The following is a 57,671-nucleotide window of genomic DNA, read 5'->3' as shown; positions in this document are numbered from 1 at the left end:
ATTTAATCTACCTAAAGACAAAAAGTAGAAGTGAACAAATACGCGATTACAGAAGAAGAAAAAGAAACTCATTGGAACTACTGCGAGGCTAATAAACTCCCATTTATTACATTAAAAGACTGTGGAGGAGACTACAGTGAAATATTCATTGATGTTACTAACCTGCCTATACCTTTAGAAGACCTTTCATTGAAGCTAAAAGAATACTACTTCACTTATTTAGAGTTTCTTTTATTAGATGATAAGATATTCGACAATTATAAAGATCAATATTATTACTTTCTTTTTCTAGTCAAAAAGGAACATTCTTCTAAGATTGGCAATTACGTATTTGATTATATAAAAGAACAATGGCTAAAATAAAAAAGGACAACCTCATCAGTTGTCCTTTTCTTGTCTTATAATGGCTTTCTCGTAATAAAACGACCAAAGTATTCATCATTCTTAATAATCCAAGCTACAGTATATGTTCCTGCTGCATCTCCATTCGTTGTAAATATATACACTACATTGTTCTCTCTATCAAAAGTACAATGAGAACGAAGGCCTTGATTTGGGCTAAACATATTCTCAAAAGAGGTCACAGGTAGCTCTATCGCATGTCCATGTTTATTAACGACAATAGAAGAATAGTTTCTCAACTTATGTAATCCTTCTATTCCAAAAGCTTCTTTATCCTTATATGCTATTAAGCTGTAAGTATCATTGGCACCTTTATACTGAGGAACAAAGTTTGTTCTATTCTCTTCAAAGTTCACTTCCTCTATATTCATTTCTGTGCGTATTCCATTACCCTCAAAGATAAGGTTGCTGTATGACTGTTTATTTAGAGAAACCTTTTCAAAAGAGCTCAACTCTTTTAGTTTTGAAGTCTGAATATAACCTGCTGGACCTATCTTCTCATCTGATAAACTCACATTTTGCCACTCAGCATTCTTATCATAACTATCCTTAGCTATATACACTATATCACCACTACTTAGTTGTCTAATCACTCCAGACTTACCATCAGCTTCTTTTCTTATATCTACAGAACCTCTCGTATCTACTACTGCAAATAACTGAGCAAAAGCAACATTACTACCGAATAGTAAACCTATCGTTAATACTAATAATTTATTCATTCTTCTTTATTTAAAATAATATAAAAACATCGTTATACTCATATTTACCGTTCTTAAATACCCATACCACAGTATAAGAACCAGCTCCATCACTATTATTAGCAGTTAAGTAGATTGTATTATCTGACTTATCATAGTAACATGCTGTATATTCCGCACCACTGGGTTCAAACATATTTTCATATGCTTTTATAGGCACAACAATGTCTACCCCATTTTGGTTTACTTTAATAGAGGTATAATGTGTTTTAGGTTCTATTCCATCAGTTCCTCTCATCTCTTGTCCATTATACTCCCAAAGAAAGTTTGTCCCTTGATGCTTGCTAAACTTACTTTTATTCTTTTTAAAATCAAAAACTCCCATACGTATATTAACACTAATATTACTTCCTGCGAATTTTAATTCATCATTAGTAGAACTTATTAAAGGGATATGAGTATAGGTCTCTAACCTTTTCAAACGAGAGTTATGAACATATCCTCCAATTTCATTACTAATTCCTGTATCTATTGTTGACCAATTAGCATTACTTTCATCTACATCAAATAAAAGAACTATCTCACCAGAATTAACCTTCCCTACTATATTACTATTAGCATTTCCCTTTTCTCTGATATTTACATAGCCATCTTTATCTACTATTTTTGCTAATTGTCCATAAGACATCGTAGTCCCTATAAGAGCTAATAACAAAATACTTATTTTTTTCATTACCTACCTTTTGCACAAATGTAACAAACTATCTTTATAAATACTGATAGTTGTTCAGTCTTAAAACACAAAGGATGATAGTATCATATGATACTATCATCCTTTGTATTGGTAACTTACAAATCTGTGTTCCCCTTCCTTATTAAGCATACCTATATCTACACCATATTTTAGGTCTCTACTTGCTGTAGATGTTGAAATATTCTTATACTGTTGTAAATAATCTTTTCGAGTAAATGATTTATTACCTATTTTTTCTTTAAATAGTTCTAGTCGTTCATCGATTGTTAAAGTTTTATTCTGCAAACTTAATACTTCTCTCAAAACACTTAACATAAGTTCTAACATAAACTCGATAAATGGGGTAGAATGCCCCATCTTATCAGATAGTGATAATACATAATAATATCGTTCTTGATTTTGCTTAATCAGACTTTCTATAGGTAAATATTCAAAAACTGGATATTGCTCCATTAATATAATTGTTTGCCATAACCTTCCCATTCTACCATTGCCATCTAGGAAAGGATGAATAAACTCAAACTCATAATGAAACACACAACTTTTAATCAACGCTAAATCATCATCAGTCTTTAAATAACTAAGTAAATCATTCATCAATCCTCTTACCATATCACCACCTGGAGCAATATGCTCTACTTTATTTCCCTTAACTATACCTACATTTCGTGTGCGTAACTTTCCTGCATTATCTATTAGCCCTTCCATTAAAAGTTTATGAGCCCTCTCCAAATCTTTTAAGGAAGAAGATTTAAAAGTTCTCAACTGCTCATATACCTTAATAGCATTTTGCACCTCTAATATATCTTTTTTAGGAGCTATAATGCGCTTATTATCTAGTAGAGCTGTAATCTGTTCTTCTGTCAATGTATTCCCTTCTATTTCAAGAGAGGATTGAATAGTCTTTATACGGTTTTTCTTTCTTAACTCCGTTGTAGGTTTATACAAATGACTTCCATTTATTTCTCCTAAACATTCTGATATTAAGTTTACCTGCTTTAGTATAGTACTAGTTATTTGATAAGGTGGTTTCATCTTTGATAGTATCATATGATACTATCAAAGGTACAAATTCATTCTTTATACTCACAAAAAAACACCTCAGCAGAGGTGTTTTAATTAAACATAGCATGTTTATATCACTTTAATTTGAAGATATTTCGCATTTAATACCTTTTAATGAATTGTATTCTTCAATAGGAATAATAACCACTCCTCTCTCACTACACTCATTCACTACTACTTCATTTCCACTGTCCATTACAAAGTCAATATATGTACATACATCCTCTGTGAAGTCACTAAAACTAATTACTTTATTCATATTTTTAATCCTTTTGAATGTATTAATACAAGTATTAGACCAAAATATAAATATCCGTAAAAAAACTTTTAATATTTTATGATAAAAACCAATGAATAATCTACGAACGCAGACTATTACTCGCTTTTATCAGTAAGATATTTTAGATTATTCGTTATCTTCTCTATATCCCAATTCCACCATTGCATCTCTAATAGTTCCTTTATCTTAGCCTCAGAAAACCTCTTCTTTATCTCTTTTGCTGGATTACCTCCTACGATACTATAAGGAGCTACATCTCTTGTTACAGTAGCATTAGAAGCAATAATAGCACCATCACCAATATATACTCCAGGCATAATTGTTACATTAGTTCCTATCCACACATCATTACCTACTACAGTATCTCCCTTATAAGGAAGATCAGACAACTTAGGTTCTACTACTTTCCAATCTTTTCCAAAGATATTAAACGGATAAGCTGTGATACCATCCATCTTGTGATTAGCCCCATTCATAATAAAAGTAACACCTGATGCTATCATACAAAACTTACCAATAATCAGTTTATCTCCTATAAAATCGAAGTGATACTTCACATTCTTCTCAAAGTTATGCACATCTTCAAAGTCGTCATAGTAAGTATAATCCCCTACAATGATATTTGGGTTAGTGATTATGTTTTTTAAGAAGCATAATCTATCATAATGCTCTAAGGGGAAGGTATCATTACTATCTGGTATATTCATATCATCTTACTTTATAGAAGTACTTTATTAAATAAAAAAGCACCTTATTACAGGTGCTAATATAGGCTATTCGTAGTGAAATTCACATTTCAATTCTTCCATTTCATTGTACAGTTAACAAGTAAACAAACAAAAAAGCACCTCATCCGAAGAGAGGTGCTTTCCATATCTTATCTATTTAATTACTTGATATAAGTAATCTCATTCTTTGGTTCTCCATCTAAGAAACCTTGTTGCTCCATCCACGCATCACTATAGATTTTACTCATATAACGAGAACCGTGGTCAGGGAATAACATCACTACAACGCTATTTTCGTCAAATGCTCCTTCTGCAGCATATTGTCTTGTAGCTTGTAGCACTGCACCAGAAGTATATCCTAAGAATAATCCTTCTGTACGCGCTAACTCTCTTGCAGTCTGTGCAGCATCTTTATCTGTTACCTTCATAAACTTATCTATCACAGAGAAGTCAGTAGCTGTAGGAATTAAGTTCTTTCCTAATCCTTCTATTTTATAAGGAGCTATCTCATTAGGATCTAACTCACCTGTTTCGTGGTATTTCTTTAATACAGAACCATACGCATCTACTCCTAAGATCTGAATGTTTGGGTTCTTTTCTTTTAAGAAACGAGCTGTACCAGATATTGTACCTCCTGTACCAGAACAACAAACGAAGTGAGTAATCTTACCTCCTGTTTGTTCCCATATCTCAGGACCTGTAGATAGGTAATGAGCTTCTGTATTTAATTCATTAAAATACTGGTTGATATAGATAGAGTTAGGTGTTTCTTGTTGTACACGCTTAGCTACCTCGTAGTATGAACGAGGATCTTCAGCAGCTACATTAGCAGGACACACATATACTGTAGCCCCCATTGCACGTAACATATCTATCTTATCTGGAGAAGACTTATCACTTACTGATAAAATACATTTATACCCTTTAATAGCACTCACCATCGCAATACTAAATCCAGTATTACCAGATGTAGTCTCTACGATAGTACTACCCGGTTTTAATATTCCTTTTTTCTCAGCAGCCTCGATAATGTGCATTGCTATTCTATCTTTTGCAGATTGTCCAGCACTGAACGCCTCTACCTTACCATAGAAATTCCCTCTTAACTCTTTCGTTGCTTTACTCAATTTTACAATTGGCGTTTTTCCTACAAGAGCCAATACATTATCATACGCTTGAATTTCTTCTTTCATAATATCTTATTTACTATTGATAGATAAACCTTTCTTTTACCTATCGATGTTATCCTAACAAATTTACTAAAAATGAAATTAACTACGCGTTAATTCCCTCTAAATCGAACATAAAAGCGAACTCTTTTGCCACTTCTTTTAATGCCTCAAAACGACCTGAAGCACCACCGTGTCCTGCCTCCATATTTGTATCTAAATACAGTTGTTTATCATTTGTCTTCATTACACGCAACTTAGCTACCCACTTAGCAGGTTCCCAATATTGTACTTGCGAATCGTGAAGCCCTGTAGATACATACATATTTGGATAATCTTGAGCTTTCACATTATCGATTGGAGAGTACGAAAGCATATAATCGTAATACTCTTTCTCATTCGGATTACCCCATTCGTCATATTCTCCAGTAGTCAACGGAATTGTATCGTCAAGCATAGTTGTCATTACATCTACAAATGGTACTTGAGCAATCACTCCATTGTACAACTCTGGACGTTTGTTTACTACTACTCCCATCAACAATCCTCCTGCCGAACCACCTTCAGCATATAAATGCTCTACAGACGTATATCCTTCAGCAATCACATACTCTGAACAAGCGATAAAATCATCAAACGTATTCCACTTTTCTAATAACTTACCATCTTCATACCACTGACGTCCCATATCTTCTCCTCCTCTAATATGTGCTATCGCATAAATAAATCCACGATCTAACAAACTCAAACGCGTAGTAGAGAAATAAGGCTCCATAGAATATCCATAAGAACCATACGCATATTGTAAAAACGGATTAGTACCATCTTTCTTCATCCCTTTCTTATACACGATAGACATTGGTATTTTCACCCCGTCTTTTGCAGTTGCCCAGATGCGTTCTTCTACATAATTATTCTTGTCAAATGTCCCTAACACTTCTTGTTCTTTCTTCACTTCCTTCTCACGCGTACGCATATTGAAGTCAATTACAGAAGAAGGTGTATTCATAGACTGATATCCATATCTCAATATCTCCGTATCGAAGTCTAAGTTAGTACCTGTATATGCATTGTATGTTTCACTCTCAAATGGCAAGTAGTACGCCTCTTGCTTCTTGTCCCAAGGTTGTATTTTCAAATGAACTAATCCATTCGAACGCTCTGAGATCACTAAGTAATCTTTAAAGATATCAACTCCTTCTAACAGCACCTCGTCTCTGTGAGGAATAAGCTCTACCCAATGCTCTACTCCAGTTTTATCTTCTGGACATTGCATCAACTTAAAGTTATCTGCCTCGTCTAAGTTAGTCATGATGTAGAAATGACCATTATAGTGAGAGATATTGTACTCTACTTCACGCACTCTCTCTTGGAAGATTCTAAACTCTCCATCAGGATTATTAGATTCTAAGATACGATACTCACTTGTCAGTGTACTCTCACTTCCGATTACCAAGTATTTACGCGATTTCTCTTTAAAGATATGCGTGTCAAAAGTGTCATCCTCTTCGAAGTACACTAATACATCTTGCTCTATTGGCGTACCTAATTTGTGTTTGTAGATTTTATCTGCACGAAGAGTTACTTCGTCTTTACGAGAGTAAAACAACGTTTTGTTATCCGCAGCCCAAGTCGAGCTCCCCGTTGTTTTCTCTATTGAGATAGGAGATAATTCTCCTGTTATTAAGTTCTTTACTTGTAGTGTATATTCTCTACGAGATACAGTGTCTACCCCAAAAGCTACCCATTGGTTATCCTCAGATACATTGATACCTCTTAAGTGGAAATAAGACTGTCCTTCTGCCATCACATTACAGTCAAACATAATCTCTTCTTCGGCTTCTAAGCTCTCTTTCTTACGAGAAAAAATAGGGTAGTCTTTTCCTTTTTCAAAACGAGTGATATAGTAATACCCATTGTAGAAATAAGGTACAGAACTATCATCTTCTTTTATTCTACTCTTCATCTCCTCAAACAAATCTGTTTGAAAAGCCTTCGTATGTGCAGTCTCCGCCTCGTAATATGCGTTCTCTGCATTTAAGTAATCGATTACTTCCTGATCTTCTCTATCGTTTAACCAAAAGTAATTATCTATTCTCGTATGATTGTGTGCTGTTAGCTCATGAGGTTTCACTGTAGCCACTGGCGCTTGTATATGCTTACTCATTATTCAATTGTTAAAACACAAAAGTAAGCTATTCTAACTTAAATAATTGCTAGGACTATCTAAATGCAACTTACTAGTCCATTTATTGGACTCTAGTAGTTATAGAGATATTATTCTCTCTCTACTCCCCATATAACACTTCATTCTTTATAAAAATTCAAACTATTCTTATCTAAAAGCCTGATAATATGTCAATTTGAATATGTTTTACAATTGACTAGAATATTAAAATAACATATTTTTACTATTAAACCTTATTAAAAGTGCTACATGACTAAAATCATACAAAATAACATCTACTTATTATTCATATTTCTTCAGTCATTTTATTCTTTCTCACAGAACAAAATAACAGGTCAAATCCTTGACAAGGAAAACAATCCTATTCAATTTGTGACAATACAACTACATACAAAGGATCATATATTAATAAAATCCGATATTTCTAATGAAAATGGAATATTTGAAATAGAAGAAAAAACAGGACATTATCTATTCCAAGCTTCTTATTTAGGAAGTCTTCTTTATGAAAAACAGATAGACTTAGACAAAGACATTAATCTAGGAGTTATTACATCTAATAATGGAATTGAATTGGCAGAAATTGTTATAGAGTCAAAACTGAAGATGAAAACTAATTTTGACAAATATGAAATCACTAATATATCTAATTCAATTCTAGCAAAAAACAAGTCTACTCTTGAGTTTCTAAATACAGTACCCATTGTCAATGTAACTCCTGATGGTAAAGCAATCAAAATAAAAAACTCTAAGAATGCCATAATATTAATAAATGGTAAAAGTGTTGGTGGTAATGAAGTTGCTTTAAGTATATTACAATCTACTCCCGCCACAGATATCAAAAAAGTTGAAGTAATAGAACATCCTGGTAGTAACTACAGAGCTAGTGATAATGGTATCATTAATGTAATCATAAATAAGTCAAAAAAACAGCCTTTTAAAGTTGTTCTAAATGCTAAATCAACACAATCATTTTATAACACCCAAGAGGGTTCTGGGTATCTCGCATTTTCTAAAAACAAATGGTTTTTAACTTCAGGAATTAAAATGGAAAATGCCAAGTTAAAATCTAATCAAAGCGATTCATACTTTGACTTTATTACTAATTACAATACCCAAATACACAACAATTCTATCTCAAAAAGCACAAACTATACTCCTTACATAAATATTGATTACTCTGTAAATAAAAATCAAACCATAGGTATAAATTTAAGCTCTAGGTTTAGTAATAATGAAAACAATAGACATATATCTAATTCTTATTACAACTTAGCAAACAATCAATTAGACTCTATAAACACTACAAATACTAAAAACAAACTAAGTAATTACCATGTAGTATTTTTCAATTTAAATCATACGATTATAACGGACACTTTAGATAGTAATATAAGTTCAGATGTTAGTTATTACAACTCTAGAAATAATAGAGAGATATTTAATACATTCTCATATAGTAACCACAATAACAATAAATTATTACAAAACCCTGACAACACTTACGAGGTAATTGACTTTAAATCAGATTATGATAAGAACTTTAAAGATCGTAGTAAACTTACTACAGGGGTGAGTTATACAAACAGTAATATCAAGAGTGACAATTTCTTTGGAACGTTTAATGGTATAGAATATATATCAAATCCTAAACAAAGCAACATCTTTAGTTACAAAGAAAATTACTTTGCTTTATATGCAAAATATCGCAGAATGTTTTCTGAATCATTTGGAGTCCTTGCTGGTTTACGTTACGAATACCTATCAGCAGAAGGCACTTTAAAATCAGATACAAAAACTGTAAAGATCAACAATTCAGACCTATTTCCTTCTTTAGCTATTATGTATGGTATAAACGATGAACATCTATTAACTCTAAATTTTGCTAGTTCCATAACGCGTACACCATATAATAATCTAAACCCTTTTGTATATGTAAATTCTCCTAGTTCAATTCAAGTTAACAACCCCTACCTTAAAAATACAAAAAAATCTTTTATAGGCTTGACTTATACCTTTTTTGATGATTTTAATCTAGAGTTAGGTTATGCGAAATCTCATAATCTCTTTAACAACTTTGATACCATAAAGGATAATCTAATTATAAGTACTATTGATAACTATGGAAATAATGATGCTTATGGAGCTAACTTTTACTTTAATAAAAGCATCTTTAAGAACTATTGGAATCTATCATTTAGTACAACTTTAGAGATATCTAATATTAGAGGAGAATACAATGCTAATCCTGTTAAAATAGACAATGCTAATCTTACTTTAAATGTAAAAAACAATATCTTTTTAGATAAAGAAAAAAACTCTACCCTAACATTAATCTATGGATATGACAATGGCTCCGAAGATATATTTGGTAAATTAAATGCTCAACATTCTTTAAGTATAGACTTAGGTAAATCATTTAATGATTTTTATATCAGTGCAGGAGCTTATGATTTATTAACTACAGATACCTCAATGCAATTTACTAACTCAGTTTATGGATTTGATAAAAAAAGAGAATATTATAAAAACTATTATATCAATATAAGGTATACTCTTGGTAATAAAAGAGTGAGAACTGTAGCCGCAAAACAACAAAACGAACGTTTAAATTAAAAGCTCAATCGAACGGATCAAATCAATCCGTTCGACATATCACACTCTTAGTGTGTATCTATTGTTGTAGATGTCTCAATTCCCTTATTACCTATCTTCTTCTCTCTATCATAAACACACATTCTTAATTACAAAGTCACAACCGCTTTCCCTACTGCTCTGTTAGTTTTGCAGCTAAGTAAGCTAATGCCCTTTATCGAATACCTCAAGCAATGGGAGAGAAACAAATAGAGAAAGAACGTATACAAATGTAATTTATACAACAAAGGTCAGAGGTGTTCCCTCTGACCTTTGTTGTGAATATACCTATCTAATCCTCTAAACGCATTAAATCGAAGTACATAAATCTATGTTTATCATTAATATCTGAATTTAGAAGAAATACAAAATCATTCTTTCTATACATTTCTATCTGTTTAGGTTGATTATAGGCATCTAATATCAGTAATCTACAAGCAGGTTTATACTCAATAAAAGTCCATACTTTTATAAAATCTAAAAGCTGATGAGATAAGCCTTTACCTTGATACTTTTTATCAATACCTAAACGAGTTATTTTAATTGCGGGATATTGTCTGATCCTTTTACTATTCGGTAGCTTTATATTTCTATGTAACTTATTCCAAATAGAGTTCTCATATCCTAAATCATTTAAACAATCACTGGATAATGCAAAAAAAGCAACTACTTCATCTTTATCTAAAAACAGATAAGTGTTTGTAATCTTTTCTTTCTGATAGTTTAATGAATCGTTCTGTAAAAAATCATTGAGATCTTCATCTAAACAATCAAAACTATCTACACGAGTTGTTTCATCTAAAGATACCAAACGAAAATCAGACAAAACCATACTTCTATTTTATTTTTTAGCCAATACCTTTTCTACCAAATCAATCATACTTTTCTTTTTCGAGGCAGATACTTTATTATCTCTACTTTTTGAAATCACAGCATTAAATTGTTTGGAATCCTCACCTTTTATTGTTGGTGTTATTTTTATATCTGTTGCCATAACTATTTAATTATTAAAACAATGTATCATCATTACAAAGGTAAAGAATAATATTCTTTACTCTACATAATTAAAACATAAAGAATCAAATAGTTAATACTAAAAAAGATTAGAACTTCTTTTAATCCCTCAAATACTATCTTCATCTAATTTAATAACACATATTCCTCTTACTTAGTCACTCACTACTTTACCGTTCTTATATTGTCTTTTAACCTTAAGCACACCTGCTTCGTCATATTCTTTATAATCTCCTTCTAATACACTATCCTCATAGATTGGAATCATCATCATCTTACCAAACCTTGTACAATACTTCTTATCTTCTATAAACTTACCATACTCATAATTCTTCTCTGTTTTAAGCTTTCCATTATCATAATACTCACGTTGAGGACCTTTCTTTACTCCTTGATTATAAGTTGTCTCTTCTTTTACCTTACCATTCTCATAATAGACTACAGCAATGCCTGAAAATAAAATACTTGTGGTGCTAGTAAAATAACGAGATACGTATGGCACAAACTTTAACTCTGTATAATTTACCCGTTCTTGAGACCAAACTGATATAGTAATAAAATATACTAATAATAACAAAGCTCTAAATTTCATAATATAATTACTTTTCAAACAATTAAAACATATTACGTATCTAATCCTTTTCCAACACATTCTCCTTTGCCCAATCCACTGCATACTGTATCGCCCCATAACTGTTATAACCTGTAGCCTGTTCTGGTACGATGTGATCTACCTTTATTCCATTGCGTTGTACACTATACGTTCTATCATTTGGATAGAAAGCTCCCGCACTAGTAAAGTCTATAGTAGTCCCATCTTTAAGAATAACGAGCTTTCTATTCATTACGGCACCAGCTGTTTGATTACCTATCGTTACACAATTAGGTGCTTGTTGTATAGCCATTGCCAAAAACTCAGACTTACTTGCTGTATTACGATCTACTAATAGTATTACAGTTCCCTTGTAATAATCTTTATTCTTATTACCAGTCACAAATGGGTCTGCTACCATCATTATAGCTCCTTTTGGTCCCCACTCTCCATAAGCAGGACTACTCCACGTTAATAAATCTAAAAACCTACGCTTCTCTGGCAATAGATACTTCGGTACATCACGTTCACTAATTTCCTTTGGATAATTTCTCAAATCCAAGATAATCGCTTTTTTATCAGCAAAGTTTTTAAATGTTTCTTTTAAACTCTTAGGAGTTGCCTTATCTAAATTGTAATAACCAACACCTTGAGGGAGAGTAGGAAACTTATCCTCATAATACAAAGACACCCAATTATTCAACTTACTCAATTCATCAAAGGTAAACAAACTCACCTCTGTGTTAACAATATCGCCATTCCCCCTTTTAATCCCTAATGTTAACTTCTGTTTATCGCTTATAAGAGGAAAAAGATATTTCAAATAATGTTTTGCAGAAGATGAGTTAGAGCTACTTATATACTTCGTAAACTTATTAGCGATATACTCTTTGACTGGTACCTCATCTACACTAAAAATAACATCTCTTAAAGCTATATTTTCTTTTTGAGCAATATCCTTATCTTGTAAAGAAGTGATAACTAAAGAATCGTTTACTAATACACTTCTAAACATACAGTGATATTTAAAATTATCTTTGAGATACTTGCTTGCTGTGTAATCACTATGAGAATCATCTAAAAAAGCAAATAACTCATCTTTTAGGTAATCAAAATCCTTTCCTTTTTTATCTTTTACCAATGGAATAAAAGTAGTCAATACCTCATCCCAAGGAGTTGACGTTAAATAAATATTGACGTTAGCATAGCGCATAGTATTCCAAAAAGAAGACAAAAACAACATACGATGGCTTTCGTTCTCATTGCTAAAGTCAGATAGACCTTTTTCATTTTCTATCCTTAAGGATCCTGCCATGCTATGAATTCTTAAGTAATACTCTCCTACATTTGCATTATCTCTTAAATCTCCTAATGTAGTTTTTAGTGCGTCATTATAACTCGCATCCTCTATCCATTCAAACCTTGCATTTTCTTTAAACCTTGTATCATCATTATCTTTAAACTGTTCTTTTTTCGTAACACGTCTAGAAGAGTCAAATTTCTTAATCCACTGTATTAAAAAAGTATTTAGCTCCTCTTTAGTATTCAACTTCAGAACATTCGGATAAGCCTTCAGAAACTCTTGATCCATATCGTAACCTCCATTACTTACATTAGGGTGCTTATATTTTACTAATCCCCATGTTCTAATAAAGTGCTCTGTATTAGTCAGCGATATATTGTTGTTTTGAGCAAAAGTGAGTGTACAAAATAATAAAGTAAATAAGATTATAATCTTTTTCATAATATAATTAGTTTGGTGTTTAAGTCAACAACGTAAGCAAACAGAGGCTTATTCTCCTTTAACAATAAAATAACTTTGCTATTCAATGACAGTTAAAGCTTTATAGAAGACTTTTTCACAAAACAAAAAAAGGTCAAAAGTAAACACCTCTGACCTTCATATTTATAAATCAAAAAACTATAAGTACTATTAAAGTTCACTTCTAAACTTTGATAACTTTTCTTTTAATTCTGTATTTAATTCTCCGTTGATAATACCATTTACCTCATCAAAGTTTTCAAAAAACTTAGGTAGAGCAAAAGTATCTCTAATATCTCCTCCAAATCCAGGAAACACATTCTTAGCAATAGTCAGCGAGTTTTGTCCACCATATCCACCTGGAGAAGTTGACATCACAAACATTGGCTTGTTTTGCAACAACTTTAATTCGATACGTGAACACCAGTCAAACAAGTTTTTAAAGCAAGCTGTCCAGTTGCGATTGTGCTCAGCCATAGAACAGATAATAGCATCCGACTGACTAATCTTCTCTAAGAATAACTTAGCCCCTTCTGGAAAACCGTTTTTCTCCTCATCTACTGAGAAAGGAGGTACTTTATAATCCCTTAGATCTATTACCTCTACTTCTCCATCAGGTAAAAGTGAAGCACTGTACTCTACTAACTTCTTATTAATTGATGTACTAGATGTACTAGCAGCGAATCCTAATATCTTCATTCCTTATTTATTTTTAAAGTTTATCGTATGCCGGAAAATCAGTTGATACTACACGTTTCCACTCAGGATGTCTCTTGATATACGCATATACTAACGGACATAGTGGAAACAATTGATAGTTATTTTCTTCTATATACATCAGGCTTTTCTCGATTAGAGCAGTAGCTACTCCTCTCCCTGCTAGTTCCTCTGGGCTCTCTGTATGTATAAGTTTTATTATCTGTCCTTCTTCTGCATAATCTATAAAGGCAGTATATCCATCTACAGTTAGTTCAAATCGTTTGGTATCAACATTTTTATTCACTCCTAAATTTACGAATTCTTCTTTCATATCTATCTCTTTTTGATTGTTAATTCTTTTGTTTGACAAAGATAAGAGCTCTTATCCTATGCTACACTTGATGTAGATTAAGAAGTCAGCAAATCTCTTTAGTAAAAACACAAAATCTCATTTTGTCTAACTTTTATATCTAATACTAAAAAGATTTTTATCTTTTTGTTTCTATTTCTAATGGTATTTTCTACCTAGTGCTAGTACAATGCTAGTATAGTGTAAGTATAGTGCAAGTACCAAAACACCGTAAAATGGTACTAAAACTATACTAGCACTATGATAAGATTATAGTTACATATCAACTAAAACCATTCGCAAAATTCACCAATAATAAAACAGAGACCTTATAGTAATGCTTCTATTAAAAAATCAAACATGTCTATTTTTTATAAAAACTATTAATTACTTAAAAAAACAATCACTTAATAACTTAAAACACATATTACTAAACATAAAATCATAAAAAAAATCAATTAATAAATAGCTTTGGCACGATATATGTAAATATCATAATACAACAAAAACAACAAACATTCTTTTTCTTGAGCGACCTAGTCACCCCCAATGACTAGGTCGCTTTTTCATTTGTTATAATTTAATCTGCTAACGGAAGAGTATAGAGCTGTATAATTAGTAGTATAACACAGAGCTAACAGACTGATACTAATAGATTATGAAGTCTTATTAACTATTCTCTAACAAAAATGTACAACTTCAAAAGATTTTAATATTTTTGCGACACTAATTTAAATACATTAAACATGTTTGGAGACTTAATGGGAATGATGGGTAAACTACAAGAAACCCAAGCTAAAATAGAAGAAACAAAGAAAAGATTAGATACAGTATTAGTAGATGACCAGAGTAATGACGGATTATTACAAGTAACTCTTACTGCTAATAGAACTATTCGTTCTTTATCTATCTCTGACGAATTAATGGAAGACAAAGAACAATTAGAAGATTACTTAGTGATGGTGCTTAACCGCGCTATAGAAAAAGCATCTGCTATCAACGAAGCTGAACTAGCTGCAGCTGCTAAAGATGGTATGCCGAATATACCTGGACTTGACCTATTTAAATAATATTATGAAAAAAGTTGTTTGCGCTCTTTTACTTGCTACTGGAGCTTTATTTATGTCTTGTAATAAAGATAATGCTAAGGGCAATCTAACTGTTACGGGTAATGTAGATGGTTTTAAACAAGGTAAACTATACCTATATCAAATACAAGATACAGTATTTAAAGCTATTGATTCATTAACTATTAAAGGGGATTCTAAATTTAAGTTTACACTTAACATTGATTCTCCTGAGGTGTTCTTTTTGACATTAGATAGAGGATATACTAACTCACAGGACAACCAGATTATGTTCTTCGCTGAGCCAGGTCAGATGACTATCAATACTACACTAAAGAACTTCTATAGCGATGCTAAAGTTACAGGTTCTAAATCACAAGAAGTGTATGATGATTACTTAAAGACTCGTTCTCTAATTATTGAAAAACAAAACAACTTATTAGTTGATATCTTTAATGCTGAGAAAGAGAATAATATTACTAAAAAAGATAGTTTAAACAACTTGTCTAAAAAATTGACAATTAGAAAATATCTTAATGCGGTAAACTTCGCTATCACTCATAAAGAATCTGATGCGAGCCCTTATATTGCTCTTACAGATCTATACGATGCTAATACTAAACTATTAGATACGATCTATAAGTCGTTATCTACAGATGTATTAAAGCATAAGTATGGAAAACAACTTGATGAGTATATCAAAGAGAGAAAGGCTGCTGAAGCTCAAGCTCCACAAGTACAACCTACTTCTACTGAAGTACAACAATAACAAAAAACGCCTTATAGGCGTTTTTTTGTATGTTTACTACCTATGTCACTATCAATACACTTACAGCAATCTCTACAGTTATCTACTGACGAAACGCGTATCGCAGAAGAATTATTTACTCCTATTACTTTTAATAAGGGTGATATATTTATAAACCCTATACAAAAGAATATTCCCATGTACTATATCACAGAGGGGTATGTACGTGTATATGCGCTACAGGATGGCAAAGAAATAACTCAGTGGATAGGTAGTCCACACTACTTTATGACTGACTTAACCGCTTGGTTATTTAACGCTCCTATCAAATGGACAGTAGAGGCACTCACTCCTGTGACTGCTCTATGTATAACGAAGTCTGATTATGATAAACTATCTATACAGGTTAACAATTGGGCTGAGAAAGAGAGAAAATTTATCGGTCACTGCTTTGAACAAATGGAAAAAAGAATATTCCAATTTATATCTCTTAATGCTGAGCAGCGCTATATCGCATTCTTTGACCAGTTAGGTCACTTGTTTAATGAGGTACCACATCAGTATATCGCTTCTATGCTAGGTATGACACCTGAAACACTTAGCAGATTACGAAAAAAGACAGTCTGACTCTTTATAGTAGCTTAATTAGACTAAGCCTACATTTTATCTAGCATTCCCCTAGCCATGTCTTTTTCTGTTATATTTGTGTCAACCAAGACACTATAAAATGAATATTGAACAACAACTACAAAGTAAAATCGACCTAAAAACAAAACCACTAAAAGCTTTAGGTCTATTAGAAAAAATCGCTTACAAAATAGGAAAAGCACAACAGACTCTAACTCCTCAACTAAGTAACCCTACTATAATTGTCTTCGCTGCTGATCACGGATTAGCTAAAGAAGGTGTAAGTGCTTATCCGACTGAAGTAACTTATCAGATGGTGCTTAACTTTCTAAATAAAGGTGCGGCTATCAACGTGTTTTGCAAACAAAATAATATCAACCTAAAAGTAGTAGATGCTGGGGTTAACGCTACATTTGATTCACATCCAGATCTAATACAGGCCAAGGCTGGACTAGGTACTCATAATATGATATCTGGTAATGCGATGACACAAGACGAATTAGACTTCTGCTTTAAATCAGGTCAACAGATAGTAACAGATATAGCCACTACTGGTACTAATATCATAGGATTCGGAGAGATGGGAATCGGAAATACGTCGTCTGCATCATTGCTGATGAGTACTATCTTAAACCTTCCTATCGATCAGTGTGTAGGTAGAGGAACAGGACTAGATGACACAGGATTAGAACGCAAAAAGAATATATTATCTACTATTATAGATACACACCCTAAACCTAATAATGCTAAAGAAGCATTACTACAATTCGGAGGTTATGAGATAGCACAGATGTGTGCAGCTATGCTAGAGGCTTATAAACATAATATGCTTATTATGGTAGATGGTTTTATCGCTTCGAGTGCGTTCTTATGTGCATCTAATCTAGAACCGAAGATTATAGATAACGCTATCTTCTGTCATAAGTCAGACGAGATTGGGCATAAGTTATTACTGCGTTCATTTGACGAACAAGCTATTTTAGATATGAACTTACGCTTAGGCGAAGGCACTGGATGTGCGCTAGCTTACCCACTTATACAGAGTGCTGTGGCATTCTTAAACGAAATGGCTAGTTTCGAATCTGCTAATGTATCTAACAAATGATTCGAAGAGAACTAACCTATTTTCTCACTGCTGTGATGTTCTTCACTAGGATACCTATCCCATATAAGTTACCTTACAGCAGTGAGATTATGAATAAGTCACAGAAGTACTTCCCCGCTATAGGATACTTAGTAGGAGGTATGGCTATACTAGTCTATTGGGGTGCTACTTATTTATTTTCTGCTGATATTGCTATAGTATTATCTATGGTATCGACAGTATTATTGACTGGAGCGTTTCACGAAGACGGATTCACAGATGTCTGTGACTCCTTCGGAGGTGGATATGGCAAAGAGAAGATTATGACTATTATGAAAGATAGTCGTATAGGCGCTTATGGCGTGATCGGTATTGTACTGCTATTATTGTTGAAGTTTTTGGCTCTAAATAGCATTGCTCCCTTATCTACTACTTTTATACTAGCAGTAATGCTAAATGGGCATATTACTAGTAGATTTCATGCAGCTACTGCTATATATACACATAAGTATGTGAGAGATACAGATGATAGTAAGTCTAAACCTATGGCTAATCAGAGACCTAGTATTTCTTCTCTATTATTTTCGCTAGTGCTTACACTTATCCCTTATATACTGTTTGACAGCTGGTTATTTATTATTGCTTTTTTTGTTAGTTACATCGGAAAAATGTACTTAACTATGTACTTTAAAAAGCACATAGGCGGATATACTGGAGACTGTCTCGGCACAATACAGCAGGTATGTGAAGTCTTATTTTACTTAACAACACTAACACTATGGAAATTTATGTAATACGTCATACGAAGGTAGATGTACCCCCAGGGCATTGCTACGGACAGACTGACGTAAATCTCTTAAATGACTATCCGGATGAGATAGCTCTATTTAAGAACAGGATACCAGCTGACCTCGATGCTGTTATCTCTAGCCCTCTAAAGAGGTGTACATTTATCGCTGATGATTTTAGCCAATGGTACTCTACTGATGACAGGCTTATGGAGATGAACTTCGGATCGTGGGAGATGAACAGATGGGATGATATCCCGAAAGATGAATTACAAAATTGGATGGACAACATCGCACTTACTTGTCCTCCTTATGGCGAAAACCTATTCGCTGTACAAGAAAGGGTTACTTCCTTCTTAGATGAACTCAGAAAAGGCACTTACAAAAAAGTCTTGTTAGTCACTCATGCAGGTCCTATACGATGTATGTGGAATTACCTACTACAGACTCCTCTAAACAATACCTTTAAAATACCGATAGACTTCGGAGAAGTATTTCACTTTAACTTAGGGGATACATCTCACGATGATTTTATCATTAAAAAAGCTTAGCGTATACTTTCTTGATTAATATCAAGAGATTATTTTTCTCAAATATCAAACTTTGCTCTATCAAATTTATAGATATGAAGATAGAAACAAGTATCAATATTCGAGCTAACAAAAAGGATATTTGGGAGGTATTAATGGATTTTAATGAATACAGTAGTTGGAACCCATTTATCAAATCCATAAAGGGCATAGCATCTATAGGGATGACTCTAGAGATAACGCTACCAACGATGAAGTTTAGGCCTGTAGTACAAGTAAAGAAAAACGAAGAATGCTTTAGTTGGCAAGGAAAGCTGTGGATAAAAGGTTTATTCGATGGGCACCATCAATTTGAGATTAAAGAAATCGATGAAAATAACTGCTTATTTATACACAGAGAAGAATTTAGTGGACTACTAGTCCCTATGCTAAAAAAACAATTGGAAACAGATACTCGTCAAGGATTCGAGGCAATGAATAAAGCATTAAAAGAAAGAGCCGAAAAGGCACAAAAAAACTCGTGAATCACTTCACGAGTTTTTTGTTTATTCTTCTATCTCTATCGGTTTATTTACACTGAATGGATCGTAACTCTTTACTTCCCAATCTTTACTTAATAAATCAATATAGTAGTAATTAACGTTATCATCTTTATCAAATGCTCCGTTCTTATTAATATCTTCTATACTTCTAAAGTACAATCTATTTTGAGCATCTATCACAGTCCAATCTAATAACTCGTGAAGATCTACAGTTAGCTTCTTAAAGTTCTTACCACTTCCGTTACTAATATATAATGTCTTAATATCATTAGAGTCTAACTTCCCATCTCTGTTAGTATCGGCATCAAAAACACTATAAACTAATATATTCTTTTTTGTCTTTTCTGCCAATGGGTTAAGGTAAGTAACACTTTGGATTTGTATTTTCTTATTTGTCAATGGTCTGATCTGAAGAGAATCTTTGTGTTGGAACATTAGGTTCTCTAGATATCCCGTTAGCTCAAAAGGAGCATAATTAGATACCGTATATGAAGTTTGATTTACTTTACTCATACCTGTCTTAGACGAATATGTATATACTCTAACTTCTCCGATAGGATGAATAAGATAATCTGACTGTCCCATCAATACTGGCAAATCAGCAATGCGTATATCTTCTGAACGGTCTTTATCACTTACCGTCTCAGTAGCTGCAGCAGAGGTACCATCTTCTTTATATATAACTTTAGGCTTATCTGCTTCTTGTTTACACGCTGCGAACAATAAAAGTGCAGCTCCTAAAAACAATCCTATTCTAACTTTCATACTTGAAATTTTATAGTCCAAAGATACATAAATCCTTATTTCTTTACACATCTGTAATAATCATTTTTTTACTACTTATTCCTTCGCCTTATATAGGCTTCTAATAGACTAATAGTAAGGCTCTAGATAAAACAAAAGAGAACTACCACAGTAGTTCTCTTTTATCTATAATGCTGTCTGTAAAATCTCAAATGATTAGAAGTAGAATATTCTAAACTACCCGACTATTGTCTAAAGAAGTGTGACTCATATACTCCTTCGTTACCTACGCTATCTTTTACTTTTATAACTACATCGTTTCGTCCTGATACTACTTTACCATCGCTAAACTTATGCACTATCTTACGTGTCTTATAATCGTAATCTAATAAAATCCAGTTACCATTGATATATCCATTGATTGTATCTATCCCAGACATATTATCTCTAATCTGAAATGATATTTCTGATTCATTACTTAGCCACTTACCTTCAGTAAAACTCGCGTTATCAATAGTAGGAGCAGTATCGTCAATTAATATCTTATAATCTCCGAAACTCTTTGCATATATCGTCCATAGATTACCTTTCTTCGTTGTTTTAAAGTAGTCGCGTTTGCCCCCATCTACTCTAGCGATAAAAGCTTTATCTCTATTCGATATATTCATAGCTGAAGTATCAAATGTGATAGACATACTCTTAGCAAAAGGCACTACTGGTTTGTGCAATTTTAAAACGTCGTTCTCTACTGACATATCCATCACAAAATCATTGTAGAAAGCCTTAGCAGGAATACTAACTGTTACATTTTTCTTCTCAAAAATATAATCTCTATCAGAGTTAATCTTATACTCTCCTGTAGGTGCTACTTTCTTAGTCTTAGCTACTGAATTAGAGAATTCGACTGGAATACTAATCGTTGTTTTATTTCCGTGGTAATCAGAAAGTACTATTGAGTAATTATAATTCTGTCCACTCTTAACATTAAATACTCCTTTACTAGGATCTACAGTTAATACTGATAAACTATATGGTTTCTCAAAAAACAGTTTCTGTACTTTTTTCTTTGTATTTAGGTAGCGCTCATAATCAATAAGTGCATTTACGTATCCTGTCTCATTAAATGAGAAAGTATCAAAACGATAAGAGAATAACGGCTTACCATTGACGAAAGTTTCTAATAGATATACCCCATTCTTATTGGTGTTATAATTAGCTGTATCGTGTATGTCAATTCCAAAACTCAGATCACCACGTCCTTTAACAGGGGTAACTAATAACGTACCATCTTTCTGTGTTGTGTAAGTTAATAAACTCGGAGTTTCACTCTCATTAGCCACTGCTCCATCACCTACAGGATAGACATATAACCCGTTCACTGTTGGCGTTTGGGTATCAGTCAGACGCTTATCCATCCCCTCTTTAAGTGGATTAATAATATTCTGTGTCTTAGTATCTCTAAATTCGTAGTGTAAGTGTGGTCCTCCAGAACCTCCAGTATTTCCAGTATAAGCTATAATCTGTCCCTTTTTGACCTGCAATTCATTCTTGCGAGGGAATATTTCTATCTCAAAATTCTCCTCCCCATAGTGTCTATCTAACACTAGCTTAGCTATATCACCTGCATACGCATTTAGGTGACCATATACTGTAGTCTGTCCATTAGGATGGTCTATATATAAAGCTTTACCATAACCCCAGGTCGAAACCTTAATGCGCGATACATATCCATCTGCAGGAGCATAAACAGGTAATCCTATGCGTTGTTGTGTTTTTATATCTAGACCAGTATGGAAGTGAGTTCCTCGTAATTCTCCAAAATTACCTGATGCGTGAATAGAAATATTAAGTGGACTGTCAAAGGTTTCTGTATTCTGTGCTGACACTAAAGTACTAAATGCACTCAAAAACATACCCGTAACTATTTTTACTCTCATAATTTTAAATACTTTTCTGCTAAAATACACAATAAGTCCATAAAAAATAGCATTATCTCTAAAAATGAAAGACATAGATGTAGCCTATTTAATTAAAAACATAAATCACCGTTTTTTTTATAGAAAACTTTTTTAAATTTAAATACAAATTGTAACTTTGTTGAAAGGATAGTGAAGAAAAAGTATAATGAGCGAGCTAACTGATATAATTAATTCTTTAGAGGTAAAGTTTGCTAAACTTATGCAAAGGCTAGGTGCCTTGGAAGCAGAGAACAAGCAATTAAAAAATAGTTTGTTATTGGCCCAAGAGGAGATTCAGAAGAACGAGGCACAATTAGACTCGATTTATAAAAAATATGAATCAATACAATTAGCAAATTCACTATTGGGCAGTGAAGAAAATAGAAGAGATACGAAACTCAAGATAAATTCATTGATTAAAGAAATAGATCAATGTATAGCTCATCTCACAAAATAGAGAAATATGAGTCAAAAAGATGAACAATTAAAAATAAAATTATCTATCGCTGATAGGGTGTACCCACTGACAGTAGCTTACTCTCAAGAGGAAGGTCTGCGTTCAGCGTCTAAAAAGATAGATTTAATGATACATCAATTTGAGGAAAACTATGCTGTAAGAGATAAGCAAGATGTTCTGGCAATGTGCGCATTACAATTCGCATCACAGAACGAACAAAAAACAATTGATACAACTGACAGCTATAATAAAGCTGTAGAACGTTTAATCAGGTTGGATGAGGCTTTAGATCGTGTTCTATCTAAAAAAATATAACAATTCGTTCTTAACATAAGATACTAAAAATACTGCTCACATTAGTACTGTTTGATAAACTCAACACAAACAAATTAAAATGGGTGAATCTTTGCAACTAAAGCATGCTGCCTCGCGCAGATCCTTGAACAGCAAGCTAACTCAAAACTTGTTAATAAGAGAGTTTACGCGACTCAAACTAATGTGGGCTTTTTTTATATATAATTTATAGAAACATTTATGGAAATACTAATGATCGTTGGGGGACTAATACTTGGCTTAGCAATTGGCTTTGCGGTAGCAAAATACCTAGAGAAAAACCAAGCTTCCTCAATATTGTCTAATGCTCAAAATGAGGCTAAAACGATATTGCGTGATGCAAAGACTGATGGAGAGGCAATTAAAAAAGAGAAGATACTACAAGCTAAAGAAAAGTTTATAGAGTTAAAATCTGAACACGAACAAGTTATTTTGTCTCGTGATAAGAAAATTGCTGAAGCAGAAAAAAGAACTAGAGATAAAGAATCTCAAATTTCAAGTGAATTAGCTAAAGCTAAAAAAGCGAATGATGAAGGTGAGAAAAAAGTAGCTGAATTCAATCAAAAACTTGAAATAGTTGAGAAAAAACAAGAAGAAGTAGATAGACTTCACCGCTCTCAAGTAGAACAATTAGAGATTATCTCTGGATTAACTGCTGAAGAGGCTAAAAGTCAAATCATAGAAAGTCTTAAAACAGAAGCTAAAGCTAATGCTATGGCATCTATCCAAGAGACTATCGAAGAAGCTAAACTTACTGCTCAACAAGAAGCTAAAAAGATTATTATTAATACTATCCAACGCATCGGTACTGAAGAGGCTGTTGAAAACTGTGTATCTGTATTCAACATTGAATCTGATGATGTAAAAGGTAGAATTATCGGTAGAGAAGGTAGAAATATTAGAGCTATAGAAGCTGCTACTGGAGTAGAAATCATCGTAGATGATACTCCAGAGGCTATTATCTTATCATGCTTTGACCCTGTTAGAAGAGAGATAGCACGTTTATCTTTACACAGATTAGTAACAGATGGTCGTATCCACCCTGCTCGTATCGAAGAAGTAGTTGCTAAAACTACTAAACAAATTGAAGAAGAAATCATCGAAATAGGTAAGAGAACTGTTATTGATTTAGGTATTCATGGTCTTCACCCTGAACTAATCAAAATAGTAGGTAGAATGAAATACCGTTCTTCTTATGGACAAAACTTATTACAACACTCGCGTGAAGTAGCTAAGTTATGTGGATTAATGGCTGCTGAATTAGGATTAAACGTTAAGTTAGCTAAACGCGCTGGATTACTTCACGATATCGGTAAAGTACCAGAAACTGAAAGTGAATTACCTCACGCTATCTTAGGTATGCAGTGGGCTGAAAAATACGGTGAAAAACCTGAAGTATGTAATGCTATTGGTGCTCACCACGATGAGATAGAAATGACTACACTTATCGCTCCTATTATTCAAGTATGTGATGCTATATCAGGTGCTAGACCAGGAGCTAGACGTCAAGTGCTAGATTCATACATCCAACGTCTTAAAGACTTAGAAAGCATCGCTAATGAATTCAATGGAGTTAAGAATGCTTATGCTATCCAAGCTGGACGTGAACTACGTGTTATCGTAGAAAGTGAAAAAGTAACTGATGAAATGGCTGCTACTCTTTCTTTCGATATCTCACAAAAGATCCAAACTGAAATGACTTATCCAGGTCAAGTGAAGATCACTGTAATTAGAGAAACTAGAGCAATTAATATTGCTAAATAATAAAGACTCTTAGTCACAATAAAAAAGAGCTATTCGAAATCGAATAGCTCTTTTTTTATGCCTTATGTGAACGAGGATGGAACTCCTCTAATACTGTTCTTAAACGCTCTGTAGTAATATGTGTGTATATTTCTGTAGTAGTGATAGATTCATGCCCTAACATTAATTGTATAGCTCTAATATCTGCTCCATTCTCTAGTAAGTGTGTTGCAAATGAATGTCTAAAAGTATGTGGGCTAATATTCTTCTTAAGACTAATTTCTACTGCTAATCGCTTTATAATAGTAAATATCATAGCTCGAGTCAGTTGTCCTCCTCTTCTATTTAAGAATAAGATATCTGAACTCTCTTTTTTAACATTCATATGCGCTCGAATAGAATCGTTATACAAAACGATTAATTCCATCGTATTTGGATCTATAGGTACAAAACGGTGTTTACTCCCCTTACCTATAACTCTAATAAACCCTTCTTCAAAGAATAAATCTGATAACCTTAAACCTACTAATTCACTTACACGTAATCCACAACTATACAAAGTCTCTAACATAACTTTGTTTCTAAAGCCTTCATTGGTGGATAAGTCAATAGCATTAATCAATAAATCTATCTCCTCAACACTTAGTACATCAGGTAACTTTCTTCCTAATTTAGGTGTTTCTATTAACTCAACTGGCGAGATCTTAATATACCCTTCTAAGATAAAATAATTAAAAAAGTTTTTTAATCCAGCTATTATACGCGCTTGTGTAGTAGGTGCTACTACTTCTGCAATACTGTACAAAAACTCTTGTACAACACCTCTGTCAATAGACTGAATGGTAAACTTATCTTCAAATCCTTCTAAATAACTTATAAACTTTCGAATATCTAATTCATAACTCTCAATAGAGTTACTAGAAAGACCTCTTTCTAACTTCAGATAATTCGTAAACATCTTAATATTTCCTTCCCAATAAGCAGAAGCCATACACTTTTCTTTTATTACTCAAATATACAAACAAAAAAAGAGCCTCTAAAAAGAGGCTCTCTATATTCAAATAAGATTTTATTCTAATTAGAATTTGTAAGTTAAACCGAAAGTAGCGTTATCAAAGAAGTTATTGAAAACATTTACGTTAGCAGATGTTTTAGAATCTGTTGATAATTTTTTACCATCATGTTTTGTGTTATAGTTACCATAAGTAAAGATATCACCTAAATTAAATGCAATTGCTAAATTAGGTGTTACGAAATAGTTCATACCTAAATTTAAACCTGCTTTAACTCCTGTAGCTTTTAAATCTTTACCTAAAGCTTGTTCTTTAACACCTTGGTGGAATCCAACTCCTACTTCAGCGTAAGTTTTAAAACGTTGTCCTAATTCTAAGAAGTAGTAACGAGCAAATGCTCCAGCATACGTTTCTTTAGTATAACCTTTAACAGAAGCACCTTTATCAAATACTCCTCCAAAATCACTCTCAGCTAATCCATTTTTTCCAAAAGACAAAGATGCTCCAACAGCAAATTTATCAGATAACATATATCCTACTTTAGGATTAAAACTAAAATTAGTTGTTTTACTTTTAGAAGCTCCTTCAGCTTCTAATTTTGAAGTGCTATTTGTAATTTGGAACATTCCTTCCACAAATATGTTAGATTCTTGGAATCCAAAAGTTGGTTTTTCTGTTTCTTGTGCGTTAGCAGTGAACCCGAAAGCAGCAACTGCAACTAATGAAAGTACTAATTTTTTCATGTTTTTAAGCTATTTTTAATTAACAATTCAAAGGTAGTGACAATCACCATTAGTGATGTTTTTTTTAATAATAAAATAACAATTACATAACATAAAAACAAAAAATACAACAATAACTAACTAAAAAACAACACAATACACAATCACAATACTATTCATAAAAAACTGTTAAAAAAACTAATTACAAACACAATTAGCAACACATAGCTCACAATATAAACACAACTACACTCAAATAACATTATAATTAACATAAAAAATCAAATTATCAATAACGCCAACATATTATTATTACTATAAACTAGTATTACAGATTCAAAAGACCTCCAATTCTTACTAATCTGTCCAATTAATTGATTTTATATGGTATATAACTTATTATATAATTATATTTGCTTGTCATAAAGGTATTTGTATGAAAGTAATAATAATAAACGGTCCTAATCTTAATCTACTTGGTAAAAGAGAACCTGATGTATACGGAAATACATCATTTGAAACCTATTTAAATACTTTACAAACGAACTACCCTTCTATTGATTTAGAGTATTACCAATCTAATATAGAAGGAGAACTTATCAATAAAATACATGAAGTAGGCTTTAATTATGACGCCATAGTGCTAAATGCTGGTGCTTATACTCACACCTCTATAGCTATAGCTGATGCTATTTCTGCTATTACTACACCTGTTATAGAAGTACATATCTCTAATACGCATAGAAGAGAAGAATTCAGAAAACACTCATACTTATCTCCAGTATGTAAAGGAGTAATTTTAGGTTTTGGTCTAAAGAGCTATGACTTAGCTATTGCATCTATACAACTATAATGAGAGATAAAATTCTTAACTATGTCTTATACATCAGTATCCTACTACTGGGGATGATGCATAGTTATGCACAAACTCACTCTTTACTAGGTAGAGTTACTGATCAACAAGGAAAACCTATAGAAAACTCTATCGTTTTTATAATGAAGACTGATAGACAAACAACGACTAATGCTAATGGAGTGTTTTCTATAACTATAGAAGATGGTCAACACTTATATATACAGAAAGATAATTATGCTATCAAAAAACTTGAATATAGTCGACATAAAAGCCCTATTGGTCAATGGGATATTACCTTAACATCTTTAAAAGACACAGATATATTCTACGATAATCCCCAGGATGACTATGCTCTTTTTATCATGGACCTTGCTAGTAAGAATAAAAAGAAAAACAATTTAAAAAAATACAGTGTTGACTTCTACTCTAAAGGAAATCTTCAGTTAGCATCTGGTAGACAAACCTTTTTAGGGCAAAAAAGAAAAGATCTAGATCCAACACTAGATATTACAGATGTAAACAAATACATCTACTTAGGAGAATTATCATCACAACTTACAACCCTTAACGAAGATTTAAATAAAGAAAAAGTACTAGCTCTTAACGAGATAGGTAAATCTAAGGATTTATATTTCTTAACGGCTACTGATAGTGATATCAACTTATATAACAAAGTTGTATCTAATCAAATCAATATTATATCTCCTTTAATGTCTTATGCTAAGTCATATTACTACTTTAAACTTCTAAATAAAGAAAAAGATAGTATCGGTAACGATATCTATACAATACAGTTTACTCCAAAAAGAGATAGAGAGCCTATAATGGAAGGTAAAATCAATATCACTAGCGATAATTGGCAAATTACTAAACTCTATGCTGCGATAAATGGAGAAAACATTGATATGAAAAATGTCAAACAAATAGTAATAACACAAGAATATAAATACAATCCTGAACTAAATCTATACTTAAAAGAAAGTCAAAATCTTTATTTAAAAGGTAAGTTTTTAGTATTTGATTATATAGGTTCCTTTAAAGGGTATTACCAAAATTACAAGTTAAATTCTGATATAAGTAAATCAGAGTTTTCGAATGAACTAATACACTATGCCAATAATTTTTTAAATCAACCACATGATTATTGGATTAAAAATAGACCATATCCTCTAACTACAAGAGAAATTAATACATTTAATGAACAAGAAGTAAAACTACAAGAAACAACAAAAACTACACTAGATTCATTAGATAAGAGAACTAATAACTTTACGCTGTTTAAATTAATTAAAGGATATCAGCATATCAATACACATAAGAACTCTTCTATAACTTATAGAGGACTTCTTTCTACGTTTGCCTTTAACGCTATACAGGGTTTTAATGTAACAACTGGTTTAGATTATGCTAAACAAAAAGATGATAACTCGATCACGAAACTTGGAACAATAGTTAATTATGGAGTCTCTGAAAATAAATTTAGAGTCTCAGGATATGCTAGCCATATATTCAACCAAATCAACTACAACACACTGACTATATCTGGGGGTAGTACCATCCTACAGTTTAATCAGGATGATCCTGTTAAAACGCCTATTAACTCAATAGCAAGTGCCTACTTTGGTAAAAACTATGCCAAATATTTTCAGAAAGACTATCTTCAGATAAAGTATGAGCAATATGCTTTTAATAAATTTAAATTTACAAGTATTTTAGAATATGCACATAGGTCGGCTTTAAACAATAGTTTACAGAGTCCACCTTTTGCTCCACATAAAGATTTTACATCTAATAATCCATTGGATCCTACAGACTTTTCTAATGCTCCTTTTAAAGATAACTCAATATTTAAATTGAGTTTAGGAATGAATATTATTTTTGATCAAAAGATTATTTCGTATCCAGACTCAAAACAATATTTACCTACTTCTAAGTACCCAATCATAAAATTGAACCTAGATAAAACACTGAACTCAACAACAAATAGTTACAATTATACCTTTATATCATTTGCTACTCAATACAATGATAATATTGGTAAAATAGGTAATTTATACATTGGGTTATCCGCAGGTAAATATCTGGAGCAGAATGACATTGCATTTACTGACTACAAACACTTTAATGGTAACCAAACATTTATCGGTTCTACAGCAGTCTATAACAAGCATTTTAACCTACTACCATACTACGAATACAGTACGAATAAGTCTTATGTAGAATTTCACCTAGAACATGATTTTAGAGGTTATATAATGAATAAAATACCTCTACTTAATAAAACCAGATACTCACTAGTAATAGGTTATCATGTATTAAATGTTCCTGAAAAAGATGTTTATGGAGAATATAGTATTGGTCTAAACAACTTTGGTTTTGGTAAATTCAGACCTTTCAGAATTGATTTCTTCCACAGTGTATCAGCTGATGCTCCTAAAAGATTTGGTTTTGTATTTGGAATTAAAGTACTAGACTTAATCCAGAAGTAAACATACTCTACACTGAATACTCTACCCTAAAATAACAATACTAATACCCCTATTATATATAGTCATAATAGGCTCATTATAACAAAAAAATAAGGCTAAGTAATAAATTACTTAGCCTTATTTTTATTTATTGTGATTAAGACGATTACTCTTCTACTCTCTCGATATGAGCTCCTAAAGCTCTTAAACGATCATCAATAGATTCATATCCTCTATCTATTTGCTCTATATTCTGTATTTCACTCACTCCTTTAGCAGATAAAGCAGCAATCAATAAAGAAATACCAGCACGTATATCTGGTGATGACATCTTAGTTGCTTTTAATTGAGATTTAAAATCATGTCCTATAATAACTGCTCTATGTGGATCACATAAGATAATCTTAGCTCCCATATCAATTAATTTATCAACGAAGAAAAGTCTACTCTCAAACATTTTTTGATGAATTAAAACCTCTCCTCTAGCTTGAGTCGCTACTACCAAAATAACACTTAATAAATCAGGTGTTAATCCTGGCCAAGGAGCATCAGCTATTGTCAAGATAGATCCATCAATATAATTCTGTATTTCATATCCATTAGTATGAGCAGGAATATAAATATCATCTCCTCTTTTCTCTAATGTAATACCAAGTTTTCTAAATGTACTAGGTATAACTCCTAAATGTTCCCAACCTACATTTTTGATTGTAATCTCGCTTTGAGTCATTGCTGCTAGTCCAATCCAAGAACCAATCTCAATCATATCTGGTAACATAGTATGTTCACATCCTCCTAATTCTGTAACACCTTCTATTGTTAGCAAGTTAGAACCAATCCCTTGAATCTTAGCTCCCATAGAATTAAGCATCTTACATAACTGTTGGATATATGGTTCACATGCTGCATTATATATAGTAGTTATTCCCTCAGCTAATACGGCAGCCATCAAGATATTAGCTGTACCCGTAACAGATGCTTCATCTAGTAGCATATCTGTACCAACTAATTTGTCTGCTTCTACACCATAGAAATACTCTTCTCTATTATATCTAAACTTAGCTCCTAAACTAATAAATCCTTCAAAGTGAGTATCTAATCTTCGTCTTCCAATTTTATCTCCACCTGGTTTAGGAATATAACCTTTACCAAAACGAGCTAATAACGGTCCAACCATCATTATAGATCCTCTTAATTCCTTTCCATCTTTCTTAAATCCATCAGATGTTAAGTACTCTAAATATAAATCATCTGCCTGAAAAGAATACTTATTAGCATCTAACTTCTCAATCTTAACACCTAACTTACCTAAAAGTTCAATTAATTTATTGATATCAATAATATCAGGAATATTAGAAATTACAACTTTTTCAGGTGTCAATAAGACCGCACATAAAATCTGTAAAGCTTCATTCTTAGCTCCTTGTGCATATACTTCACCTTGTAACTTTACTCCTCCTTCTATCTTAAATGTACTCATTACTTCTTCCCTTTTGAATGATAGTTATTACTTTTATATTTCTTATTATTGTTATTGTTGTTGTTCGAATTATTCTTCTGATTGTTACTAGAATAATTTGTCTTGTTAGACTGTTTTTTGTTTACTTGCATTAAATTAGCTGTAGTAGACAACTCCTCTTCTTTCTTAAACAAGTTAATCTTTCCATTAGATAACTCACATAGATGTTCAAATATTACTTCATCTTTTACTGTTTCCTTATTCCAGCTCAAATAACTCTTTTTCATATGATTAGCAATCACTAAAATAAGAGCATCCTTCATCTCTCCATCTTCCCATGCAATAGCTTTATTAATCATGTAGGTAATATTATTACCATAGAATCTATACTTTGGATGGTTTTGTGGATAACCTAGTTTTTCTGGTTTAGAAAAGATAGTTTCTTTAGTAGCTATTGGAAAAGGACAATCCACATCTAATTTAAACTCACTCATCATAAACAATTGATCCCAAAGTTTATGTTGAAAGTCAGGTACATCACGTAAATGAGGATTCATACTCCCCATAACGCTAATAGCGTATTTTGCCGCATTATTACGTTCTTCTCTATCTTCAATCTTACAGATATGATCAATCAAATTCTGTAAATGACGACCGTATTCTGGTATAATTAATGGTTTTCTTAAAGAATTATAATCAAGATGTGTTACTGCTTCTTTGGAATCAAATTTCATATATATGATGTTATATTGGAACATAACTCTGGAAAGTCATATTTTGTACTTAAAAGTACTTTATTTTAGAATAGAAAAAAAACAAACTATAAAGAAACAATACCTTCTATAGTAGATACTGCCAAATACTTATCAATAATTTCTTGTGAATTCTTTACAATAAGTTTCACTGAGACGCTAGAAAACTTACCTGTACTTGAGTTCTTAATCTGAATATCAGCTTTACATCCATCAAAAGCTTCTTCTACTTGAGCTATTTTATGGGCATCACCTGGTACAATGAACTTAAATAGATAAGGTCTTGGCCAAGTTTTATCGTCATCTAGCTGTTCTTTTAATCTTTTATAAAATTCTTTTGTATTATCGTCCATATCGTTTTTATTAGGCAAATATAATCAAAATAACCACTATTAATTTCAAAAGATGTAGTTAAAAGTCTTTCGGGGACGACATTTTATTGTACTTTTGCACCTTTGATATTTACAGCAAAATGGACACAAAAATAATCTTAATCATAGGAGGCCCAGGATCTGGCAAAACTACGTTGATTAACGAACTTACTAACAAAGGATATGTTTGCTATCCAGAAATATCTCGTGCAGTTACGAAAAAAGCTCAAGAAAAAGGTATTGACCAATTATTCTTAACAGAACCTTTGTTATTCAGCCAATTACTTTTAGAAGGAAGAATAGAACAACATAAAGAAGCAGTACAAGAATCTGCTAATATCGTTTTTATAGACAGAGGTATTCCTGATGTTCTTGCTTATATGCATTTTACAGGAGATCAATATCCAGAGAGTTTTGACATCGCATGTAAAGAACATATCTATCATCAGATTTTCTTACTACCACCATGGGAATCAATATACCAAAGTGACGAACAACGTTATGAAAACTTTGAGCAAGCAAGTCAAATTCATGAACATTTAATCTCAACTTATAAAAGTTATGGTTATGACTTAGTAGAAGTTCCACGTGATACAGTTGAGAATAGAATTGATTTCATATTAAGCAGAATTTAATAAATCATCATATTACAGTTAAAAGGGTTATAGTAAACAAACTATAACCCTTTTCTTTACAACTAATTTTGTAAATTCGTTACCATATTCACATATCTCTGCTAGAACATGAATACACCGATAGATATACTTCAAAAATACTGGAACTATGACAGCTTTCGGGAGCCTCAACAAAATATAATAGACTCTGTTCTAGCCCAAAAAGACACCTTTGCTTTACTTCCTACTGGTGGAGGCAAGAGTATTTGTTTTCAAATTCCAGCATTATTACTACCAGGCACTTGCCTAGTAGTTTCTCCTTTAATTGCATTAATAGAAGACCAAGTTAATAATCTTAATAAACTTAATATTAAAGCAACATCTATTATAGGAGGAACGCCTATGCATGAAATAGATGCTATTTTTGATAATTGTATGTATGGTGATTACAAATTTCTTTACATTTCACCAGAACGCTTAAAACAAAACTGGATACTTGAGCGAATTGAAAAACTAAAAATCAATCTTATCGCTATAGATGAAGCACACTGTATTTCTCAATGGGGACACGATTTTAGACCTTCTTATCTAGAATTAGATAAACTACGAGATCTATTACCAAACGTCCCTATAATAGCGCTAACAGCTTCTGCTAATAAAAAGGTCGTTACAGATATCTGCAATAATTTAAAACTAAATACTCCTAATATTTTCACCAAAAGTTTTATGCGTGAAAACTTAATCTATGGAGTATACAAAGTTGAAAATATATTAAACACCGTTTTGCGTATTATACAGAAAAACCCCGCTCCATCAATCATCTATGTAAGAAATAGAAAAGAAGCATACTTCTTCTCTTCTCAGTTAAATAAATTAAATCACAAAGCTACTTTCTTTCACGGAGGCCTATCCATCCTTGAAAAGAAAAAAAAGATGCAAGATTGGTTGGAAGAAAGAACTCCTATAATAGTTGCTACAAATGCTTTTGGAATGGGAATAGACAAAAAAAATGTCAAGAATGTTATTCATATTCAAATTCCAGAAAACATAGAAAATTACTACCAAGAAGCTGGTCGTGCAGGAAGAGATGGCAAAAAAGCTTTTGCCACTATGTTGGTTACAGATCAAGAAATCAAGCAAAATAGTGAAATGTTTGAGACTTCAATGTTTGACAAAGAGTTTCTAAAACTTATATATCGAAAACTAAATAACTTTTTAAGTATTGCTGATGGAGAAGGATATAACTGCACTTATAGCTTTAATTTCAACAAGTTTTGTAATCACAACAAATTCTTACACAGAAAAGCTTACAATGCTTTACAATTTTTAGACCGTCAAGGAATTATAAGATTATCTCAAAATAACAAAAATAAAACATCACTTGTATTTACTGCTCCAACAAGTGAAATACTTGACATAACTTATGATAACGAAAGTTTTGAAAATATCATTCACTTCATACTAAGAACATATACCGGTATTCATGAGTATGAACATGATATCGACTTAAGTTTAATAGAGGAACACACTGGAGAATCACAAGAAAACATTATTGAATGTCTAAAAGTATGTCACGAACAAAACTTGTGTAATTACACACCTGAAGAAAACGATATTACGGTTATTTTTAATGAAGCATGGGAACAAGATAGAACGTTATATAGAACCTTCTCATACCTAGAACAACAGAATAAACAAAAAATAAATCAATATAAATCACTCTTGTTTTATATTGAAAATCAAGATATTTGTAAAAATAGAATTCTTCTTAAATATTTTGATGAAGAAAAATCTGATGACTGTGGTACTTGCTCTACCTGTATGAGTAAAAAAAGAACCTTAGATAGCTCTTTAAACATGGTTGACAATATATACAAAATATTATCAATTACTCCACATAGCATTTTAGAAATTGAAGTAAAACACAGTATAAAGAAAGAAGACATAATCTACGCAATACAAATTTTACTAGAACAAGAAAAAATTAAAATAAATAACGAAAATCAATATACATTAATATGAAAGACTTGCGTATTGTATTCATGGGAACACCTGACTTTGCAGTTGGTATCCTAGATGCTATATATAAAAATAACTATAATGTAGTAGCTGTAATTACTGCTCCTGACAGACCAGCTGGAAGAGGTCAAAAGATCAAATATTCTGCGGTTAAAGAATATGCATTAGAAAAAAAGTTACCAATACTACAACCTACCAATTTAAAGGACGAGCAATTCTTAGAGGAATTAAGGAACTATAATGCAAACTTAAATGTTGTAGTTGCGTTTAGAATGTTACCTGAGATAGTATGGAAAATGCCTGAGTTAGGAACATTTAACTTACACGCTTCTCTTCTTCCTGACTATAGAGGAGCAGCCCCTATAAATTGGGCAATAATTAATGGAGAAACAACTACAGGTGTATCTACTTTCTTTATTGATGAAAAAATTGACACAGGAGCAATCATATTGAAAAAAGAAACTTCTATTGGTCATAATGAAAATGCAGGTGAACTACACGATAGATTAATGCATTTAGGAGCTGACACTGTTATAGAAACATTAGACTTAATCAAACAAGAAAATGTTACAACAACAATTCAACCACAAGAAGAAACAAAGACAGCCTATAAACTAAACAAGGATAATACTAAGATTGATTTTACTAAAGAAGGAAATCAAATACACAATCTAATAAGAGGATTAAGTCCATACCCTACAGCTTGGTGTACATTGATAGATAATGACAATGAATGGAATGTAAAAATATACGAAGCTAAGTATGAAGAAGATGCACATAATTTACCAATTGGAAAGCTAGTTTCAAGCAAAAAAGAGATTAAAATCGCAATCAAAAACGGTTTTATCAATATTTTAAGACTTCAATTACCAGGTAAAAAGCCTATGATGGCCAGTGACTTACTAAATGGAGTAACATTTAGCGATAATTCGAAAGCAATATAACTCTCTAAAAAACAAATAATTACAATTTTATAGTTTTTTTAAGCATTCAAAAAGCTTTGATTTATCAATATTTTATTTTTTTTTATAGAAAAGACTTGCATTATTAGAGAATTACCCTAAATTTGTATAAGGACGTTAATAAAGTTAACCTTTAAAAAAAATTATTATGAACAAAACTGAATTAATCGATGCAATTGCTAAAGATGCTGAAATCAGCAAAGTGGCAGCTAAGAAAGCATTAGAATCGTTTTTATCAAACATCGAAACTACTTTAGGTAAAGGTGGTAAAATTTCTTTAGTTGGTTTTGGATCTTGGTCAGTATCTGATAGAGCTGCAAGAGAAGGAAGAAACCCTCAAACAGGAAAAACAATCAAAATTGCTGCTAAAAAAGTAGTGAAATTTAAAGCTGGTTCTGAATTAGAAAACGCTGTAAACAAAAAGAAAAAATAATATTATTATAATATTATATACTTTTCTAAAATATAAAACCTCATTTAAATTAAATGAGGTTTTTTTTATTATATTAGAATAACAATTAATATTATTTTCAAACTTATATGATTAACTCAATTTCTATTCAAAGAGGGGATCAACTTCTCTCATTGCCTAGCGGTAATAATGAAGACATCATATTCTCAAGATCAGTTATACTATTAACAGAACACAACGTTGATGGTACGGTTGGCTTTATACTTAACAAACCTCTTGATCTAACGTTAAGCGATCTCATACCTACTATAGAGTCTTCATTTACTATCTATGAAGGTGGCCCTGTACAAAAAAACCGTATATTTTATATTCACTCTAGACCAGAATTAATATCTGATAGCATTCATATTATTGACGACTTATATTGGGGAGTTGACTTTGAAGATTTGCCTAATATCTTAGCTAAAGGATTATTAGACAAAAATGATATTAGATTTTTCTTAGGCTATTCAGGATGGGATTATGATCAACTTAAAAATGAAATAGAAGATAAGTTCTGGCTTACAACTAATAATTTAGAAACAACAACTATATTCTCTCAATCTCCTAAAGAACTATGGAGAAACTCTCTTGCTAAACTAGGAAAGCAATATTCATTGTGGCTTAATGCACCAGAGAACCCTAATTTTAATTAAAGTTCTCTGATACTATTATACTTACATTAGTCTAATCTTTGCATTCAATTTATTTACTAAATCAACAGCTAATGTATTAGTATACTCCTTCTTACGATACTTTGTAATAGATTGTACTCCTAATATAACATTTGTAATAAAAAGTTCATCAGCTTTTTGTAATTCGAAAGGAGAAACAACTCCTTCTTCAAATACATAATCTGTATTCTTTTGAAGTAATTCGATAATCTGCTTACGCATTACCCCTTTTACACAACCATCGCTTAATGGAGGAGTTTTAACTACTTTATCTTTAACTATAAAGATATTACCATTTAAAGCCTCAACAATATTCTTTGCATCATTTAATAATAAACAATTCTGATACCCATTCTCTTCTGCAAAAATTGAACCTGTAACATTTATCAATCTATTATTAGTTTTCAACGTAGATAATAAGTGAGATGTAATATAGAAGTCTTTATACAGCTCAATCTCATAGTCTGTACTATTCAACACATAAACACTAGAGTTTAAAACCTCAATAGTAGCAATAAAACCAATCTTTCTTGAAATAGGTAAATACTTACCTTCTGCATCCCTATATACGTTAAAACGTACTCTAAGCGCATTAGAGGTCGACTCAATACTATTAGTTAATTTCAATATTTCTTCTTGAAAGAACTCCATTGTAAAATCCATAGGAATTTCCATTCTAAGAATACGCATAGAAGACATCAATCTGAAATAATGATCCTCTAAAAATAAAACTTTATTATCTAAAACCTTAATTGTCTCAAAAACAGAATCTCCATATAAAAAACCTCTATTGTTTTCAATTGAAAGCTCACTACTAGAAACAATTTTGCCGTTAACATTAATCATATATTTCTTTTCTTCTGATTACTATTAACGGCAAATATAAGTTATATTTTATGGATTTATGCAGAACCTAGCACTTGTTTTAAATCCATTATTTGATTTTCCCAAAGTTGTTTTGACTCACTTACCTCATCTGGAAAAGCAAAATCTGTTACAATAATTGTAACATCTTTAGTCAATTCATCTTTATGAATTTTTAATTCAAAGAAATACTCTGTTTCCTTATCATTCTCATCTAACCATCTATATCTAACTCTCTCATCAGCCTTACGAGTAACAACACGAGCTTTTTCTTCAGAATCTCCCCAAATGAAGGAATATATTTCACCACGTGAATTTACATTATCTGCGAACCATTCACTTAATCCTGATGGATCAGAAATATACTGATACAACAATTGTGGAGATGAATTAATTGAAAATTCTAGTTCGTATTTTTCTTTCATAGCCCTATATTAACATTTATATTTTTTTCGAATATAAACATATTTTCTAAATAAAAAAATATTTTTTTTAGCTGCATTCATTTGCATTATTAAGTTTTTGACTTATATTTGCACCCGCATTACAGAAGTAATTGCAAGACCATAAATGGCGAGGTAGCTCAGTCGGTTAGAGCGCAGGATTCATAACCCTGAGGTCACGGGTTCAACTCCCGTCTTCGCTACAGAGATTAAAAAGGACATCTATAATAGATGTCCTTTTTTTTATAACTACACCTTATCTCTATCTACCCTGGCTACTCAATTAAATCACAATTAGTTTTAAAAAATTCTATATTGAAAGCATGTGTTTGATTAATCCACATGAAAACCAATCAATTTTCTTATACCAAACATTTATATAAAAAAATACTACACTCCCAATTCAATTTTAATCCCTGTAAAACAACAACTTAAATATAGAAAAAGCTTTTAATATTTACTTATCATCTAAAATCCTCAATTTTACTTGCATTAAAGAAACATTTTACCTTATATTTGCACCCGCATTACAGAAGTAATAGCAGGCCAAAATGGCGAGGTAGCTCAGTCGGTTAGAGCGCAGGATTCATAACCCTGAGGTCACGGGTTCAACTCCCGTCTTCGCTACAGATACAGAAGGACATCTTTTTAGATGTCCTTTTTTTATTGTTTTATTTTACTTCTTTTTCACTTCAACTAATACTACCGAAATACCATAGAAATGTACCTACTCTTACAGGTATATACAATCTAAGTTTGTCATTCTAAAAAACTCAATAAAATGACAACTAACAAAATCAAGCGAATTCTAGTAATCAATGGTCATCCAGATCCAGATAGCTATAATCAAGCACTTGCTCAATCCTATCTAAAAGAATTAGAAACACACTTATCTATACAAATTAGATATCTAGCTTTACATACCTTAGAATTTAATCCTAACCTTGAATACGGATACAGAAAACGTACTGAATTAGAACCCGATTTACTTTTAGCTTTAGAAGATATTAAATGGGCTGATCACATGGTTTGGATACATCCATTATGGTGGCTAGGTTTACCTGCCTTAATGAAAGGTTTCTTTGACAGAGCATTTCTTCCAGGTATCACATTTGTGCATCATTCATCAGATAACACAGAAGTACTATTGCTAGGAAAAACAGCACGTATCATAACCACAGGAGGAGACTTAAATAAAGAAATATATAATGATGTATACAAACAAAGTGGTTTAATACAATTAAAAGAAGGCATATTAGAATACTGTGGAGTACACGTTACTGACACTACATTTATAGGTCCTATGAATGATTTAACAGCAAATGATCGATTATGGTGGTTAAACGAAGTGAAGAACTACGCTTTTAAAGACAGTCAACACTAAAACAAGTATTCAAAACTGTTAACATACAAAAAATAAACACCTATAATACAATACATTAAAATAAAAACATGTTAAAAAACTAAAATAAAACCTTCTATCCCTTGCACAGTCAGTATTTAGCTCTATATTTGCACCACAATATCGCGGGATAGAGCAGTAGGCAGCTCGTCGGGCTCATAACCCGAAGGTCACAGGTTCGAGTCCTGTTCCCGCTACTACCAAGGAGACTTTTTAAGTCTCCTTTTTTTATGCCCTATATCTAAAGTTACAAATCAAAAATCATCAATATTTTATACTTTTACTCCGTGATAAATAAAATATAATGAGATATTCCTCTAGTAATTTTCCAGAGTTAATGAGTGCCACTAGTACAAGGTACACTATTGGTATAAGAATAATCCTAATACTATTCTTTATTCTACTCCTATCCCTATTTTATATTATCCCTTTTGTATTGTTTATAGATTCTACTACTACCTTAGAAACTTATATACTTCTATTTCTCTACATACTTTTACTAACCTATGGAACATATAAACTAGTTCAAAAAATAAGAGAAGAGAAAAAGAATGTAACTCAACAAATCACAATTAACCATAAAGGAATTCATTACCATAAGTTAAATGGCAATATAGAGAGTATACTATATTCTGAATTAACCAAATCTAATCATCCTTACACAGAAGACATATATGCTAAAACAATAGGTATAAATGAGAGTAGAAGAACTGTATTAAAACTATTCCACAAAGGAATAGAGAAATCAATACCATTTCAGCACACAAATATATTCTTCACTCAATTATCGATTAATACGAGAGAATTAAGAAGTCATTTTATACAAGGAATAACCCTATTTCGTCCAGATCTAAAAATATCACAACAAGTATTCACTTCTTTCTTCATTAATCCAACCAACTTTGAGTTTGACAAAAAGAAATATAGACAAACGATATTCTTAGCCATAATACTTATCATTATTATTCTAACATTAGTTATCATCTCAATATAAATACAACAAAATCAATGAGAACACTAACCCTACTATTACTTATTATAACCAATAGCTTAGCGGCTTACAGTCAAATAAATCAAAGATTAAAACCAAAAGATCAGAGATATAAAGATATCATCGAAGAACTAGGTAATCCTCTAGAAGGAAAACCGTTGATGATTATTAATTACATGGGAAATAAGACTGGTAGTTACTTATGGTACTTTAATGAACGAAAAGCTATTAAACCAAGTTATTTATCAGATAAACCTACAGATATATTATCAGGAATCTACATTGAAGATCACGGTGGAATACTAGAAAAAGTAACCTTTAAAGATTATGCAGAAGGATTGTCACAACCACAATTCTTATTTGACTATTGTTTAGTAAAGGATATGGACAACAACAATTCACCTGAATTTTATCTTACTTACTTTATGAACTCTGATGGGTTAGATGCCAAGCCATTAAAAGTAATTGTATATACAACCAAACCAAATAGCAATGAATTCTATAAATCTAAAGTAACAGCCTATATCCCATATCAGGAAGAAGATAAGTATCATATAGAAGAAGACAGTAACTTTAAACAATTACCTGTCTCTATTCGCAAACAAGCATTAGGTATATTAGAGCTAATCAAAAAGAAAAATATACTATAAATAATAAGGCTATCTATTTAATGTAGATAGCCTTATTTTTATTTATTCATTATCGTCCTCTTCTTCTTCGTCATCATAGAAATCAAACCACTCTGCGTCTTCAGTAAGTGACTTATCTGCGAACATATCTAACTGCTCTACAAACTCAGTTGCCAAATACAAACGTTGTGCTTTACCAATACTCTCTGATAAACGGTGTAAACGTGGTTCTAAGCGATTTCTAAGCTGAATATCGATATCATCTATGATATACATCTTTAATTGATTTACGTCAAACCCTGCGCTTGCAAACATCTCGTTTAATCTCGTAGCAGTACCGATTAAGATATCATTTCCTAAAGACAACTGATTTTTATCGTCATCTAAGTCAGTATAGTCATGTACTCCATAAATTCTAAGATCAGTATACTTACTATAAGCCTCAAAAACCTCCATCAAGCGCTCCACTTCAAACTTATCTTTGACTACAATTAATACCTTAGTAGCTATTTCATTTTCCACAGGTCTATCTGCACGTTGTATCGCTGCGATAACCATTGCTGTAGTCTTCCCTTGCTCTTTAGGTCCAAAGATAACCACATCTCTTCCACTCTTAATTGTTCCAAAAGTTTTCTTTTGAAGAGTTGTTGGCTCTACTAAACCATTCTTTTCTAAGTTCTCCTGTAAAGTACTATTTATCTTCTTTAACTTCATATTCTATTTATTTGCAAACATTTCGACATCTTGTTTCGAAACTTCCTTGCCTCCTAATATAATTAATCTCTCTATAACATTTCTAAGCTCTCGGATATTACCTGTCCAGTCATACTGTTGTAATAACTCCATCGCTTCTTTACTAAACACCTTTGGAGCTGTTCCCTGTTCTTTAGCTATTTGATCTAAGAAATGATTAGTAAGTAAAGGAATATCATCTCTTCTATCGTTCAATGCAGGTACTTTAATTAATATAACTGCAAGACGGTGATATAAATCCTCTCTAAATCTCCCTTCTTCAATCTCTTTTCTAAGATCTTTATTTGTAGCAGCGATAACACGCACGTCTACTTTTAAATCTTTATCCGCCCCTACACGAGTAATAACATTCTCTTGTAAAGCACGCAACACTTTTGCCTGAGCAGACAAACTCATATCTCCTATCTCATCTAAAAAGATTGTTCCATGATTTGCCTGTTCGAATTTCCCAGGTCTATCTTTTACAGCAGATGTAAAAGCACCTTTTACGTGTCCGAATAGCTCACTTTCTATCAACTCAGAAGGTATCGCAGCACAGTTTACCTCTACTAACATATTCTGAGATCGACTACTTTGCAAATGTATTTGATGAGCTACTAACTCCTTACCTGTACCATTAGGTCCTGTGATTAATACTCTTGCTTCAGTAGGAGCTACCTTCTCTATGATATCTTTGATTTGGTTAATAGGTTCGCTATTACCAATCATTTCATATTTCTTATTTACTTTTTTCTTTAAGATTGTATTCTCTACAACTAACTTACCAGAATCTAAAGCGTTTCTTACTGTAGTTAACAGTCTGTTTAAATCTGGTGGTTTCGATATATAGTCAAAGGCTCCTAAACGCATCGTATTTACTGCCGTTTCTAAATCACCATGTCCAGAGATCATCACAAAAACAGTTTCTGGCTTTACCTTTTTGGCTTCTACCAATAACTCCTCTCCATCCATTTTAGGCATTTTTATATCAGATATAACCAAGTCATAATCCTCACTTGTTATTTTCTGTAACGCCTCTTCACCATTCTCTGCAGCATCTACTACATAATCAGATGATTCTTCTTCAAGTATCTTTACTAATACTCTACGAATAGCAGCTTCGTCTTCTACTATTAATATTTTCGATGTTTTCCCCATATTTTTAAACAAAAACAATTCACAAACTTAGTACTTAAGCCACTTGTATAATTCTTTCCACGACGGGCGTTTACCATACATTAATACACCTATTCGATATATCTTAGCTGCTATCCATACTACTAATATAAATGTACTAAAAAGTATGGTAATAGACAGTAAAACTTCCCACAAAGGTACACCAAAAGGTATTCTCATTAGCATAACTATAGGAGAAGTAAACGGAATCATAGAAAACACAGTCGCTACAGTACCATGAGGATCTTTCATTACAGTAAAGAATCCGATATACACCCCTAACATAAGAGGTAATAATATTGGCAATAAGAACTGTTGAGTATCTGTCTCATTATCTACTGCTGCTCCAATAGCTGCATATAGAGAACTATATAAAAAGTATCCGCCTATAAAGAAGATAATAAAGTACACAAATAAAGAAATTAAAGGTAAACTCAATATTTCGCTAACATAATTCTGTACATCTATCATGACCTCATTAGAAATCATTCCTCCAGTAGCTTGTACAGCCTCTGCAGCTCCTGCACCAGGCATAGCATTAATACCTAATACAGAACTAGCAATAGTTAATAATACTGCTCCAACTACTCCCCAAATAATGAATTGTAATAACCCAGCCATTGAAGTACCAACTATTTTTCCCATCATTAACTGGAATGGTTTCACAGATGATATAATAATCTCGATAATACGATTTGTTTTCTCTTCTATTACAGAACGCATCACCATATTCCCATAGATAATGATGAACATCATAATAAAATATCCAAACAAACCACCTATAATAATTTTAATCTCATTTAATCCTTTTACAGTAGCCTCTCCATCAGCTTTTACTAGACTAAGATTAACATTAGCTTTTGCTTTATCTATAACTGCTAGATCTATTCCACTTTTCTCTAAGTTGATATGAGTAATCTTATCTTCTAACAACAATTCTACCTTACTCACAAAACTAAGACTAGGACTATCATTGGATATATACGTAACATTCTTTTGATAATCGTTTACATCTTCTGATTTAGGAATAAATAAAATACCTTCATATTTTTCTTCTTTAACTCCTTCTTTTAGAATATTTAAATCAACAGCTGATAAGTCTTGATAATCAAAAGCCTCATTACTCTCAAACTGTTTTACAAACAATCCACTCTCATCGTGAATAGCTATCTTCTTCACATCCCCTTTCATGCTACTTAAATAAGCAATGAATGCTGTAAGCACCACAAAAAGTATTGGACTCACAAAAGTCATAACGATAAACGACTTGTTGCGAACTTTAGCTATAAACTCTCTTTTTATAATTAATGATAATACGCTCATATTACTTACTTACAGTTTGAATAAAAATATCATTTACACTTGGCAGCTTTTCTACGAAATGAGTTACTTGACCATTCATAGACAATACATTTAAAAGTTCATTTGGCATTTTATTAGACAAATCGACTTCTAGTTGCACCTCATTGTTCAATGATTTAAATGTTGTTGGTTTAAACTGGAACTCTTTACTTAGTTCTAACATTAATCTTTCCACATTACTACTAAGTACTCCTACTTGATAAAGATTACTTCTATGTTCTCTTTTTACATCTACTAGTTTTCCTTCGATTAATTTATTCGACTTATTGATCAGAGCAATGTAATCACACATTTCTTCAACACTTTCCATTCTATGAGTTGAGAATATGATTGTAGTCCCTTTTTCTTTAAGTTCTAATATTTCATCTTTTATAATATTAGCGTTCACTGGATCAAAACCAGAGAAAGGTTCATCTAAGATTAATAGTTTAGGTTCGTGTAATACAGTTACTACAAACTGTATTTTCTGAGCCATCCCTTTAGATAGTTCTTGAATTTTTTTGTTCCACCAACCTTTAATATCTAATTTATCGAACCAGTAATCTAATTGTCTTTTAGCTTCAGCTTTAGACAATCCTTTTAACTGAGCCAAATACATAGCTTGTTCTCCTACTTTCATCGTTTTATACAGCCCTCTTTCTTCAGGCATATATCCGATATCTTGTATATGTTTGGGGTTAAGTGGTAATCCATCCAGTAATATTTGTCCTGAGTCTGGATAAGTAATTTGGTTAATTATACGTATTAAAGAAGTTTTTCCTGCACCATTTGGACCTAGAAGCCCATAGATTGTACCCTTAGGTACTGTGAGAGATACTTTATTTAATGCTGTTTTATCAGAATATGTTTTTACCACATCCTTTACTTCTAATATAGGTTGCATCGGTCTAAATCAATTAATTTCTGTAAAAATAAGTAAATATTTGATAACGGGAGAGAGCGGGAGATTATTTTCGATATGTCATAAAAAAACCCAACCTTATTTGGATAAATAAGGTTGGGAAAAATTGCTATGAAAAAGAAAATCCACTGTTTAATAAGTGTCCTACAAATGTATAACTTATTTTCAATCAAGAAAACATTTCTTTCACTTTTTCAAAAAAAGATTTGTCGTTTTTAGTCGGAGACGGTTTAAAGTTCTGATCATCAATCATTTGCTCAAAGAATTCTTTTTGCTCTTTACTCAACTTTTTAGGTGTCCATACGTTAATATGTACTAATAAGTCTCCATTTCCGTAACTATTTATACTAGGTAATCCCTTACCTTTTAGTCTTAAAATCTTACCAGACTGAATTCCTTCTTCTAATTTGATTCTTACACGACCTGTTACAGAGTCAATTTCTTTGCTTCCACCTAAAGCAGCTTCCGCAAAACTTATATATAAATCATAGTGTAAGTTATCACCTTCACGTTGTAATGTTTCGTGTTCTAACTCTTCTATAACTACTAATAGATCTCCAGGTATACTATTTTTACCAGGAGCTTCATTACCTTTTCCAGAAACTTTTAACTGCATTCCATCAGCCACACCTGCAGGTATTTTGATTGATACCGTCTCATCACTCACTATCATACCTTCGTGATCAGCCCCAGCAGGTTTGTGATCCATTACTTGTCCACTACCTTGACAGCTATTACAAGGAGAAGCAGTTTGCATACGTCCAAATACAGTATTTGCTACTCGCATCACTTGTCCTGTACCATTACATGTAGGACATGTTTTATAAGTAACACCATCAGCCTGTACTTTTCGTTTTACTTTTATTTTTTTCTCAACTCCATTAGCGATATCCTCAAGAGTCAATTTTACTTTAATACGTAAGCTAGTACCTTTTACTCTGCGTTGGCCTCCGCCACCTCCACCGAAGCCGCCAAAACCTCCACCTCCGAAAGCACTACCAAAGATGTCACCAAACTGGCTAAAGATATCATCCATATTCATGTGACCTCCGCCACCTCCACCGAAGCCACCTTCGAATGCAGCATGACCATATTGATCATATCTAGCTTTCTTATCCGCATCACTTAATACTTCATAAGCTTCTGCTGCTTCCTTAAACTTCTCTTCAGCATCTTTATCCCCAGGATTTTTATCAGGGTGAAACTCAATTGCTTTTTTGCGGTATGCTTTTTTAATAGCTGCAGCATCTGCACCTTTATCTATGCCTAATATTTCGTAATAATCTTTTTTCATCGTTACTGTCTTTTACTTCCTAATATTAAAGATTACTGTCCTATTACAACTTTAGGGAAACGAATTACTTTTTCACCTAGTTTATAACCTCTCTCTATTACATCTACTACTTTACCTTTCATATCATCTCCAGCAGGGATTTGTGTCACTGCTTCTGACAAATCGGCATTGAAATCATCTCCAGCCTTAATCTCCACTTCCACTAATCCTTTACTTGACAGTGTATCAGCAAACTTAGTAGCGATTAACTTAATACCTGTTAAATGTTCACTCTCCCCGTGTTTTTCTAGTTCAACGATAGCACGATTAAAGTCATCTATTACAGGTAATAATGCTAACATAACACCCTCACTAGCAGTACTCAATAACTCTAAACGTTCTTTAGCTGTACGTTTTCTAAAGTTTTCAAACTCAGCAAAAAGGCGTAAGTTTTTATCCTTCTCATTAGCTAATTGCTCCGTTAACACCTCTTCAGCACTCTTCACTTCTTTTTCAGTTCCTTCTTGTGCTTCAGCAGTTTCTTGTACTACTTCTTGTTGAATGTCCTCTTGTTCTTTATTTATATCTTGATTTTCAGTACTCATGATTGTGTCTTTATTATTCTTATTAACTGCTAACTTCATAGCAAATCCTTTGCCAACTTAAGAATACTGTCAATATGACACCAAACAACCATATATGATGAGCTGCTCTTTCTTATTAAAATCTAGTGATTTATCACACAAAAAAAGGAAGTTGTATTATCTGCAACTTCCTTTTTTAATCTATCTGAATTACATTAACTGCATAAGACAAAGTCATCCAATGCTACTTTTAATGTATTAAAATCAAACTCAAAACCTTCCTTTCTAATTTTACTACTATCCACGCGCTGTCCTTCGGTTACTAATATAGCTTTTTCGCCTAAGGCTAATCTGATAACACCTTCTGGTATAGCTGGCATCCATATTGGTCTTTTTAAAGCTTGTCCTAATATCTTAGTAAATTCTCTATTTGTAAGAGGTTCTGGAGCTACAGCATTATAGATTCCCTCTAGATTATGCTCTAATACATAAACAAATAGTCGTACTAAATCTTTTATATGTATCCAAGAGTAATATTGCTTTCCAGTACCTATAGGTGCACCTAGCCATAATTTCACAGGTTTTACCATAGTTGCTAACGCACATTCTTGCATATCTAATACTAAACCTATACGTATAAGGCTTACCATTAAACCTAATTCTTTAAAAGCATTGTTACCATCTTCCCATTGCTGTACTACTTTACCTAAAAAGTTATTAGCTTTAGTAAAGTTATCTTCACTTTGTATCTCATTTATATCGCTATAAATACCAATAGCAGAAGCGCCAATAACTCGTTTAACCTCATGAGTGTTATTCTTTAATGTCTGAACCAGAAAAGCTGTAGGTATTACCCTACTATCCATAATTAGTTGTTTCCCTTTAGTTGACCAAGAATCAGCAATACTTGAACCCGCTAAGTGTATGATAACCTCTACACCTTCTAAACATGTCAAATCAATCTGCTCTTTATACGGATCCCACAAGAATCCCTTAGCTCCTATAAGTTTCTCATCAGATAACGAACGAGTAAGATAATTCACCTCAACTCCTTTACTGATCAAAGCTTTACATATTCTACTTCCTATAAATCCAGTTGCCCCCGTTATCAGTACTCTCATTTTTGTTTATTTCTTACTTTTTACTTTTAATGTCCATTCAAAGTTCATAACAGATACCTGATCTCCATCTGTATTTCTTCCTATACTTTTCATCCATACAGTTACTCCTTCTCCAGTCTCTATTGCTTGCTTAATAGCATTGTCTAGTAAAGCACCATCCTCACAAGTAAAGAATATACGCCCCGTAGCCTTTTTAGTAAAACTACTATTATTATTAGCTACTAACATTGATATCTTTTGACCACTTTCAGCTATTTTTCTCATCACTAAAGCACCAGTAGATAATTCTGCTGCCATAGCTTGTACCGCAAAGTACATTGAGTTAAACGGGTTTTGATTTTTCCACCCATGTTTTACAGTTGTTACAGCTTTAGTGTCAGAAATGTCTTTCATACGTACACCTGTCCAATATGCAGATGGCAATTTAAAGAACAAAAACTTATTAATATTTGATACGTTGAACTTCATAAAATCAGATTTTTTCTAAATATACAAAAAATGTTTGTTTATTATGCAAGCATATTAAAAAGTTAATTTATTGTTAATAAATAGTACTATGCAATACAAAGTACCTTCTTTTAGATATATCTTTGCTATAGAAAATAAGAACCAATAGTAACTATGAATATAGAAAACACTAAAGCACAAATGCGCAAAGGGATCTTAGAGTTCTGCATTCTATCGATATTAAAAGAGAGAGACTGCTACACTTCTGAGATACTAGACGAATTAAAAAGCGTAAAGTTAGTAGTGGTAGAAGGGACAGTATACCCGTTGCTAACAAGATTAAAAAACGATGATTACCTTGCCTACAGATGGGAAGAATCAAGTTCAGGTCCGCCTCGTAAATATTATAAACTAACAGAGACAGGCCAACAGTTTTTAGACGAATTAGCTAAAACGTGGTACGAACTATCAAATGCTGTAGAAGAAATAACTACTAAAAAAAACAACGATGAATAAGACACTTACAATTAATATAGCCGGATCAGTTTTTCACATTGACGAAAATGCTTATCAAAAACTAGATCAATATCTTAAAGCGATCAAGCGTTCTTTTCCAAAAGAAGAACAAGACGAAATAATTCACGATATCGAAATCAGAATAGCTGAACTATTCTCTGAAAATATCACCGAAATAAACCAAGTAGTAACACTTAATGATGTAGAAAGAGTTATCTCTATTATGGGAAAACCAGAAGATTACATCATAGATGAAGAAAACACTACAGAACAGCAAACACAATATATCTATACAGGTACCAAAAAACTATATAGAGATGGAGAGAATGCTATGGTAGGTGGAGTACTAGCAGGTCTAGGGCACTATTTTAAGATAGACACTGTCTGGATGCGAATCATCTTTATGATCTTAGTATTATTCTATGGTACAGGTATTCTATTATACTTAATCCTATGGATAGTAGTACCTGAAGCAAAGACTACATCTCAAATATTAGAGATGCAACGTGAGCCAATCAATATCTCTACTATAGAAAAGAAGGTAATGGAAAACGTAAACTATGTAACATCTAAGATCAACGACATAGATTACGACAATATCAAAAACCAAACACAAAGAGCTGGTGAGAGAAGTGGTAAGATCATACTAAACATCATAGGGATATTCTTTATTGTGACGAGTATACTAAGCATTTTTGGAGCTATTATCGGTATATGTGCCGCATGGATTAACAAGGATCTAATCATATCAGAAGCAGGACACGACTTTCCATTTTTCGCAAATACTGTTTACCCATTTTGGTTGAGTATTACCCTAATCACTACGATGGCGACACTTCCATTTGTAGGGTTGTTACTTATAGGATTAAGAATGATCTATAGCAATATCAAGTATGTAGCTATCACAATTATTGGTTTACTAATTATTTGGTTTATCGCTATTGGCTTATTTACTGTGCCTTTCTTAGACGCTAAGAACTATGAACGCAATTTCAACTATCTAGAATACACAGAAGACGCAAAAGCAACTACTGACTTTTCTTTTGATGAAGACCAAAATGAGCTTAATATAACTTTAGTGACTAAAGACTATTTTACATCAGACAAATCTAAAACAGAAGGTTTTGAAGTAAAAGAGATAGATTCTACACTGCCTGTTGAGATAGAAATATTACCAACATTCCAAGAAGCTATCTATGGAACATCAGAAATTAGCAACTTACAATTAAACAAAAAAATCAACGAAACTATACGAGTTGATGTAAACTTTATCAACTATAATAAACTAAACAATCAACTAGTTATTTCTAAAGATTTTTTACCAGAAACTGTAAAAAACAAACATATTAAAAAAGCTAAAATACTTTACACAATCTATATACCACAAGGGAAGAAAGTGTATATCAACGAACCAGTAAAAGCGTTATTAAAATCTCAATCGGATCTAAAACCTGGTGCACACTGGTACCAAATGCAGGAAGACAATACATTAAAGTGTACAGACTGCTAGTTTAAAGATTACATCAATAATCTTATATTTGAATTCAATTTTTTTCAATACTGATTTACAGAAAGAGGGGTTACCATTAGGTAGCCCCTCCTTCGTAACTAACGATCTATTATATTCACTTAACCTTTCTACTTTAATCAATGCTCTTCTTTAAATGCTGTCAAAAAACTTTCTAAATCCACTGATGCTACATCATTGAATTTACATTCAAAGTAAGGATCCTCTGCATCATGATTCCCTCTTAACACTCCATATTTATAATAATCAAATATCTCTGAGCCTCTAATATCTCTAGCTCTATAAAAACCAGTTTCTTTTATACTTGTTCCTTCTTTACTACCACAAAACATAAACATAGCTGCAAGTCCTGTAATAACTAAAAAAACATACTTCATAGCTAATCAGTGTGGGGTTTACTATTTCTCTAAAGCAATAATAAAGCTAAATCGTCACTAAAAAATATAACATTCAAAGAATCTAATAAAAAAACGACTATCTCTACTGAAATAGTCGTTCTTAAGTAATTTAAATATTGTCTATACCTAGCGTGTTCCCGCTTGATTATGAGCGTCACGAACCATTTGTTCGTTAGCTTTAATAGCGAATTCTACACGTCTATTCTTTGCTTGTCCTTCTTTAGTATCATTAGAAGCGATAGGATCAGCGATACCAAAACCATCTGTTTTCATACGACTTGCAGATACTCCTTGGCTAGCTAAGTACTGTCTTACAGAAGCCGCGCGCTTTTTAGATAAGCTTAAGTTATACTCTTCTTTACCTGTATTGTCAGTATACCCATATATTTCGATATCTGTATTGACATTTTCAGGGTCTTTAAATACTTTAGTTAGTTTATCTAAATTATCCTTAGCTCTTTGAGTTAAAGTAGATGAGTTTAAATCAAAGTTTACAGAGTTCTCTCCTAATACTAACTTAATTCCTTCTCCTACACGTTCTACTTGAGCACCAGGTACAGTGTTTTCTATTTGGCGTGCTTGTTTATCCATCTTGTTACCGATTACACCTCCTGCAGCACCACCTACTACACCACCTAGTACAGCACCTAAAGCACCATTACCACCTTTACCGATGTTATTACCTAGTATACCACCTATGATAGCACCACTAGCAGCACCGATAGTAGCACCTCTTTGTGTGTTATTAGAGTTTTTTACAGCTTCGCAGCTAGTCATTGCCATTGACGATACTAATAATGAGCTAGCTAATATAAATGTTGTTGTCTTTTTCATTGTTTTTGTTGTTTGAATTATACCTCCGTATTAATTTTTAGTGAAGCGATAAGTTACATCATATGACTGTCCACCTGCGTAAAACTTATCAACTAATTCAAAAGTATCAGCTGTTTGATTTTTTACACGTAGTGAATACCCTGTAGTCACATTTTTAGCTTTTACACCATCATCTATGAACTTAAATTCAAAGTTTCCATTCGGAGTAATAGTCCATTTAAAATCACTAGCGAAGTTAGGGCAAGAACCTCCTTTAGTCAATTCCATTGTCCCCGAGTTATTGTTAGAAACAAATCTCCACTGACTTCCAACAAAACATTGTGAGTCTGCTATATTAAATGAATTTACTTTAACGAACTCCCCTCCGACATGTTTGATATCAGTTAGAGTCCAGTTCCCTTTAATTCCCACTTGTGACTTAGTGTCCATCGTAGGCTTACACGATGCTACTGCCAAAGCCATTGCACCAAATAATACTAATTTTTTCATAGGTTTTATTATTGTTATTATTATAAGTTCCTTCTATCAAAGCTACGAATAAATAAGCTATTTATCCGTTTTCTGACAAAGTGACACCTTGTTTTGCTTTGGTATCTTTTTTGTCCTTATACGACTGTAAAATTATTAAAAAATCAAATAAAATTAAACATACGACTATGACATCTGGAAAAATTAACGTTACAGTGGAAAACATATTTCCACTTATTAAAAAGTTCCTTTACAGCGATCACGAAATTTTTTTAAGAGAGTTAATATCTAACGCTACTGACGCGACATTAAAACTTAAGCACTTAACGACTATAGGAGAGACTAATGTAGAATATGGAGATCCTATTATCGAGGTTAAAATAGACAAAGAAAACAAGAAACTACACATCATCGACCAAGGTCTAGGGATGACTAAAGATGAAGTTGAAAAATACATTAACCAAGTAGCTTTCTCTGGAGCAGAAGAGTTCTTAGAGAAATATAAAGACTCTGCTAAGGACACAGGTATCATTGGACACTTTGGTCTTGGGTTCTACTCAGCATTTATGGTGGCTGATAAAGTAGAGATTTTCACTAAATCATTTAAAGACGAGCCTGCTGCACACTGGACATGTGACGGTAGCCCTGAGTATACTTTAGAAGCTTGTGATAAGACAGACAGAGGTACTGAGATAGTATTACACATCGCAGAAGACTCTTTAGACTTCTTAGAAGACTATAAAATCCGTGAGTTATTAGTGAAGTATAACAAGTTTATGCCAGTAGCTATTAAATTTGGTACGCACGAAGAAGGTGAAGGTGACGATAAAGTATTAGTAGATACTATCATCAATAACCCTAGCCCAGCGTGGACTAAACAACCTGCTGACTTAAATGACGAAGACTATAAAAACTTCTACAGAGAATTATACCCTACGCAATTCGAAGAACCATTATTCCACATTCACCTGAATGTAGACTACCCATTTAACTTAACAGGTATCTTATACTTCCCTAAGTTAAGTGCTGATCTTCAAATGCAAAAGGATAAAATCCAATTATACCAAAACCAAGTATTCGTAACAGATAATGTAGAGGGTATTGTACCTGACTTCTTGACAATGTTAAAAGGAGTTATCGATTCTCCAGACATTCCTCTTAACGTTTCTCGTTCTTACCTACAGGCAGACGGTAACGTAAAGAAAATCTCTAATTACATTACTCGTAAAGTAGCTGATAAATTAAAATCTCTATTTAACGAAAACAGAGAAGACTTTGAGAGCAAATGGAATGATATCAAAATCGTATTAGAATACGGTATGCTATCTGAAGAGAAGTTCTACGAAAAAGCAAACTCTTTTGTGTTATATCCTACTGTAGAAGATAAGTTCTATACATTAGAAGAACTTAAAGAAGCTACTAAAGATAACCAAACAGACAAAGATGGTAACCTAGTTATCCTATATGCTTCTAATAAAGATGCACAACACAGCTATATCGCTGCTGCGAAAGATAAAGGGTACCAAGTAGTACTATTAGACTCTCCTATCGTATCACACTTAATCCAAAAATTAGAAAGTGATAACGAGAAGATGACTTTCGTACGTGTAGATGCTGATCATATCAATAACTTGATCAAGAAAGACGAAACTGAAATCTCAAGATTATCTGAGGATGAACAAAAGTCTCTTCAAGATATCGTAGAGAACATCGTACCTAAAGATAAATATACGGTGAAGCTAGAAGCCATGGATAGCACAGCAGAACCATTTATCATCACTCAACCAGAGTTTATGCGTCGTATGAAAGAGATGAGCCAGTCTGGTGGTGGAGGTATGTTCGGTATGGGTAACTTCCCAGAGATGTATAACCTAGTAGTAAATACTAACTCTCCTCTAGCATCTAACATCATCGGTAATACTGATGAAGCAACTAGAACAGAGAGTATCAAACAAGCAATGGACCTTGCTAAACTATCTCAAGGTTTATTAAAAGGTGAAGAACTTACTGCCTTTGTTAAGAGAAATTTCAACAACTTGAAATAAGATTATAGCACTTCCAAAAGAGCCCGTAACAGAAATGTTGTGGGCTCTTTTATTTTTTTCTATTCCACAAACCTAGATTTAGCAATAATAAAAATATCCCAATATCATATCCCCCTATATACCTTTAATTCATTACTAACAAATTTGTATGTATCACACATTTAGTTGTTTACTATTATAGCCCTCACCTATTTTTTAAATTTGTTATCAAATCTAAAAACAACTTATAATGATATTATCTACGCAAATTAAAGAGGTCTTAGCTCATATAGAAAACATCGAAATACCTGACAACACATTATCTCCTCAAGAACAAGGTCGTACGTTCTATGAACAATTTATATCGCTAGCAGGAAAAAAAGAAGAGGTATACCAAATACAAGAGCAAACAATAACAACAGAAAACAATCAAATACCTATTCGTATTTATCGCCCAAATCACGAGGAGCAACTACCTGTTATTATATACTTTCACGGAGGCTGGTTTAATGCTGGAAGCTTAAACACACATGATACTCCACTACGCCAATTAGCTAATGTAACTCAGGCATTAATCATAGCTATTGACTATGCTCTAGCTCCAGAACATCCATTTCCTAAGGGGGTAAACGATTGTGAATTAGCTACACGATGGATTATAGATCACGCTTCATCACTAGGGATTAACGCTAATAAAATATTTATAGCAGGCGATAGTGCAGGTGGTGCACTAGCTACAACAATTACTAGAAAACTACGCCATAAAATTAGTGCTCAAATACTGATATATCCAGTAACTGATAATAAGATGACCACCTCATCATGGGTTACTTATCAAAATGGACCAATACTAAACCTAAAAGGGGCGATAGAAGCTTGGCAGTGGTATCTACCGGATACTTCAGATCATACTAATATTGATGCCATTCCTCTATTAGCAGATGATTTAGAAGACCTCCCTCCTACATTCATAGCCATAGCAGAACATGATCCATTAAAAGATGAGGCTTACGCATACGCTGATAAACTAAAACAATTTAACACGCCTGTTTACACACATTATTACGAAGACACTATTCATGGATTCTTCCAAATGGGAGCCTTTATCAATGCTTTTAAAGATTTATTAAAAAACATCTCTACCTTCACAAATTCTATTCAATAAGAAAAAGCCTATAGCAGCGATGTTAGACATGCCCCAAAAAGTTAGACACTTTTTGGGGCATTTTTTATGAGTAGAAAACAGAAATACAATTTCGAGTTTAAGTTACGTTTAGTAACTATTATTTTGGAAGGGAAAGACAGTATGTGTGGACTTTCAGGATCAGAAAAAATTAGTGAGTTTAACCTTTACTTTTGGCTTAAACTATATGAAGCTTATGGAGAACAAGGATTACGAGGAATCTCCAAAAACAAATTCACTATAGAAGAAAAAGTTCATATTATTCAGGAGCATCAAAATAGTGGTTTATCTTTGACAGACACCTGTGTGAGATATAGAATTTCAAATCCTTCTGTCTTATTCCAATGGATAGCCAAATTTAAAAGCAAAGGATTTAAGGGTTTAGAAGATAATCGGGGTGTACATTTAAAGAAAAACAAAAAAATTACCTCAATGACAAAGAAAAGCGCTATTCCTGGGATAAAAAGCTCAATGACTGATTTAGAAAAATTGAAAATTGAAAATGAATATTTACGTGCAGAAATTGCTTATCTAAAAAAGTTAGAAGCCTTGGCTCAAAGCAAGCAAGCCAAAAAGAAAAAGCCGTAATAGTTACGGAGCTAAGGCGCGATCATAATTTAAAACACCTACTACACTTAGCAGGGCTAGCTCGTAGTTGTTATTATTACCATATAAAGAGTGTTTCTTTTTTGGATAAACATGTGAATTTAGTCAAACATGTAGTTGATATCTACAATAAACACAAAGGATTGTATGGATACAGACGTATCACATTAGCTCTTAGAAAAGAGTTAGGAATACCTGTAAACTTTAAAACTATCGCTAAGATAATGAAGAAATCAAATCTTAAAAGCATAATCCGAGTTAAGAAATACAGGTCTTTTAGAGGAGATGTTGGTAAAGAAGCAGAGAATATACTTCAACGAAATTTTAAAGCTACAGAGCCTCATCAAAAGTGGGCTACTGATGTGACAGAATTTAATGTAAAAGGAAATAAATTATATTTATCTCCAATTATAGACTTATTTAATGGAGAGATTATTAGTTATAATTTATCTACTTCACCCAATTATAAACAGACTATTGACATGCTTGATAAAGCATTTAAAAAAAGGAAAAAAGAGAATAGAGCACATATCCACACTATACTTCATTCTGATCAAGGATGGCAATATAGACTACAAAAATATCAACACAAACTCAAAGCTAATAACATTATTCAAAGTATGTCTAGAAAAGGGAATTGTCTAGATAATGCTATTATAGAAAATTTCTTTGGAGTGCTAAAGTCAGAACTATTTTACCTGAAGAAATATACTTCGATAGTAGAATTGAGTAAAGAGATCAAAGACTATATTAAATATTACAATAACGATAGAATAAGGATTAACTTAAATGGAATGAGCCCGATAGAATATCGAGCTCATTATATTAAAAACATTGCATAACTTAGTCCAACTTTTTGGGGTCAGTCCA

At 32.5% G+C, this 57,671-nt stretch carries 62 protein-coding genes, 3 tRNA genes and 1 other RNA gene (1 of these 66 running past the window's edge); 33 read left to right on the top strand and 33 right to left on the bottom strand.

The window, feature by feature from the left end:
- On the top strand, positions 1-28 hold the 3' end of the coding sequence (locus BMX53_RS19125) for a hypothetical protein (RefSeq protein WP_164071959.1). Its footprint begins 125 nt before the window's first position; only the last 28 of its 153 coding nucleotides appear in the window; the start codon falls outside the window, past its left edge; it ends in the stop codon at positions 26-28.
- Between the two features lie 2 nt (positions 29-30).
- Positions 31-363: a hypothetical protein gene (locus BMX53_RS11980; protein ID WP_074746548.1), complete on the top strand. Its 333-nt coding sequence runs from the start codon at positions 31-33 to the stop codon at positions 361-363.
- Positions 364-398: 35 nt separating this feature from the next.
- Here the strand turns inward: BMX53_RS11980 and BMX53_RS11975 are convergent, their stop codons facing one another.
- From BMX53_RS11975 to BMX53_RS11945, 7 genes are all read right to left on the bottom strand, one after another.
- On the bottom strand, positions 399-1,124 hold the full coding sequence (locus tag BMX53_RS11975; RefSeq protein ID WP_074746546.1) for a hypothetical protein: 726 nt from the start codon (positions 1,122-1,124) through the stop codon (positions 399-401).
- A 10-nt stretch (positions 1,125-1,134) separates the two neighbouring features.
- Positions 1,135-1,836, bottom strand: a complete 702-nt coding sequence (locus tag BMX53_RS11970; protein WP_074746544.1) for an SH3 domain-containing protein — start codon at positions 1,834-1,836, stop codon at positions 1,135-1,137.
- Between the two features lie 96 nt (positions 1,837-1,932).
- Positions 1,933-2,892 (bottom strand): Fic family protein, encoded by a 960-nt coding sequence (locus tag BMX53_RS11965; RefSeq protein ID WP_208597255.1) that lies wholly within the window; start codon positions 2,890-2,892, stop codon positions 1,933-1,935.
- A 109-nt stretch (positions 2,893-3,001) separates the two neighbouring features.
- Positions 3,002-3,181: a type II toxin-antitoxin system Phd/YefM family antitoxin gene (locus BMX53_RS11960; RefSeq protein ID WP_038985851.1), complete on the bottom strand. Its 180-nt coding sequence runs from the start codon at positions 3,179-3,181 to the stop codon at positions 3,002-3,004.
- Between the two features lie 116 nt (positions 3,182-3,297).
- Positions 3,298-3,909: a Vat family streptogramin A O-acetyltransferase gene (locus tag BMX53_RS11955; protein WP_074746540.1), complete on the bottom strand. Its 612-nt coding sequence runs from the start codon at positions 3,907-3,909 to the stop codon at positions 3,298-3,300.
- Positions 3,910-4,091: 182 nt separating this feature from the next.
- Positions 4,092-5,123 carry a cysteate synthase gene (locus BMX53_RS11950; RefSeq protein ID WP_038985849.1) on the bottom strand — a complete coding sequence of 344 codons (1,032 nt, stop codon included), beginning with the start codon at positions 5,121-5,123 and terminating at the stop codon, positions 4,092-4,094.
- Between the two features lie 82 nt (positions 5,124-5,205).
- Complete coding sequence (locus BMX53_RS11945; protein WP_074746538.1) at positions 5,206-7,266, bottom strand: S9 family peptidase; 2,061 nt, start codon at positions 7,264-7,266, stop codon at positions 5,206-5,208.
- Between the two features lie 270 nt (positions 7,267-7,536).
- Between BMX53_RS11945 and BMX53_RS11940 the strand changes: the two genes are divergently transcribed.
- A complete protein-coding gene (locus BMX53_RS11940; RefSeq protein WP_074746536.1) occupies positions 7,537-9,903 on the top strand; it encodes a TonB-dependent receptor domain-containing protein in 2,367 nt (788 codons plus the stop codon).
- Between the two features lie 310 nt (positions 9,904-10,213).
- Here BMX53_RS11940 and BMX53_RS11935 read toward each other — a convergent pair whose 3' ends face one another.
- From BMX53_RS11935 to BMX53_RS11915, 6 genes are all read right to left on the bottom strand, one after another.
- Positions 10,214-10,753, bottom strand: coding sequence for a GNAT family N-acetyltransferase (locus BMX53_RS11935; RefSeq protein ID WP_038985847.1), 540 nt, complete (start codon positions 10,751-10,753; stop codon positions 10,214-10,216).
- Between the two features lie 9 nt (positions 10,754-10,762).
- Entirely contained in the window at positions 10,763-10,915 is a 153-nt protein-coding gene (locus BMX53_RS19120) for a hypothetical protein (RefSeq protein ID WP_164071958.1), read from the bottom strand.
- Positions 10,916-11,089: 174 nt separating this feature from the next.
- Positions 11,090-11,527, bottom strand: coding sequence for a toxin-antitoxin system YwqK family antitoxin (locus tag BMX53_RS11930; protein WP_074746534.1), 438 nt, complete (start codon positions 11,525-11,527; stop codon positions 11,090-11,092).
- 40 nt (positions 11,528-11,567) lie between these two features.
- The gene (locus BMX53_RS11925; protein WP_074746533.1) at positions 11,568-13,271 is read right to left on the bottom strand and encodes a S41 family peptidase; all 1,704 of its coding nucleotides are present in this window, start codon (positions 13,269-13,271) and stop codon (positions 11,568-11,570) included.
- A 189-nt stretch (positions 13,272-13,460) separates the two neighbouring features.
- Complete coding sequence (locus BMX53_RS11920) at positions 13,461-13,988, bottom strand: NADPH-dependent FMN reductase (protein ID WP_074746531.1); 528 nt, start codon at positions 13,986-13,988, stop codon at positions 13,461-13,463.
- 13 nt (positions 13,989-14,001) lie between these two features.
- Positions 14,002-14,319, bottom strand: a complete 318-nt coding sequence (locus tag BMX53_RS11915) for a GNAT family N-acetyltransferase (RefSeq protein ID WP_038985844.1) — start codon at positions 14,317-14,319, stop codon at positions 14,002-14,004.
- A 764-nt stretch (positions 14,320-15,083) separates the two neighbouring features.
- Between BMX53_RS11915 and BMX53_RS11910 the strand changes: the two genes are divergently transcribed.
- The 7 genes from BMX53_RS11910 to BMX53_RS11880 all read left to right on the top strand — a co-directional run bounded on the left by BMX53_RS11910 (position 15,084) and on the right by BMX53_RS11880 (position 19,705).
- Positions 15,084-15,407: a YbaB/EbfC family nucleoid-associated protein gene (locus BMX53_RS11910; protein ID WP_038987926.1), complete on the top strand. Its 324-nt coding sequence runs from the start codon at positions 15,084-15,086 to the stop codon at positions 15,405-15,407.
- Between the two features lie 4 nt (positions 15,408-15,411).
- Entirely contained in the window at positions 15,412-16,173 is a 762-nt protein-coding gene (locus BMX53_RS11905; RefSeq protein ID WP_074746529.1) for a DUF4369 domain-containing protein, read from the top strand.
- Between the two features lie 42 nt (positions 16,174-16,215).
- Entirely contained in the window at positions 16,216-16,779 is a 564-nt protein-coding gene (locus BMX53_RS11900; RefSeq protein ID WP_074746527.1) for a Crp/Fnr family transcriptional regulator, read from the top strand.
- 100 nt (positions 16,780-16,879) lie between these two features.
- Positions 16,880-17,884 (top strand): nicotinate-nucleotide--dimethylbenzimidazole phosphoribosyltransferase, encoded by a 1,005-nt coding sequence (cobT, locus tag BMX53_RS11895; protein ID WP_074746525.1) that lies wholly within the window; start codon positions 16,880-16,882, stop codon positions 17,882-17,884.
- Positions 17,881-18,657, top strand: coding sequence for an adenosylcobinamide-GDP ribazoletransferase (locus BMX53_RS11890; RefSeq protein WP_074746524.1), 777 nt, complete (start codon positions 17,881-17,883; stop codon positions 18,655-18,657). Before cobT ends, BMX53_RS11890 begins: the two co-directional genes overlap by 4 nt.
- Entirely contained in the window at positions 18,642-19,202 is a 561-nt protein-coding gene (locus tag BMX53_RS11885; RefSeq protein ID WP_063176674.1) for a histidine phosphatase family protein, read from the top strand. The genes BMX53_RS11890 and BMX53_RS11885 overlap by 16 nt, the downstream gene beginning before the upstream one ends.
- 74 nt (positions 19,203-19,276) lie before the next feature.
- Positions 19,277-19,705, top strand: a complete 429-nt coding sequence (locus tag BMX53_RS11880; RefSeq protein ID WP_074746522.1) for an SRPBCC domain-containing protein — start codon at positions 19,277-19,279, stop codon at positions 19,703-19,705.
- A 21-nt stretch (positions 19,706-19,726) separates the two neighbouring features.
- Here the strand turns inward: BMX53_RS11880 and BMX53_RS11875 are convergent, their stop codons facing one another.
- Together BMX53_RS11875 and BMX53_RS11870 are read right to left on the bottom strand one after the other, a co-directional pair.
- Complete coding sequence (locus BMX53_RS11875) at positions 19,727-20,488, bottom strand: hypothetical protein (RefSeq protein ID WP_038987919.1); 762 nt, start codon at positions 20,486-20,488, stop codon at positions 19,727-19,729.
- 224 nt (positions 20,489-20,712) lie between these two features.
- Entirely contained in the window at positions 20,713-22,404 is a 1,692-nt protein-coding gene (locus tag BMX53_RS11870) for a M23 family metallopeptidase (protein WP_244154504.1), read from the bottom strand.
- Between the two features lie 187 nt (positions 22,405-22,591).
- On the opposite strand from BMX53_RS11870, the gene BMX53_RS11865 reads away from it, so the two are divergent.
- From BMX53_RS11865 to rny, 4 genes are all read left to right on the top strand, one after another.
- The gene (locus tag BMX53_RS11865; protein ID WP_038987917.1) at positions 22,592-22,882 is read left to right on the top strand and encodes a hypothetical protein; all 291 of its coding nucleotides are present in this window, start codon (positions 22,592-22,594) and stop codon (positions 22,880-22,882) included.
- A gap of 6 nt (positions 22,883-22,888) precedes the next feature.
- Positions 22,889-23,197 (top strand): cell division protein ZapA, encoded by a 309-nt coding sequence (locus BMX53_RS11860; protein WP_006257033.1) that lies wholly within the window; start codon positions 22,889-22,891, stop codon positions 23,195-23,197.
- A 58-nt stretch (positions 23,198-23,255) separates the two neighbouring features.
- A non-coding RNA gene (gene ssrS / locus BMX53_RS11855) (6S RNA) lies at positions 23,256-23,363 on the top strand.
- 53 nt (positions 23,364-23,416) lie between these two features.
- Positions 23,417-24,979 (top strand): ribonuclease Y, encoded by a 1,563-nt coding sequence (rny, locus tag BMX53_RS11850; RefSeq protein WP_074746518.1) that lies wholly within the window; start codon positions 23,417-23,419, stop codon positions 24,977-24,979.
- A gap of 55 nt (positions 24,980-25,034) precedes the next feature.
- Here the strand turns inward: rny and xerD are convergent, their stop codons facing one another.
- Both xerD and BMX53_RS11840 read right to left on the bottom strand, forming a co-directional pair.
- A complete protein-coding gene (gene xerD, locus BMX53_RS11845; protein WP_074746516.1) occupies positions 25,035-25,949 on the bottom strand; it encodes a site-specific tyrosine recombinase XerD in 915 nt (304 codons plus the stop codon).
- An 87-nt stretch (positions 25,950-26,036) separates the two neighbouring features.
- Entirely contained in the window at positions 26,037-26,714 is a 678-nt protein-coding gene (locus BMX53_RS11840) for an outer membrane beta-barrel protein (protein ID WP_074746514.1), read from the bottom strand.
- Between the two features lie 415 nt (positions 26,715-27,129).
- Between BMX53_RS11840 and aroQ the strand changes: the two genes are divergently transcribed.
- Both aroQ and BMX53_RS11830 read left to right on the top strand, forming a co-directional pair.
- Entirely contained in the window at positions 27,130-27,546 is a 417-nt protein-coding gene (gene aroQ, locus BMX53_RS11835; protein WP_038987913.1) for a type II 3-dehydroquinate dehydratase, read from the top strand.
- The gene (locus BMX53_RS11830) at positions 27,546-30,038 is read left to right on the top strand and encodes a DUF5686 family protein (RefSeq protein ID WP_074746512.1); all 2,493 of its coding nucleotides are present in this window, start codon (positions 27,546-27,548) and stop codon (positions 30,036-30,038) included. Before aroQ ends, BMX53_RS11830 begins: the two co-directional genes overlap by 1 nt.
- 145 nt (positions 30,039-30,183) lie before the next feature.
- On the opposite strand, the gene murA is transcribed toward BMX53_RS11830, so the two are convergent.
- The 3 genes from murA to BMX53_RS11815 all read right to left on the bottom strand — a co-directional run bounded on the left by murA (position 30,184) and on the right by BMX53_RS11815 (position 32,581).
- Positions 30,184-31,497 carry a UDP-N-acetylglucosamine 1-carboxyvinyltransferase gene (murA, locus tag BMX53_RS11825; RefSeq protein ID WP_074746510.1) on the bottom strand — a complete coding sequence of 438 codons (1,314 nt, stop codon included), beginning with the start codon at positions 31,495-31,497 and terminating at the stop codon, positions 30,184-30,186.
- Entirely contained in the window at positions 31,497-32,210 is a 714-nt protein-coding gene (locus BMX53_RS11820; protein ID WP_038987910.1) for a DUF4290 domain-containing protein, read from the bottom strand. The genes murA and BMX53_RS11820 overlap by 1 nt, the downstream gene beginning before the upstream one ends.
- Positions 32,211-32,296: 86 nt before the next feature.
- Positions 32,297-32,581, bottom strand: a complete 285-nt coding sequence (locus tag BMX53_RS11815) for a DUF493 family protein (protein ID WP_038987909.1) — start codon at positions 32,579-32,581, stop codon at positions 32,297-32,299.
- A gap of 119 nt (positions 32,582-32,700) precedes the next feature.
- On the opposite strand from BMX53_RS11815, the gene BMX53_RS11810 reads away from it, so the two are divergent.
- From BMX53_RS11810 to BMX53_RS11790, 5 genes are all read left to right on the top strand, one after another.
- Positions 32,701-33,234, top strand: coding sequence for an AAA family ATPase (locus tag BMX53_RS11810; RefSeq protein ID WP_038987908.1), 534 nt, complete (start codon positions 32,701-32,703; stop codon positions 33,232-33,234).
- A gap of 108 nt (positions 33,235-33,342) precedes the next feature.
- On the top strand, positions 33,343-35,235 hold the full coding sequence (locus BMX53_RS11805) for a RecQ family ATP-dependent DNA helicase (RefSeq protein WP_063176666.1): 1,893 nt from the start codon (positions 33,343-33,345) through the stop codon (positions 35,233-35,235).
- Positions 35,232-36,176 (top strand): methionyl-tRNA formyltransferase, encoded by a 945-nt coding sequence (gene fmt, locus BMX53_RS11800; protein WP_074746509.1) that lies wholly within the window; start codon positions 35,232-35,234, stop codon positions 36,174-36,176. The genes BMX53_RS11805 and fmt overlap by 4 nt, the downstream gene beginning before the upstream one ends.
- A gap of 166 nt (positions 36,177-36,342) precedes the next feature.
- Positions 36,343-36,627 (top strand): HU family DNA-binding protein, encoded by a 285-nt coding sequence (locus BMX53_RS11795; protein WP_038987905.1) that lies wholly within the window; start codon positions 36,343-36,345, stop codon positions 36,625-36,627.
- 107 nt (positions 36,628-36,734) lie between these two features.
- Complete coding sequence (locus BMX53_RS11790; RefSeq protein WP_038987904.1) at positions 36,735-37,301, top strand: YqgE/AlgH family protein; 567 nt, start codon at positions 36,735-36,737, stop codon at positions 37,299-37,301.
- Positions 37,302-37,322: 21 nt separating this feature from the next.
- On the opposite strand, the gene BMX53_RS11785 is transcribed toward BMX53_RS11790, so the two are convergent.
- Entirely contained in the window at positions 37,323-38,165 is an 843-nt protein-coding gene (locus BMX53_RS11785; RefSeq protein ID WP_074746507.1) for an aminotransferase class IV, read from the bottom strand.
- A gap of 56 nt (positions 38,166-38,221) precedes the next feature.
- A complete protein-coding gene (locus tag BMX53_RS11780) occupies positions 38,222-38,608 on the bottom strand; it encodes an START-like domain-containing protein (RefSeq protein ID WP_038987901.1) in 387 nt (128 codons plus the stop codon).
- Between the two features lie 147 nt (positions 38,609-38,755).
- On the opposite strand from BMX53_RS11780, the gene BMX53_RS11775 reads away from it, so the two are divergent.
- The 6 genes from BMX53_RS11775 (at position 38,756) to BMX53_RS11750 (ending at position 41,669) form a co-directional block, all read left to right on the top strand.
- A tRNA-Met gene (locus tag BMX53_RS11775) sits at positions 38,756-38,829 on the top strand.
- 350 nt (positions 38,830-39,179) lie between these two features.
- Positions 39,180-39,253, top strand: a tRNA-Met gene (locus BMX53_RS11770).
- Between the two features lie 154 nt (positions 39,254-39,407).
- Complete coding sequence (locus BMX53_RS11765; protein WP_074746505.1) at positions 39,408-40,010, top strand: NAD(P)H-dependent oxidoreductase; 603 nt, start codon at positions 39,408-39,410, stop codon at positions 40,008-40,010.
- A 142-nt stretch (positions 40,011-40,152) separates the two neighbouring features.
- Positions 40,153-40,225 (top strand) — tRNA-Met (locus BMX53_RS11760).
- A gap of 107 nt (positions 40,226-40,332) precedes the next feature.
- Positions 40,333-41,022, top strand: a complete 690-nt coding sequence (locus BMX53_RS11755; protein WP_074746503.1) for a hypothetical protein — start codon at positions 40,333-40,335, stop codon at positions 41,020-41,022.
- A 14-nt stretch (positions 41,023-41,036) separates the two neighbouring features.
- Positions 41,037-41,669 (top strand): hypothetical protein, encoded by a 633-nt coding sequence (locus BMX53_RS11750; protein WP_074746501.1) that lies wholly within the window; start codon positions 41,037-41,039, stop codon positions 41,667-41,669.
- Positions 41,670-41,711: 42 nt separating this feature from the next.
- Here BMX53_RS11750 and BMX53_RS11745 read toward each other — a convergent pair whose 3' ends face one another.
- The 8 genes from BMX53_RS11745 to BMX53_RS11710 all read right to left on the bottom strand — a co-directional run bounded on the left by BMX53_RS11745 (position 41,712) and on the right by BMX53_RS11710 (position 49,265).
- On the bottom strand, positions 41,712-42,362 hold the full coding sequence (locus tag BMX53_RS11745; RefSeq protein WP_074746499.1) for a DEAD/DEAH box helicase: 651 nt from the start codon (positions 42,360-42,362) through the stop codon (positions 41,712-41,714).
- A gap of 3 nt (positions 42,363-42,365) precedes the next feature.
- On the bottom strand, positions 42,366-43,538 hold the full coding sequence (locus BMX53_RS11740) for a sigma-54-dependent transcriptional regulator (protein ID WP_074746497.1): 1,173 nt from the start codon (positions 43,536-43,538) through the stop codon (positions 42,366-42,368).
- A gap of 27 nt (positions 43,539-43,565) precedes the next feature.
- The gene (locus BMX53_RS11735; RefSeq protein WP_074746496.1) at positions 43,566-44,879 is read right to left on the bottom strand and encodes an ABC transporter permease; all 1,314 of its coding nucleotides are present in this window, start codon (positions 44,877-44,879) and stop codon (positions 43,566-43,568) included.
- Between the two features lies 1 nt (position 44,880).
- Positions 44,881-45,801, bottom strand: coding sequence for an ABC transporter ATP-binding protein (locus tag BMX53_RS11730; RefSeq protein WP_038986030.1), 921 nt, complete (start codon positions 45,799-45,801; stop codon positions 44,881-44,883).
- A 187-nt stretch (positions 45,802-45,988) separates the two neighbouring features.
- Positions 45,989-47,113, bottom strand: a complete 1,125-nt coding sequence (gene dnaJ, locus BMX53_RS11725) for a molecular chaperone DnaJ (RefSeq protein WP_038986029.1) — start codon at positions 47,111-47,113, stop codon at positions 45,989-45,991.
- Between the two features lie 32 nt (positions 47,114-47,145).
- The gene (locus BMX53_RS11720) at positions 47,146-47,736 is read right to left on the bottom strand and encodes a nucleotide exchange factor GrpE (protein WP_038986028.1); all 591 of its coding nucleotides are present in this window, start codon (positions 47,734-47,736) and stop codon (positions 47,146-47,148) included.
- A gap of 155 nt (positions 47,737-47,891) precedes the next feature.
- Positions 47,892-48,797: a TIGR01777 family oxidoreductase gene (locus BMX53_RS11715; protein WP_074746494.1), complete on the bottom strand. Its 906-nt coding sequence runs from the start codon at positions 48,795-48,797 to the stop codon at positions 47,892-47,894.
- 6 nt (positions 48,798-48,803) lie between these two features.
- Positions 48,804-49,265, bottom strand: coding sequence for a DUF4442 domain-containing protein (locus tag BMX53_RS11710; RefSeq protein ID WP_038986026.1), 462 nt, complete (start codon positions 49,263-49,265; stop codon positions 48,804-48,806).
- Positions 49,266-49,418: 153 nt separating this feature from the next.
- On the opposite strand from BMX53_RS11710, the gene BMX53_RS11705 reads away from it, so the two are divergent.
- Both BMX53_RS11705 and BMX53_RS11700 read left to right on the top strand, forming a co-directional pair.
- The gene (locus tag BMX53_RS11705) at positions 49,419-49,760 is read left to right on the top strand and encodes a PadR family transcriptional regulator (RefSeq protein ID WP_038986025.1); all 342 of its coding nucleotides are present in this window, start codon (positions 49,419-49,421) and stop codon (positions 49,758-49,760) included.
- On the top strand, positions 49,753-51,270 hold the full coding sequence (locus BMX53_RS11700; protein ID WP_074746492.1) for a PspC domain-containing protein: 1,518 nt from the start codon (positions 49,753-49,755) through the stop codon (positions 51,268-51,270). Before BMX53_RS11705 ends, BMX53_RS11700 begins: the two co-directional genes overlap by 8 nt.
- A gap of 137 nt (positions 51,271-51,407) precedes the next feature.
- On the opposite strand, the gene BMX53_RS11695 is transcribed toward BMX53_RS11700, so the two are convergent.
- The 3 genes from BMX53_RS11695 to BMX53_RS11685 all read right to left on the bottom strand — a co-directional run bounded on the left by BMX53_RS11695 (position 51,408) and on the right by BMX53_RS11685 (position 53,009).
- Entirely contained in the window at positions 51,408-51,665 is a 258-nt protein-coding gene (locus BMX53_RS11695; protein ID WP_074746490.1) for a hypothetical protein, read from the bottom strand.
- A gap of 147 nt (positions 51,666-51,812) precedes the next feature.
- A complete protein-coding gene (locus BMX53_RS11690) occupies positions 51,813-52,520 on the bottom strand; it encodes a YiaD family glycine zipper/OmpA-like lipoprotein (RefSeq protein ID WP_038986022.1) in 708 nt (235 codons plus the stop codon).
- A gap of 30 nt (positions 52,521-52,550) precedes the next feature.
- Positions 52,551-53,009 carry a lipocalin family protein gene (locus BMX53_RS11685; RefSeq protein ID WP_074746489.1) on the bottom strand — a complete coding sequence of 153 codons (459 nt, stop codon included), beginning with the start codon at positions 53,007-53,009 and terminating at the stop codon, positions 52,551-52,553.
- Positions 53,010-53,176: 167 nt separating this feature from the next.
- Between BMX53_RS11685 and htpG the strand changes: the two genes are divergently transcribed.
- From htpG to BMX53_RS11665, 4 genes are all read left to right on the top strand, one after another.
- Entirely contained in the window at positions 53,177-55,033 is a 1,857-nt protein-coding gene (gene htpG, locus BMX53_RS11680) for a molecular chaperone HtpG (protein WP_063176650.1), read from the top strand.
- A gap of 229 nt (positions 55,034-55,262) precedes the next feature.
- Positions 55,263-56,177, top strand: coding sequence for an alpha/beta hydrolase (locus tag BMX53_RS11675; protein WP_074746487.1), 915 nt, complete (start codon positions 55,263-55,265; stop codon positions 56,175-56,177).
- A 66-nt stretch (positions 56,178-56,243) separates the two neighbouring features.
- Positions 56,244-56,783: a transposase gene (locus tag BMX53_RS11670; protein WP_074746351.1), complete on the top strand. Its 540-nt coding sequence runs from the start codon at positions 56,244-56,246 to the stop codon at positions 56,781-56,783.
- A complete protein-coding gene (locus BMX53_RS11665) occupies positions 56,702-57,643 on the top strand; it encodes an IS3 family transposase (protein ID WP_143061420.1) in 942 nt (313 codons plus the stop codon). The genes BMX53_RS11670 and BMX53_RS11665 overlap by 82 nt, the downstream gene beginning before the upstream one ends.
- The last annotated feature ends 28 nt before the right edge of the window (positions 57,644-57,671 follow it).

Origin of the sequence: Myroides marinus (assembly GCF_900109075.1) — a bacterium.
Lineage (GTDB): Bacteria > Bacteroidota > Bacteroidia > Flavobacteriales > Flavobacteriaceae > Flavobacterium > Flavobacterium marinum_A.
The sequence above is the reverse complement of the archived record's forward strand: the minus strand, read 5'-3'. Positions and strand labels throughout refer to the sequence as shown.

Coding starts and splice junctions, on each gene's coding strand:
- BMX53_RS11975 (WP_074746546.1), bottom strand. CDS start 1,124: ATGAATAAATTATTAGTATTAACGATAGGTTTACTATTCGGTAGTAAT.
- BMX53_RS11970 (WP_074746544.1), bottom strand. CDS start 1,836: ATGAAAAAAATAAGTATTTTGTTATTAGCTCTTATAGGGACTACGATG.
- BMX53_RS11965 (WP_208597255.1), bottom strand. CDS start 2,892: ATGAAACCACCTTATCAAATAACTAGTACTATACTAAAGCAGGTAAAC.
- BMX53_RS11960 (WP_038985851.1), bottom strand. CDS start 3,181: ATGAATAAAGTAATTAGTTTTAGTGACTTCACAGAGGATGTATGTACA.
- BMX53_RS11955 (WP_074746540.1), bottom strand. CDS start 3,909: ATGAATATACCAGATAGTAATGATACCTTCCCCTTAGAGCATTATGAT.
- BMX53_RS11950 (WP_038985849.1), bottom strand. CDS start 5,123: ATGAAAGAAGAAATTCAAGCGTATGATAATGTATTGGCTCTTGTAGGA.
- BMX53_RS11945 (WP_074746538.1), bottom strand. CDS start 7,266: ATGAGTAAGCATATACAAGCGCCAGTGGCTACAGTGAAACCTCATGAG.
- BMX53_RS11940 (WP_074746536.1), top strand. CDS start 7,537: ATGACTAAAATCATACAAAATAACATCTACTTATTATTCATATTTCTT.
- BMX53_RS11935 (WP_038985847.1), bottom strand. CDS start 10,753: ATGGTTTTGTCTGATTTTCGTTTGGTATCTTTAGATGAAACAACTCGT.
- BMX53_RS19120 (WP_164071958.1), bottom strand. CDS start 10,915: ATGGCAACAGATATAAAAATAACACCAACAATAAAAGGTGAGGATTCC.
- BMX53_RS11930 (WP_074746534.1), bottom strand. CDS start 11,527: ATGAAATTTAGAGCTTTGTTATTATTAGTATATTTTATTACTATATCA.
- BMX53_RS11925 (WP_074746533.1), bottom strand. CDS start 13,271: ATGAAAAAGATTATAATCTTATTTACTTTATTATTTTGTACACTCACT.
- BMX53_RS11920 (WP_074746531.1), bottom strand. CDS start 13,988: ATGAAGATATTAGGATTCGCTGCTAGTACATCTAGTACATCAATTAAT.
- BMX53_RS11915 (WP_038985844.1), bottom strand. CDS start 14,319: ATGAAAGAAGAATTCGTAAATTTAGGAGTGAATAAAAATGTTGATACC.
- BMX53_RS11910 (WP_038987926.1), top strand. CDS start 15,084: ATGTTTGGAGACTTAATGGGAATGATGGGTAAACTACAAGAAACCCAA.
- BMX53_RS11905 (WP_074746529.1), top strand. CDS start 15,412: ATGAAAAAAGTTGTTTGCGCTCTTTTACTTGCTACTGGAGCTTTATTT.
- BMX53_RS11900 (WP_074746527.1), top strand. CDS start 16,216: ATGTCACTATCAATACACTTACAGCAATCTCTACAGTTATCTACTGAC.
- cobT (WP_074746525.1), top strand. CDS start 16,880: ATGAATATTGAACAACAACTACAAAGTAAAATCGACCTAAAAACAAAA.
- BMX53_RS11890 (WP_074746524.1), top strand. CDS start 17,881: ATGATTCGAAGAGAACTAACCTATTTTCTCACTGCTGTGATGTTCTTC.
- BMX53_RS11885 (WP_063176674.1), top strand. CDS start 18,642: ATGGAAATTTATGTAATACGTCATACGAAGGTAGATGTACCCCCAGGG.
- BMX53_RS11880 (WP_074746522.1), top strand. CDS start 19,277: ATGAAGATAGAAACAAGTATCAATATTCGAGCTAACAAAAAGGATATT.
- BMX53_RS11875 (WP_038987919.1), bottom strand. CDS start 20,488: ATGAAAGTTAGAATAGGATTGTTTTTAGGAGCTGCACTTTTATTGTTC.
- BMX53_RS11870 (WP_244154504.1), bottom strand. CDS start 22,404: ATGAGAGTAAAAATAGTTACGGGTATGTTTTTGAGTGCATTTAGTACT.
- BMX53_RS11865 (WP_038987917.1), top strand. CDS start 22,592: ATGAGCGAGCTAACTGATATAATTAATTCTTTAGAGGTAAAGTTTGCT.
- BMX53_RS11860 (WP_006257033.1), top strand. CDS start 22,889: ATGAGTCAAAAAGATGAACAATTAAAAATAAAATTATCTATCGCTGAT.
- rny (WP_074746518.1), top strand. CDS start 23,417: ATGGAAATACTAATGATCGTTGGGGGACTAATACTTGGCTTAGCAATT.
- xerD (WP_074746516.1), bottom strand. CDS start 25,949: ATGGCTTCTGCTTATTGGGAAGGAAATATTAAGATGTTTACGAATTAT.
- BMX53_RS11840 (WP_074746514.1), bottom strand. CDS start 26,714: ATGAAAAAATTAGTACTTTCATTAGTTGCAGTTGCTGCTTTCGGGTTC.
- aroQ (WP_038987913.1), top strand. CDS start 27,130: ATGAAAGTAATAATAATAAACGGTCCTAATCTTAATCTACTTGGTAAA.
- BMX53_RS11830 (WP_074746512.1), top strand. CDS start 27,546: ATGAGAGATAAAATTCTTAACTATGTCTTATACATCAGTATCCTACTA.
- murA (WP_074746510.1), bottom strand. CDS start 31,497: ATGAGTACATTTAAGATAGAAGGAGGAGTAAAGTTACAAGGTGAAGTA.
- BMX53_RS11820 (WP_038987910.1), bottom strand. CDS start 32,210: ATGAAATTTGATTCCAAAGAAGCAGTAACACATCTTGATTATAATTCT.
- BMX53_RS11815 (WP_038987909.1), bottom strand. CDS start 32,581: ATGGACGATAATACAAAAGAATTTTATAAAAGATTAAAAGAACAGCTA.
- BMX53_RS11810 (WP_038987908.1), top strand. CDS start 32,701: ATGGACACAAAAATAATCTTAATCATAGGAGGCCCAGGATCTGGCAAA.
- BMX53_RS11805 (WP_063176666.1), top strand. CDS start 33,343: ATGAATACACCGATAGATATACTTCAAAAATACTGGAACTATGACAGC.
- fmt (WP_074746509.1), top strand. CDS start 35,232: ATGAAAGACTTGCGTATTGTATTCATGGGAACACCTGACTTTGCAGTT.
- BMX53_RS11795 (WP_038987905.1), top strand. CDS start 36,343: ATGAACAAAACTGAATTAATCGATGCAATTGCTAAAGATGCTGAAATC.
- BMX53_RS11790 (WP_038987904.1), top strand. CDS start 36,735: ATGATTAACTCAATTTCTATTCAAAGAGGGGATCAACTTCTCTCATTG.
- BMX53_RS11785 (WP_074746507.1), bottom strand. CDS start 38,165: ATGATTAATGTTAACGGCAAAATTGTTTCTAGTAGTGAGCTTTCAATT.
- BMX53_RS11780 (WP_038987901.1), bottom strand. CDS start 38,608: ATGAAAGAAAAATACGAACTAGAATTTTCAATTAATTCATCTCCACAA.
- BMX53_RS11765 (WP_074746505.1), top strand. CDS start 39,408: ATGACAACTAACAAAATCAAGCGAATTCTAGTAATCAATGGTCATCCA.
- BMX53_RS11755 (WP_074746503.1), top strand. CDS start 40,333: ATGAGATATTCCTCTAGTAATTTTCCAGAGTTAATGAGTGCCACTAGT.
- BMX53_RS11750 (WP_074746501.1), top strand. CDS start 41,037: ATGAGAACACTAACCCTACTATTACTTATTATAACCAATAGCTTAGCG.
- BMX53_RS11745 (WP_074746499.1), bottom strand. CDS start 42,362: ATGAAGTTAAAGAAGATAAATAGTACTTTACAGGAGAACTTAGAAAAG.
- BMX53_RS11740 (WP_074746497.1), bottom strand. CDS start 43,538: ATGGGGAAAACATCGAAAATATTAATAGTAGAAGACGAAGCTGCTATT.
- BMX53_RS11735 (WP_074746496.1), bottom strand. CDS start 44,879: ATGAGCGTATTATCATTAATTATAAAAAGAGAGTTTATAGCTAAAGTT.
- BMX53_RS11730 (WP_038986030.1), bottom strand. CDS start 45,801: ATGCAACCTATATTAGAAGTAAAGGATGTGGTAAAAACATATTCTGAT.
- dnaJ (WP_038986029.1), bottom strand. CDS start 47,113: ATGAAAAAAGATTATTACGAAATATTAGGCATAGATAAAGGTGCAGAT.
- BMX53_RS11720 (WP_038986028.1), bottom strand. CDS start 47,736: ATGAAGTTAGCAGTTAATAAGAATAATAAAGACACAATCATGAGTACT.
- BMX53_RS11715 (WP_074746494.1), bottom strand. CDS start 48,797: ATGAGAGTACTGATAACGGGGGCAACTGGATTTATAGGAAGTAGAATA.
- BMX53_RS11710 (WP_038986026.1), bottom strand. CDS start 49,265: ATGAAGTTCAACGTATCAAATATTAATAAGTTTTTGTTCTTTAAATTG.
- BMX53_RS11705 (WP_038986025.1), top strand. CDS start 49,419: ATGAATATAGAAAACACTAAAGCACAAATGCGCAAAGGGATCTTAGAG.
- BMX53_RS11700 (WP_074746492.1), top strand. CDS start 49,753: ATGAATAAGACACTTACAATTAATATAGCCGGATCAGTTTTTCACATT.
- BMX53_RS11695 (WP_074746490.1), bottom strand. CDS start 51,665: ATGAAGTATGTTTTTTTAGTTATTACAGGACTTGCAGCTATGTTTATG.
- BMX53_RS11690 (WP_038986022.1), bottom strand. CDS start 52,520: ATGAAAAAGACAACAACATTTATATTAGCTAGCTCATTATTAGTATCG.
- BMX53_RS11685 (WP_074746489.1), bottom strand. CDS start 53,009: ATGAAAAAATTAGTATTATTTGGTGCAATGGCTTTGGCAGTAGCATCG.
- htpG (WP_063176650.1), top strand. CDS start 53,177: ATGACATCTGGAAAAATTAACGTTACAGTGGAAAACATATTTCCACTT.
- BMX53_RS11675 (WP_074746487.1), top strand. CDS start 55,263: ATGATATTATCTACGCAAATTAAAGAGGTCTTAGCTCATATAGAAAAC.
- BMX53_RS11670 (WP_074746351.1), top strand. CDS start 56,244: ATGAGTAGAAAACAGAAATACAATTTCGAGTTTAAGTTACGTTTAGTA.